This window comes from Acidimicrobiales bacterium (assembly GCA_034521975.1).
Lineage (GTDB): Bacteria > Actinomycetota > Acidimicrobiia > Acidimicrobiales > SKKL01 > SKKL01.
The window spans coordinates 57,672-114,949 of sequence record JAXHLR010000008.1; the positions used below are offsets into that span (position 1 = coordinate 57,672).

At 69.1% G+C, this 57,278-nt stretch carries 53 protein-coding genes (1 of these 53 only partly in view); 17 read left to right on the plus strand and 36 right to left on the minus strand.

The genetic code is table 11. The features are described 5' to 3' along the window. Window positions 1-30 precede the first annotated feature (30 nt). Entirely contained in the window at window positions 31-1,449 is a 1,419-nt protein-coding gene (locus U5K29_13650; GenBank protein ID MDZ7679580.1) for an aldehyde dehydrogenase family protein, read from the minus strand. 193 nt (window positions 1,450-1,642) lie between these two features. Here U5K29_13650 and U5K29_13655 point away from each other — a divergent pair, with 193 nt between their 5' ends. Further along, window positions 1,643-2,932, plus strand: a complete 1,290-nt coding sequence (locus tag U5K29_13655) for an NADP-dependent isocitrate dehydrogenase (protein MDZ7679581.1) — start codon at window positions 1,643-1,645, stop codon at window positions 2,930-2,932. On the opposite strand, the gene metF is transcribed toward U5K29_13655, so the two are convergent. The 5 genes from metF to purN form a co-directional block, all read right to left on the minus strand. Continuing rightward, complete coding sequence (metF, locus tag U5K29_13660) at window positions 2,880-3,734, minus strand: methylenetetrahydrofolate reductase [NAD(P)H] (GenBank protein ID MDZ7679582.1); 855 nt, start codon at window positions 3,732-3,734, stop codon at window positions 2,880-2,882. The two genes, U5K29_13655 and metF, sit on opposite strands and share 53 nt — an antisense overlap. Window positions 3,735-3,744: 10 nt before the next feature. Continuing rightward, on the minus strand, window positions 3,745-4,608 hold the full coding sequence (locus tag U5K29_13665; protein MDZ7679583.1) for a tetrahydrofolate dehydrogenase/cyclohydrolase catalytic domain-containing protein: 864 nt from the start codon (window positions 4,606-4,608) through the stop codon (window positions 3,745-3,747). 34 nt (window positions 4,609-4,642) lie between these two features. Beyond that, a complete protein-coding gene (locus U5K29_13670) occupies window positions 4,643-5,308 on the minus strand; it encodes an RDD family protein (GenBank protein ID MDZ7679584.1) in 666 nt (221 codons plus the stop codon). A 74-nt stretch (window positions 5,309-5,382) separates the two neighbouring features. After that, window positions 5,383-6,921 (minus strand): bifunctional phosphoribosylaminoimidazolecarboxamide formyltransferase/IMP cyclohydrolase, encoded by a 1,539-nt coding sequence (gene purH / locus U5K29_13675; protein ID MDZ7679585.1) that lies wholly within the window; start codon window positions 6,919-6,921, stop codon window positions 5,383-5,385. Then, window positions 6,918-7,532, minus strand: a complete 615-nt coding sequence (purN, locus tag U5K29_13680) for a phosphoribosylglycinamide formyltransferase (GenBank protein ID MDZ7679586.1) — start codon at window positions 7,530-7,532, stop codon at window positions 6,918-6,920. Before purN ends, purH begins: the two co-directional genes overlap by 4 nt. Window positions 7,533-7,607: 75 nt before the next feature. On the opposite strand from purN, the gene U5K29_13685 reads away from it, so the two are divergent. Next, window positions 7,608-8,087: a hypothetical protein gene (locus tag U5K29_13685; protein ID MDZ7679587.1), complete on the plus strand. Its 480-nt coding sequence runs from the start codon at window positions 7,608-7,610 to the stop codon at window positions 8,085-8,087. Between the two features lie 104 nt (window positions 8,088-8,191). Next, window positions 8,192-8,908: an alpha/beta hydrolase gene (locus U5K29_13690; protein ID MDZ7679588.1), complete on the plus strand. Its 717-nt coding sequence runs from the start codon at window positions 8,192-8,194 to the stop codon at window positions 8,906-8,908. 57 nt (window positions 8,909-8,965) lie between these two features. Here the strand turns inward: U5K29_13690 and sucD are convergent, their stop codons facing one another. Together sucD and sucC are read right to left on the minus strand one after the other, a co-directional pair. Next, complete coding sequence (gene sucD / locus U5K29_13695) at window positions 8,966-9,862, minus strand: succinate--CoA ligase subunit alpha (protein ID MDZ7679589.1); 897 nt, start codon at window positions 9,860-9,862, stop codon at window positions 8,966-8,968. 11 nt (window positions 9,863-9,873) lie between these two features. Continuing rightward, window positions 9,874-11,016: an ADP-forming succinate--CoA ligase subunit beta gene (gene sucC / locus U5K29_13700; protein ID MDZ7679590.1), complete on the minus strand. Its 1,143-nt coding sequence runs from the start codon at window positions 11,014-11,016 to the stop codon at window positions 9,874-9,876. A 131-nt stretch (window positions 11,017-11,147) separates the two neighbouring features. On the opposite strand from sucC, the gene U5K29_13705 reads away from it, so the two are divergent. Together U5K29_13705 and U5K29_13710 are read left to right on the plus strand one after the other, a co-directional pair. Beyond that, window positions 11,148-11,579: a hypothetical protein gene (locus U5K29_13705; protein ID MDZ7679591.1), complete on the plus strand. Its 432-nt coding sequence runs from the start codon at window positions 11,148-11,150 to the stop codon at window positions 11,577-11,579. A gap of 150 nt (window positions 11,580-11,729) precedes the next feature. Further along, window positions 11,730-13,103, plus strand: coding sequence for an Nramp family divalent metal transporter (locus U5K29_13710; protein ID MDZ7679592.1), 1,374 nt, complete (start codon window positions 11,730-11,732; stop codon window positions 13,101-13,103). Window positions 13,104-13,136: 33 nt separating this feature from the next. Here the strand turns inward: U5K29_13710 and U5K29_13715 are convergent, their stop codons facing one another. Both U5K29_13715 and U5K29_13720 read right to left on the minus strand, forming a co-directional pair. Beyond that, window positions 13,137-16,367, minus strand: a complete 3,231-nt coding sequence (locus U5K29_13715; protein MDZ7679593.1) for a 3'-5' exonuclease — start codon at window positions 16,365-16,367, stop codon at window positions 13,137-13,139. A gap of 69 nt (window positions 16,368-16,436) precedes the next feature. Further along, window positions 16,437-16,667: a hypothetical protein gene (locus tag U5K29_13720; protein MDZ7679594.1), complete on the minus strand. Its 231-nt coding sequence runs from the start codon at window positions 16,665-16,667 to the stop codon at window positions 16,437-16,439. 45 nt (window positions 16,668-16,712) lie between these two features. On the opposite strand from U5K29_13720, the gene U5K29_13725 reads away from it, so the two are divergent. Further along, window positions 16,713-17,645, plus strand: a complete 933-nt coding sequence (locus U5K29_13725; protein MDZ7679595.1) for a TIGR03621 family F420-dependent LLM class oxidoreductase — start codon at window positions 16,713-16,715, stop codon at window positions 17,643-17,645. A 76-nt stretch (window positions 17,646-17,721) separates the two neighbouring features. Here the strand turns inward: U5K29_13725 and guaA are convergent, their stop codons facing one another. The 5 genes from guaA to U5K29_13750 all read right to left on the minus strand — a co-directional run bounded on the left by guaA (window position 17,722) and on the right by U5K29_13750 (window position 23,912). Continuing rightward, window positions 17,722-19,266 (minus strand): glutamine-hydrolyzing GMP synthase, encoded by a 1,545-nt coding sequence (gene guaA / locus U5K29_13730; protein MDZ7679596.1) that lies wholly within the window; start codon window positions 19,264-19,266, stop codon window positions 17,722-17,724. A gap of 2 nt (window positions 19,267-19,268) precedes the next feature. Continuing rightward, window positions 19,269-20,753, minus strand: coding sequence for an IMP dehydrogenase (guaB, locus tag U5K29_13735; protein MDZ7679597.1), 1,485 nt, complete (start codon window positions 20,751-20,753; stop codon window positions 19,269-19,271). Continuing rightward, window positions 20,750-21,913, minus strand: a complete 1,164-nt coding sequence (locus U5K29_13740) for a GuaB3 family IMP dehydrogenase-related protein (GenBank protein ID MDZ7679598.1) — start codon at window positions 21,911-21,913, stop codon at window positions 20,750-20,752. Before U5K29_13740 ends, guaB begins: the two co-directional genes overlap by 4 nt. A 103-nt stretch (window positions 21,914-22,016) precedes the next feature. Beyond that, window positions 22,017-22,409 (minus strand): hypothetical protein, encoded by a 393-nt coding sequence (locus U5K29_13745; protein MDZ7679599.1) that lies wholly within the window; start codon window positions 22,407-22,409, stop codon window positions 22,017-22,019. Between the two features lie 9 nt (window positions 22,410-22,418). After that, the gene (locus tag U5K29_13750; protein MDZ7679600.1) at window positions 22,419-23,912 is read right to left on the minus strand and encodes a pyridoxal-dependent decarboxylase; all 1,494 of its coding nucleotides are present in this window, start codon (window positions 23,910-23,912) and stop codon (window positions 22,419-22,421) included. Window positions 23,913-24,094: 182 nt separating this feature from the next. On the opposite strand from U5K29_13750, the gene U5K29_13755 reads away from it, so the two are divergent. The 4 genes from U5K29_13755 (at window position 24,095) to U5K29_13770 (ending at window position 29,861) form a co-directional block, all read left to right on the plus strand. After that, a complete protein-coding gene (locus tag U5K29_13755; protein ID MDZ7679601.1) occupies window positions 24,095-25,840 on the plus strand; it encodes an ABC transporter substrate-binding protein in 1,746 nt (581 codons plus the stop codon). A gap of 216 nt (window positions 25,841-26,056) precedes the next feature. Beyond that, the gene (locus U5K29_13760) at window positions 26,057-27,802 is read left to right on the plus strand and encodes an ABC transporter substrate-binding protein (protein MDZ7679602.1); all 1,746 of its coding nucleotides are present in this window, start codon (window positions 26,057-26,059) and stop codon (window positions 27,800-27,802) included. 168 nt (window positions 27,803-27,970) lie between these two features. After that, a complete protein-coding gene (locus U5K29_13765) occupies window positions 27,971-28,933 on the plus strand; it encodes an ABC transporter permease (protein ID MDZ7679603.1) in 963 nt (320 codons plus the stop codon). Continuing rightward, complete coding sequence (locus tag U5K29_13770; protein ID MDZ7679604.1) at window positions 28,908-29,861, plus strand: ABC transporter permease; 954 nt, start codon at window positions 28,908-28,910, stop codon at window positions 29,859-29,861. Before U5K29_13765 ends, U5K29_13770 begins: the two co-directional genes overlap by 26 nt. 60 nt (window positions 29,862-29,921) lie before the next feature. On the opposite strand, the gene U5K29_13775 is transcribed toward U5K29_13770, so the two are convergent. The 11 genes from U5K29_13775 to U5K29_13825 all read right to left on the minus strand — a co-directional run bounded on the left by U5K29_13775 (window position 29,922) and on the right by U5K29_13825 (window position 40,391). Beyond that, a complete protein-coding gene (locus U5K29_13775) occupies window positions 29,922-30,692 on the minus strand; it encodes a CoA pyrophosphatase (protein MDZ7679605.1) in 771 nt (256 codons plus the stop codon). Between the two features lie 3 nt (window positions 30,693-30,695). Beyond that, a complete protein-coding gene (locus U5K29_13780; protein MDZ7679606.1) occupies window positions 30,696-30,875 on the minus strand; it encodes a hypothetical protein in 180 nt (59 codons plus the stop codon). A gap of 86 nt (window positions 30,876-30,961) precedes the next feature. Next, a complete protein-coding gene (groL, locus tag U5K29_13785) occupies window positions 30,962-32,599 on the minus strand; it encodes a chaperonin GroEL (protein MDZ7679607.1) in 1,638 nt (545 codons plus the stop codon). 8 nt (window positions 32,600-32,607) lie between these two features. Then, on the minus strand, window positions 32,608-32,895 hold the full coding sequence (gene groES / locus U5K29_13790) for a co-chaperone GroES (GenBank protein ID MDZ7679608.1): 288 nt from the start codon (window positions 32,893-32,895) through the stop codon (window positions 32,608-32,610). Between the two features lie 197 nt (window positions 32,896-33,092). Then, window positions 33,093-34,826 carry an ABC transporter substrate-binding protein gene (locus U5K29_13795; GenBank protein MDZ7679609.1) on the minus strand — a complete coding sequence of 578 codons (1,734 nt, stop codon included), beginning with the start codon at window positions 34,824-34,826 and terminating at the stop codon, window positions 33,093-33,095. 97 nt (window positions 34,827-34,923) lie between these two features. Beyond that, a complete protein-coding gene (locus tag U5K29_13800; protein MDZ7679610.1) occupies window positions 34,924-35,202 on the minus strand; it encodes an acylphosphatase in 279 nt (92 codons plus the stop codon). A 36-nt stretch (window positions 35,203-35,238) separates the two neighbouring features. Next, window positions 35,239-35,862 (minus strand): DUF4202 domain-containing protein, encoded by a 624-nt coding sequence (locus tag U5K29_13805; GenBank protein MDZ7679611.1) that lies wholly within the window; start codon window positions 35,860-35,862, stop codon window positions 35,239-35,241. Further along, a complete protein-coding gene (locus U5K29_13810) occupies window positions 35,850-37,640 on the minus strand; it encodes a nitrite/sulfite reductase (protein ID MDZ7679612.1) in 1,791 nt (596 codons plus the stop codon). The genes U5K29_13805 and U5K29_13810 overlap by 13 nt, the downstream gene beginning before the upstream one ends. Before the next feature lie 95 nt (window positions 37,641-37,735). Beyond that, a complete protein-coding gene (locus U5K29_13815; GenBank protein MDZ7679613.1) occupies window positions 37,736-37,993 on the minus strand; it encodes a hypothetical protein in 258 nt (85 codons plus the stop codon). Window positions 37,994-38,035: 42 nt separating this feature from the next. Further along, window positions 38,036-39,088, minus strand: a complete 1,053-nt coding sequence (locus U5K29_13820) for a phosphotransferase (GenBank protein MDZ7679614.1) — start codon at window positions 39,086-39,088, stop codon at window positions 38,036-38,038. A 61-nt stretch (window positions 39,089-39,149) separates the two neighbouring features. Further along, the gene (locus tag U5K29_13825) at window positions 39,150-40,391 is read right to left on the minus strand and encodes an EAL domain-containing protein (GenBank protein ID MDZ7679615.1); all 1,242 of its coding nucleotides are present in this window, start codon (window positions 40,389-40,391) and stop codon (window positions 39,150-39,152) included. Between the two features lie 96 nt (window positions 40,392-40,487). Between U5K29_13825 and U5K29_13830 the strand changes: the two genes are divergently transcribed. Continuing rightward, complete coding sequence (locus U5K29_13830; GenBank protein ID MDZ7679616.1) at window positions 40,488-41,144, plus strand: enoyl-CoA hydratase-related protein; 657 nt, start codon at window positions 40,488-40,490, stop codon at window positions 41,142-41,144. Window positions 41,145-41,173: 29 nt separating this feature from the next. Here the strand turns inward: U5K29_13830 and U5K29_13835 are convergent, their stop codons facing one another. The 3 genes from U5K29_13835 to U5K29_13845 all read right to left on the minus strand — a co-directional run bounded on the left by U5K29_13835 (window position 41,174) and on the right by U5K29_13845 (window position 44,850). Continuing rightward, the gene (locus tag U5K29_13835; protein ID MDZ7679617.1) at window positions 41,174-42,565 is read right to left on the minus strand and encodes an NADH-ubiquinone oxidoreductase-F iron-sulfur binding region domain-containing protein; all 1,392 of its coding nucleotides are present in this window, start codon (window positions 42,563-42,565) and stop codon (window positions 41,174-41,176) included. Window positions 42,566-42,745: 180 nt separating this feature from the next. Further along, on the minus strand, window positions 42,746-43,774 hold the full coding sequence (locus U5K29_13840) for an aldo/keto reductase (GenBank protein MDZ7679618.1): 1,029 nt from the start codon (window positions 43,772-43,774) through the stop codon (window positions 42,746-42,748). 134 nt (window positions 43,775-43,908) lie between these two features. Further along, complete coding sequence (locus U5K29_13845) at window positions 43,909-44,850, minus strand: lytic transglycosylase domain-containing protein (protein MDZ7679619.1); 942 nt, start codon at window positions 44,848-44,850, stop codon at window positions 43,909-43,911. Window positions 44,851-44,937: 87 nt separating this feature from the next. On the opposite strand from U5K29_13845, the gene U5K29_13850 reads away from it, so the two are divergent. Further along, the gene (locus tag U5K29_13850) at window positions 44,938-47,034 is read left to right on the plus strand and encodes a choice-of-anchor Q domain-containing protein (protein ID MDZ7679620.1); all 2,097 of its coding nucleotides are present in this window, start codon (window positions 44,938-44,940) and stop codon (window positions 47,032-47,034) included. Window positions 47,035-47,100: 66 nt separating this feature from the next. On the opposite strand, the gene U5K29_13855 is transcribed toward U5K29_13850, so the two are convergent. Beyond that, entirely contained in the window at window positions 47,101-47,919 is an 819-nt protein-coding gene (locus U5K29_13855) for a SurA N-terminal domain-containing protein (GenBank protein ID MDZ7679621.1), read from the minus strand. Window positions 47,920-48,507: 588 nt separating this feature from the next. Here U5K29_13855 and U5K29_13860 point away from each other — a divergent pair. Continuing rightward, on the plus strand, window positions 48,508-48,693 hold the full coding sequence (locus tag U5K29_13860; protein MDZ7679622.1) for a hypothetical protein: 186 nt from the start codon (window positions 48,508-48,510) through the stop codon (window positions 48,691-48,693). 48 nt (window positions 48,694-48,741) lie between these two features. Here the strand turns inward: U5K29_13860 and U5K29_13865 are convergent, their stop codons facing one another. The 4 genes from U5K29_13865 to U5K29_13880 are packed head-to-tail and all read right to left on the minus strand — an operon-like array spanning window position 48,742 to window position 52,174. Further along, a complete protein-coding gene (locus tag U5K29_13865; protein ID MDZ7679623.1) occupies window positions 48,742-49,287 on the minus strand; it encodes a carboxymuconolactone decarboxylase family protein in 546 nt (181 codons plus the stop codon). Window positions 49,288-49,344: 57 nt separating this feature from the next. Next, entirely contained in the window at window positions 49,345-50,736 is a 1,392-nt protein-coding gene (locus tag U5K29_13870) for an HD domain-containing phosphohydrolase (protein MDZ7679624.1), read from the minus strand. Continuing rightward, window positions 50,733-51,569, minus strand: coding sequence for a DegV family protein (locus U5K29_13875; protein MDZ7679625.1), 837 nt, complete (start codon window positions 51,567-51,569; stop codon window positions 50,733-50,735). Before U5K29_13875 ends, U5K29_13870 begins: the two co-directional genes overlap by 4 nt. Next, complete coding sequence (locus U5K29_13880) at window positions 51,566-52,174, minus strand: glycerol-3-phosphate acyltransferase (protein MDZ7679626.1); 609 nt, start codon at window positions 52,172-52,174, stop codon at window positions 51,566-51,568. Before U5K29_13880 ends, U5K29_13875 begins: the two co-directional genes overlap by 4 nt. A gap of 67 nt (window positions 52,175-52,241) precedes the next feature. Between U5K29_13880 and U5K29_13885 the strand changes: the two genes are divergently transcribed. Both U5K29_13885 and U5K29_13890 read left to right on the plus strand, forming a co-directional pair. Then, window positions 52,242-53,471 (plus strand): bifunctional alpha/beta hydrolase/OsmC family protein, encoded by a 1,230-nt coding sequence (locus U5K29_13885; protein MDZ7679627.1) that lies wholly within the window; start codon window positions 52,242-52,244, stop codon window positions 53,469-53,471. Window positions 53,472-53,516: 45 nt separating this feature from the next. Then, complete coding sequence (locus U5K29_13890) at window positions 53,517-54,884, plus strand: NAD(P)/FAD-dependent oxidoreductase (GenBank protein MDZ7679628.1); 1,368 nt, start codon at window positions 53,517-53,519, stop codon at window positions 54,882-54,884. Window positions 54,885-54,922: 38 nt separating this feature from the next. Here U5K29_13890 and U5K29_13895 read toward each other — a convergent pair whose 3' ends face one another. Further along, complete coding sequence (locus tag U5K29_13895) at window positions 54,923-55,435, minus strand: hypothetical protein (GenBank protein ID MDZ7679629.1); 513 nt, start codon at window positions 55,433-55,435, stop codon at window positions 54,923-54,925. A 160-nt stretch (window positions 55,436-55,595) separates the two neighbouring features. Between U5K29_13895 and U5K29_13900 the strand changes: the two genes are divergently transcribed. Next, entirely contained in the window at window positions 55,596-56,144 is a 549-nt protein-coding gene (locus U5K29_13900; GenBank protein MDZ7679630.1) for an RNA polymerase sigma factor, read from the plus strand. Beyond that, the gene (locus tag U5K29_13905) at window positions 56,141-56,884 is read left to right on the plus strand and encodes a hypothetical protein (protein MDZ7679631.1); all 744 of its coding nucleotides are present in this window, start codon (window positions 56,141-56,143) and stop codon (window positions 56,882-56,884) included. Before U5K29_13900 ends, U5K29_13905 begins: the two co-directional genes overlap by 4 nt. A 2-nt stretch (window positions 56,885-56,886) precedes the next feature. On the opposite strand, the gene U5K29_13910 is transcribed toward U5K29_13905, so the two are convergent. After that, a protein-coding gene (locus tag U5K29_13910) for a class I SAM-dependent methyltransferase (GenBank protein ID MDZ7679632.1) crosses the window boundary here: on the minus strand, window positions 56,887-57,278 show its 3' portion. The gene runs 373 nt beyond the window's last position; the window shows 392 of its 765 coding nt (coding positions 374-765); the start codon falls outside the window, past its right edge; its stop codon occupies window positions 56,887-56,889.

Here is a 57,278-nt window from a genome sequence, read left to right on the forward strand (position 1 = left end):
CCCGCGCTCGGCGCTGGGCGGGTCGGTGGCTCAGAGCTGGAGCGACTTGACCTCGAGGAACTCCTCGAAGCCGTACTTGCCGAGCTCGCGGCCGATGCCGGACTGTTTGTAGCCACCGAAGGGGGCGACGACGTTGAAGCTTCCACCGTTGACGTCGACCTGGCCGGTGCGCATGCGCAGCGCGACCCGCTTGGCCCGTTCGGGGTCGGCCGAGGACACGCCACCGGCGAGCCCGTAGATGGAGTCGTTGGCGATGGCGACGGCTTCGTCCTCGTCGTCGTAGCCGATGATGGACAGCACCGGCCCGAAGATCTCCTCCTGGGCGATGGTCATGTCGTTGGTGACGTCGGCGAAGACCGTGGGCTGCACGAAGTAGCCCTTGTCGAAGCCCTCGGGGATGTCGGGACCGCCGACCACCAAGGTCGCGCCTTCCTCGATGCCCTTGCGGATGTAGTCCCGGACGGTGTCCTGCTGGGCCTTGGAGGCCAGCGGGCCGAGCATGGCGGACTCGGAGTCGGCGGGACCGAGCGGGAAGTTCGCCACCGCCGCACCGGCGATCTGGGCGACCTCGTCCATCTTGTCGTTGGGCACCAGCATGCGGGTGAGGGCGGTGCAGGTCTGGCCCGAGTTCAAGAAGCAGGCGAACACGCCCTTGGGCACCACCAGCTCGAGGTCGGCGTCGTCGAGGATGATGTTGGCCGACTTGCCGCCCAGCTCGAGGTGGACCCGCTTGATGGTGTCGGCCCCGCCCTTGGCCACGCGGGCTCCCGCGGTGGTGGACCCGGTGAAGGACACCATGTCGATGTCGGGGTGACCCGAGATGGCCTCGCCCACGACCCGGCCGGGCCCGGCGACGAGGTTGAACACACCTGGGGGCAGGCCGATGTCGTCGAAGATCTGGGCCAGCAGGAAGGCGCTGAGCGGTGCGACCTCGCTGGGCTTGTGCACCACGGTGCACCCGGCAGCGATGGCAGGGGCCACCTTGGCCATGGTCTGGTGCAACGGGTAGTTCCACGGAGTGATGCATCCGACGACGCCGATGGGTTCGCGCACGACGAGGGAGTTGTTGATCTGCTCCTCCCACTCGAAGTTCTTGGCCGTCTCGACGACGCTGGCGGTGGTGGAGGCGGGCAGGCCGGCCTGGATCATCTTGGCGAAGTTGATCGGCATGCCGACCTCGCCCGACACGGTCTCGGCGATCTCGTCGGTGCGGGCGGTGAGCTCCTCGGCGAGGCGCTGGACGTACTTGAGGCGCTCGTCGACCGGCTGGGCCGACCAGGTCTCGAAGGCCCGGCGGGCGGCGGCGACGGCGGTGTCGACGTCGGCCTCGTTGCCGGTGGCGATGCGACCCATCACCTCTTCGGTGGAGGCGTTGATGACGTCGGTGGAACCGGTCCCCTGTGGCGCCACCCAGGCACCGTCGATGTAGATCTTGTCGTAGCTGCGCATGTGATGGCCCCCTGGTCGGCAACTGTCGGTGGCGTTCCACCGTAGCCGGTGCCTGCGCCGATCGCCCACCGGACCGTACAGCGTACGGTCCGCTCGGACGACGGGCGCGGCATGGCCACTTGTCTTGAACTTGTACTAACCTCCGGCGGGTACCCGTCCATCCCCCGAACACCGCACGCGAGGACCCGAGAACATGGCGAAGATCAAGGTGGCCAACCCCGTCGTCGAGATCGACGGCGACGAGATGACCCGCATCATCTGGCAGATGATCAAGGACAAGCTGATCCTGCCCTACCTCGATGTCGACCTGAGGTACTTCGACCTGAGCATCGAGCACCGCGACGCCACCGACGACCAGGTCACCGTCGACGCCGCCAACGCCATCGCCGAACACGGTGTGGGCGTCAAGTGCGCCACCATCACCCCCGACGAGGCCCGCGTCGAGGAGTTCGGCCTCAAGCACATGTGGCGGTCGCCCAACGGCACCATCCGCAACATCTTGGGCGGCGTGGTGTTCCGCGAGCCGATCATCATGTCCAACATCCCCCGCTACGTACCCGGGTGGACACAGCCCATCATCATCGGCCGTCACGCCTTCGGCGACCAGTACCGGGCCACCGACTTCACGGTTCCCGGCGCCGGCACCCTGACCATGACCTTCACCCCCGCCGACGGTGGCGAACCCATGGAGTTCAAGGTCTTCGACTTCCCCGACGCCGGGGTCGCCATGGGCATGTACAACCTCGACGAGTCCATCCGGGACTTCGCCCGGGCCAGCTTCCGCTACGGCCTCAGCCGCAACTACCCGGTCTACATGTCCACCAAGAACACGATCCTCAAGGCCTACGACGGCCGGTTCAAGGACCTGTTCCAGGAGGTGTTCGACGCCGAGTTCAAAGAGCAGTTCGACGCTGCGGGCCTCACCTACGAGCACCGCCTCATCGACGACATGGTCGCCGCGGCCATGAAGTGGGAGGGCGGCTACGTGTGGGCCTGCAAGAACTACGACGGCGACGTGCAGTCCGACACCGTCGCCCAGGGCTTCGGGTCGCTCGGGCTCATGACCTCGGTGCTGATGACCCCCGACGGCCAGACCGTCGAGGCCGAGGCCGCCCACGGCACCGTCACCCGTCACTACCGCGAGCACCAGAAGGGCAACCCCACCTCCACCAACCCCATCGCGTCGATCTTCGCCTGGACGCGTGGGCCTCATCCACCGCGGCACGGTCGACGAGACCCCCGAGGTCGTCCAGTTCGCCGAGACCCTCGAGCGGGTCGTCATCGACACCGTCGAGAGCGGCAAGATGACCAAGGACCTGGCCCTGCTCGTCGGCGGCGACCAGGACTGGCTCACCACCGAGGACTTCATGGACGCCCTCGACCAGGGGCTCAAGACCCGACTCGGCTGACCAACAGACCCCCCGCCCGGCTCAGCCGAGCCCGAGGTTGGCGGCGATCTCGCGGGTCGCGGTCGAGCGGTTGAGCGTGTAGAAGTGCAGGCCGGGAACGCCCTCGTCGAGGAGGCGCTGGCACAGCTCGGTCGCCACCTCGACCCCGATCGCCCGAACGGTGGCCGGGTCGTCGGCCACGGCTTCGAGTCGCTCGGCGAGATCGACGGGGAACTCGGCGCCCGACAGCTCGGCGAAGCGCTGAACCTGGCGGGCGTTGGTGACCGGCATGATCCCGGGGATCACCGGGGTGGTGCATCCCAACGCCGCCAGCTCGTCGATCATGCGCAGGTGGTCCTCGGCGCGGAAGAAGAACTGGGTGATGGCGAAGTCGGCGACGTCGAGCTTGGCCGCCAGGTGACGTCGGTCCGAGGCCATGTCGGACGAACGGGGATGGCCCTCGGGGTGGGCGGCGACCCCGACCGAGAAGTCACCCGACTCGCGCACCAGCTCCACGAGCTCGACCGCGTACCGGAAGTCGCCGACGGGGTCGGACCCATCGGTGGGTGGATCACCGGCCAGGGCCAAGATGTTGTGCACCCCTCCGTCCTGGTACTCGGCGAGCAGCTCGACGACCTCGGCCCGATCGTGGCCGATGCAGGTCAGATGGGCCATGGCGGTGAGAGGAGTCTCGGCTTCGATGCCGAGCACGATGTCGCGGGTGCGTTCACGGGTGGAGCCACCGGCGCCGTAGGTCACCGACACGAACGACGGCTCGAGCGGTTGAAGCTCGCGGATCGCCTTCTCGAGCTGACGTTCGGCCTCGTCGGTCTTGGGCGGGAAGAACTCGAACGACACGGTTCGATCCGCCGCCAGCAGGTCGCGTATGTATGCCATCGACGAGAGGCTACGCGCTGGCAGCCCGGCGTTCGGCCGCCTCGACGCAGTTGCGCAGCAGGATGGCGCGGGTCATGGGGCCGACGCCGCCGATGCGGGGCGACAGCCACGAGGCCACCTCGGCCACCTCGTCGGCCACATCGGAGACGAGCTTCTTCCCCTGGAAGCTGACCCCTGCGGCCACCACCACGGCGCCGGGACGCACCATGTCAGCGGTGATCAACCCCGGGGAACCGGCGGCGGCGACCAGCACATCGGCTTGGCGGGTGTGGTGGCCGAGGTCGGCGACTCCGGTGTGGACCACGGTGACCGCGGCGTTGAGCCTCGGCTCCTTGAGGGTGAGCAGGTTCGCCAGGGGACGGCCGATGGTGAGTCCTCGACCGACGATCACCACGTGCTGGCCCTTGAGGCCGATGCCGTTGGCCGCCAGCAGCTCGACGATGCCGACCGGTGTGCAGGGACGTGGCCCCTGGGTGCCCATGACCAGCTTGCCGAGGTTGACCGGGTGCAGGCCGTCGGCATCCTTGAGCGGATCCATGCGCAGCACCGCCGACTCGTAGTCGAGCCCGGCCGGGTACGGGTACTGCTGCAGGTAGGCGTGGATGGCGTCGTCGGCGTTGAACTCGTCGACCACCGCCTCGACCTCGGCCTGGGTGGCCTCGGCCGGCAGGTGCCGGTGGAACGACGCGATGCCGATGCTCTCGCAGTCGCGGTGCTTCATGGCGACGTAGTTGGCGCTGGGGCCGTCGTCGCCGACGAGGATCGTGCCCAGCCCGGGCGTGATTCCCTCGGAGGCCAGGGTCCTCACCCTGGCCTCCAGGTCGGCGAGGATCTGGTCGGCCAGTGCTTGTCCGTCGAGCTTCTGTGCAGTCACCTGCCCAGTATCGCGGCCCGAGCCGCGCCCGTGGTCACGACTTGAGGCTGGAGCTCTTGGCCACCACGGTGGTGGCGATCTTGTCGTGGATGGTCTGGCGGAGCGCATCGGAGAACCCCATCACCACGGTGACGATGAAGAGGACCCAGCCGATGATCGGGACGGCGTAGATGATCCCTGCGATGTAGCGAACGGTCGCCACCCCGTACCCGGGGAGCGCAGCATCCTTGCGGCGCACCACGGTCAGGCCACACACCATCTTTCCGATCGTGCGCCCGAAGGTGCCGATCATGTAGATCTCGTAGGCGGCGAAGACGGCGACCTGGATGATCAGCGCCGCGACGGGGAACTGGTTGGCGTCGGCGGCCGCCTCCTCGCTGAAGTCGAAGTCGAACCCGCCGATGCCGACGGCCTCGAGGAGGAGAACCAGGGGCAACCCGATGATGAGCGCGTCGATCAGGCGGGCGATGAAGCGCAGGATGGGGTTGCCGGGGAGCGCACTGAACCCGGAGGCGCCCTGTTGGGGCGGCATCTGACTGACCGGCGGTGCGCTGGGCATGCCTCCCGGTGAGGGCTGGATACCGTAGGGGTCGACCTGTGTCGCACCGGCGTGGTCGGCCACGTGGTGGGTCCACTGCGTGCCGTCGTAGTAGCGCTTGGGATAACGACCCAGCGGATCGTCGTGCCACCCGTCGCTCATGTTGGACTCCTTCGGATGCTGGCGGGGAAGTGTCTGGGTTCCAGGACGCCGGAACCATGTCGTGGTTTCACCGGTCAGTGCAGGAAGTGCCGCTCCCCAGTGAACACCATGGCCAGTCCGAGCTCGTCGGCCCGGGCGACGATCTGATCGTCGCGCATCCCGCCACCGGGTTGGATGACCACTGCCACCCCCGCCGACGCCGCGGTGTCGATCCCGTCGGGAAAGGGGTAGAACGCGTCGCTCGCGCACGCGCCGCCGGTGGCCCGCCCATCGGCCTTCTTGGCCGCGATCTCGCCGGATTCGACCCGGTTCTGCTGGCCGGCTCCGATGCCCCACGCCGCGCCGTCCTCGACCAGGACGATGGCGTTGGACTTCACGTGGCCGCACAGCCGCCAGGCCAACTCGGCGTCGGCCCACTGCTCGTCGGTCGGTTCGACCTTGGTGACGACCTGCCAGTCGCCGCGGTGGCGGGCGAAGTGGTGGGCGTCCTGGACGAGCCATCCGCCCGAGATCTGGCGCAGCTCGAGCGTGTCGCCGGTGGGCTCGGGAGCGGTGAGCAGCCGGGTGTTCTTCCGCTTCTTGCGGAGCGCGTCGAGCACCCCGTCCTCGTACCCGGGGGCGATCACCACGTCGGCCTGGGCCGCGGCCACCATCGACTCGACGGTGGCGGTGTCGACGACCTGGTTGAGGGCGACGATCCCGCCGAACGCCGACCGCTCGTCGCACTCGAAGGCGCGCTGGTAGGCGGTGGCCAGCGAGTCGGCGACCGCGACGCCGCAGGGATTGGCGTGCTTGATGATCGCCACCGCGGGGTGTGAGCCGAGGTCGTGGACCAGGTTCCAGGCCGCAGCCGCGTCGTACAGGTTGAGATAGGACAAGGGCAGACCGCTGTGCTGTTCGACGTCGTCCCACCAGCTCGTGGTGCCGACGCTGCGATAGCGAGCACCGATCTGGTGCGGGTTCTCGCCGTAGCGCAGCTCCTGGACCCGTTCGACGGCGAGATGCACGGTCGGCGGAAGCGACGGCGCGTCGCCGGCATCGGCTGCGAGACGGGCGTCGGTCTCGTCGAACCAGCCGACGATGGCCGCGTCGTAGGCCGCGGTGTGGGCGAACGCGGCACGAGCCAGGCGGCGACGCGTGCCGACGCCGAGATGGCCCCGCTCGCGCAGCTCGTCGAGGACCACGTCATAGTCCGACGGGTCGGTGACGACTCCCACGTGCGCGTGGTTCTTGGCCGCGGCCCGGACCATGGCGGGCCCGCCGATGTCGATCAGCTGGATCGAGGGATCGGAGCGGAAGGGATAGAGGTTGGAGACCAGCAGACCGAACGGCGCGATGCCCTGGGCCTCGAGGTCGGCCTGGTGCTCGGGAAGGTCGAGATCGGCCAGGAGGCCGCCATGGATCTTGGGGTGCAAGGTCTTGACCCGGTCAGAGAGCATCTCGGGCGACCCGGTGACCTCCTCGACCGGGGTGACCGCCAACCCGGCCTCGGTGAGGGCCCGGGCGGTGCCACCGCTCGACACCAGCTCCCAGCCCAGGTCGGTCAACCCTCGGGCCAGGTCGACCACTCCGGTCTTGTCGTAGACGGACAGCAGGGCGCGGGGGGCTGTCATGGCAAGGTTCCTTCGATGACTCGTCTGATGGTGTCGGGATAGAGCCGCCGTTCGACCGCCTTGATGCGTTCGTGGAGCGTGTCTTCGGTGTCGTCGGGCTCGACCGGGACCGCCTCCTGGGCGAGGATCGGGCCCTCGTCGACCTCGGCGGTGGCGAGGTGCACGGTGCAACCGGTGACCTTGACGCCCGCCGCCAGCGCGTCACGGACCGCGTGCCATCCCTTGAACGCGGGCAGCAGAGCGGGATGGGTGTTCAGCATCCGGTCAGCAAACGCGGCCGGGGCCTTGGGCATGACCGTGCCGAAGCCCGCCATGACCACCAGGTCGATGTCGTGGTCACGCAGTGTGGCGACGACCCGGTCGGTGTAGGCATCCCGGTCGAACGCCTTGCCCCACTCGGTCCGCTCGACGAGCACCGCGGGAACGCCGGCGTCCTCGGCGACCTGCAGAGCTCGGCAGCGACGGTCGGCGACGACGAGATCGACGTCGATGCCGGCGGCGAGGATGGCCTCGAGCAGGGTTCCGCTTCCTGAAGCCAGCACCGCGACGCGCACAGCGACGGACCGTAGCATCTGGGTGTGCAACCGCTGTCCGAGCGTGTAACCGCCCACACCGTGTAGCGTCCAGGCTGCTGGTCACCATCTTCTCGACGAGGATCGCCGCGCGTACACGCTCGGTGGTCTAGCGTGGCCACTAACTACGACTTCGCCGTACATCTGGAGGCACGGGTGGATCTCAACAAATTGACCATGGGTGACAAGATCGTCGGAGGCACAGGCATCGTCCTGATCATCGGCTTGCTGTTCTTCCCGTGGCACAGCGTCAGCGCCGGTCCGTTCAGCGAGAGCTTCAGTGCTCTCTCGACGAACAACACGTTCTGGGCGATCATCGCCTTGTTGCTCACCATCGCCGTCGTCGGCGTGGTGCTGGCCGAGAAGCTGGGCAACGTCGACCTGCCCGACCTGCCGATCCCGTGGAACGACGCCAAGTTCTACGCCACGATCGCGGTTCTCGCACTCCTGTTGCTCAAGCTCATCACCGACACAGACTTCCTCGGCTGGGGTGCCTGGGTGAACATCATCCTCGCCGCCGGCATGACCTACGGAGGATTCCTCATCAAGCAGGAAGGCGCCTCGGCAGGCTCCACTCCTCCCAGCTCCTTCTAGACCAGCCGACACGGCGGATCACCACCAAGCCACGCACTCGGCCCCCGCTTCGGCGGGGGCCGTTTCGCGTCGCCGTTCAGGACCACGGCGGCGATGGGCTGCCGGTGCTGCTCGCCCACGGCTTCTTGATGGACCACACCATGTTCGACCCCCAGGTCGAGGCCCTTCGCGACCGCTACCGGGTGATCACCTTCGATCAGCGCGGGTTCGGGGACACCCCGGTCAGCGGCCCGTTCACCTACTGGGACTCAGCCGCCGACGCGCTGGGCATCCTCGACGAGCTGGGCATCGACCAAGCGGTGCTCGGCGGAATGTCCCAAGGCGGGTTCCTGTCGCTGCGCGCTGCACTCACCGCTCCCGAGCGAGTCCAGGCCCTCGTGCTCATCGACAGCCAGGCAGGAGTCGAGGACCCCGCGAACATGGAGAGCTACGACACCCTCCACGACGTGTGGATGAGCCAGGGCCCCGAACCGGTGCAAGAGGCCGTAGCCAGCATCATCCTCGGCGAAGGCGAGTGGCACGACTGGTACGCCAAGTGGGCGGCACTGCCCCGCGAGTCCTTCGCCCACACCTACCGATGCCTCATGGACCGCGACGACATCACCGATCGCATCGGTGAGATCACCTGCCCGACCCTTCTCATCCACGGCACCGCCGATGCGGCCATCCCCATCGAGAAGGCCGAGGCGTTGCGCGACGGGCTCAGAGGCCCGACCACCTTCGTGCCGATCGAGGGTGGCTCCCACGCCTCGAACCTCACCCATCCCGAGCCGGTCAACCAGGCCATCGTCGAGTTTCTCGACAGCCTCGACCTGGGCTGAACGGATCGATGCGCCGCGCCGAACCGTGAGGCATCGGCCGTCGCGGAGCGATGTGGATCAGAGGCTGCGGACGACCTCGACCATGAGGTTGCCGGCCTCGGTGGGGTTGTTGCCCACCTTGGCGCCGGCCTCGCTCAGGGCCTCCATCTTGGCCGCCGCGGTGCCCTTGCCGCCCGACACGATGGCGCCCGCGTGGCCCATCTTCTTGCCGGCAGGGGCGGTCACCCCCGCGACGTAGGAGACGACCGGCTTGGTCATCTTGTCCTTGATGAACTCGGCGGCCTCCTCTTCGGCCGAACCACCGATCTCGCCGATCATCATCACGGCCTTGGTCTGCGGGTCGGCTTCGAATGCCTCGAGGCAGTCGATGAACGACACCCCGGGGACCGGGTCGCCGCCGATGCCGACACAGGTGGACACGCCGATGTCGTTGAGCTTGAGCTCGTACAGCGCCTGGTAGGTGAGGGTGCCCGACCGGCTCACGATGCCGACCGCGTGCTCACCGGGCTCGGGGACCTTGGCGATGTGGCCGGCGGTGATGCCGATGTTGGCCTTGCCGGGGCTGATGATGCCGGGGCAGTTGGGGCCGAGGACCCGAACCTTGGGGAAGTCGCGGCGGAGCTTGTTGTAGAACCACGCCTCGTCGTGGGCGGGCACTCCTTCGGTGATGGCCACGATGAACTCGATGCCACCCTCGGCGGCCTCCATCACCGCGTCCTTCACTCCCGGGGCGGGGATGAAGATGCACGACGCGGTGGCGCCGGTCTCGGCCACGGCGTCGGCCACGGTGGCGAAGACAGGGATGCCGTCCACGTCGGTGCCGGCCTTCTTGGGGTTGGTCCCGGCCACCACCGGCGTGCCGTACTCGCGGTTGAGCAGGCCATAGAACCGGCCCTGGCTCCCGGTGAGGCCCTGGTAGACGACCTTGGTGTTCTCGTCGACGAAGATGCTCATTGGTCGTCCTCTCAGCTCGTGGCCAGCCCGACAGCCTTCTCGGCTGCGGCGACCATGGTCGGTTCCATCATCAGGGCGTCGCTCAGGTGCGGCTCGAGGATCGCCCGGCCCTCGTCGGCGTTGGTGCCGTCGAGGCGCACGACGATGGGGACGTCGATGTCGACCCGCCCCATAGCGGTGACGATGCCGTTGGCAACCTCCTCACCCTTGGTGATGCCGCCGAAGATGTTGATGAAGATGGCTTTGACGTTCGGATCGTTGGTGATGACCTCGAGCGCCCCCGCCATGACATCGGCGTTGGCGCCGCCGCCGATGTCGAGGAAGTTGGCCGGCTTGCCCCCCACCTGGTTGACGATGTCGACGGTGGACATGGCCAGGCCGGCACCGTTGGCGATCACGCCCACGAAGCCGTCGAGGCCGACGTACTGCAGACCCTTGGCGTGGGCCTCGGTCTCGCGCTCGTCGCGAACCTGGGTCGAGTCGTACTTCTCGTAGTCGGGGTGGCGGAACACCGAGTTGCCGTCGAGGGTGACCTTGGAATCGAGGGCGTGCACCCGGTCGTCGGGGGTGAGGATCAGTGGGTTGATCTCGACCAGGTCGGCGTCGCCCTCGGTGTAGGCCACATAGAGCTTCTGGAGGATGTCGACCGCGCCCTCGGTGGCGGCGGGGTTGAGGTTGGCGGCGGCGACCCACTCGCGGGCGGCTTCCTCGGTGAGGCCGTCGACGGGATCGACCCAGACCTTGGCGATGGCGTCGGGATTCTCCTCGGCGACCGTCTCGATCTCGACACCGCCTTCGGCCGAGAGCATGCCGAGGTGCTTCTTGGCCGAGCGGTCGAGGGTGAAGCTGGCGTAGTACTCCTCGGCGATGTCGGACGCGACCTCGACCCACAGGATCTCGACGGTGTGGCCCTTGATGTCCATGCCGAGGATGTTCCCGGCGTGGGTGCGGACCTCGTCGGCGTTGTCGGCCAGCTTGATGCCGCCGGCCTTGCCACGACCGCCCACCTGGACCTGCGCCTTGACCACCACGGGGTAGCCGATACGGTCGGCGACGGCGACCGCATCGTCGACGGTGGTGACCGCGTCGCCGGCGGATACGGGGATGTCGAACGATGCGAAGAACTGCTTGCCTTGGTATTCGAAGAGATCCACTCGGTGCCTGCCTCCAGGGGGTGCCCGTGTGCCGCGCGAGAGGGCTGCACGGCTGCAGGGGATACTAGGGGCATGCCCCCACACCGGCTCCAATCGTCACGCCTCGCTCCTGGACATCGGGAGGGTCCGCGATGAGCCCTGTCGAGCGCCGCTCGTCCTCCGCGACCACCACCGCGGTCCTGGTCGGCATCGCCGGTGTCGTGGCCGGGCTGGGCCTGGTGATCCTGATCGTGAACCTGGCGAGCGATGGCGGCGAGAGCTTCGAGATCAGCCTCGGCGACCAGCGCTTCCAGGCGGGCAGCGCGGACAATCGAGCGGCGTCGATCGCCGACGACGGACCCATCTTGTTCCCCGACGTGGCGGGTGGGAGTCGCGACCTCATCCTCCAGCACCTCGGCGACGAGCCCGACGAGGGGTGGCACGCGTTCTCGGCCCAGCCGGCGGGCAAGCCTCGCGACTGCGTCCTCGAGTGGGACGATCGAGCGCCGGCGACTTCGCCGACTGCGATGGCGAGCGCTACCCGGCCGACGGTGACGACCCCGCGCTCACCCGCTACCCGGTAAACATCGAGGGTGGCACCCTGGTCGTCGACATCAACTTCGAGTTCCGCGACGATGCCGATGGCGCCGGGGACAAGAACGACGTCGAGGACGGTGAGCCGACGCCCGGGGATGGGGATTAGATCTCGCCGCATCGGGTAGGCGACCGACGACATGGCCCGGGCCGAACTCGCAGACCTCGACCGCGAACCAGCGCCAGCCCGCCCCCGTCCGCCCAGGGCACCGTCGGGCCGCAAGCTCGTTCCGTGGATCGGTCCCGGCTTGGTCTGGATGGTGTCGGCGGTGGGCACCGGATCGGTGCTGTTCACCCCGCGGGTCGCTTCCGAGTATCGCTACACGCTGCTCTGGGTGCTGCTCGGCGTGTGCGCCCTCATGTGGGTCATGATCCGCGAGGCCGCCCGCTACTCGATCGTCACCGGCGACAGCCTCCTCGAGGGTTTCGACCACCTTCCTGGTCCCCGCCACTGGGCAGTGTGGGTGATCCTCGTCCCCCAGGTGGTGGCCGCGGTGGCCGGGATCGCCGGCCTGGCCTCGGTGGCGGGCAGCGCCTTCGGCACCGCACTCGGCGGCGACCACCGCCACTGGGGAGCGGGGCTCATCACCGTCGCCGCCGTGCTGGTGATCACCGACGGCTACCGGATCGTCGAGCGGGGCGCGCGGGTGCTGGCCGGGGTGCTGGTGGCCATCACCGTGGTGGCGGCGGTGGGCGTGGCCCCATCGCCGGGCGATCTGGCCACCGGCCTCGTCCCCTCCCTCCCCAGCGATCCCGACCTGTACGTGATCGTGCCCTGGATCGGCACGATCCTGGCCGGGTCGATGGGCATCGTGTGGTTCTCGTACTGGACCGCGGCGCGGGGCTACGGCGGCCGGAGCGCGCTCAGCGAGCAGGGCGAGGACGAGGACCCCACCGAGGCCTTCGACGACGAGGAACGCCGCCGCCGCCTCGCCGACTGGATCCGCACCATGTCGTGGGCGGCGGGGCTCGGTGTGATCGCCGGTACCGTCGTCCTGGTCTCCTACATGGTACTCGGAGCCGAGCTGCTGGCCCCCGAGGGGATCCTCCCCGAGGGCGAGGACGTGGCCGGCGACCTGTCTCGTCTGCTGAGCGACGTGTGGGGCCGGACCGGCTTCTGGCTGATGATCCTGTCGATCACCGTGGCGATCGGCGGCAGCGTGTTCGCCAACCAGGACGGCTGGGGCCGCTCGTTCGCCGACATGACCCTGATCGTGCGCGGCGGGCGCAGCGTCTGGGGCCTGGGGCGGCGCCGGCTCACCATGCTCTATGTCGCCACCGTGACCGGGCTGGTACCGCTCGGGGTGGTGCTGACCGTCTCGGACCCGGTGGCGATCATGTCGGTGTCCGGGTTGGTGGCGGCCCTGCACACCCCGTTCATCGTCGGGCTCATCCTGCTGGTCAACCGCCGCCAACTACCTGCCGGCCTCCGCCCGGGGGTGGCCATCGGGAGCCTGATGGTGCTGAGCGCCGTGCTCTATGCCGGGGTCGGCGTCCTGCAGCTCGCCTCCTGACAGGCCGGCGCGGGCCGGTCACAGGCCTGTGGCTCAGGCCTTCTCGAGCGGGGCCCAGGCCAGCAGCAGGCGCTTCTCGCCCACCGACGGGAACCGCACCGTGGCTTCGGCTTTGTCTCCTTGGCCCTCGATGTCGAGGATGACGCCCTCGCCCCAGGAGTTGTGGCGCACGTCGTCGCCCACCTTCAGCCCGAGCCGGTCGGCGCCCCGCAGGTTCGGCCCGGCCGGGGCCATGGCCTGGTCGACCACCCGCTCGCGGTTGGCCGCGATCCGACCCTGACCCCGGGATCCACCACCGGACCCGAACCAGCCCGACGACCCGTCTCCCCGCCCTCGTCGACGAGTCGGGCGCTCGTCGGCCTCGACCAACTCGTCGGGGATCTCATCGAGGAACCTGCTGGGTGGGTTGTACTGGGTGGACCCGAACAGGGTGCGGCACCAGGCGTGGGTGAGGTAGAGCCGCTGCTGGGCCCGGGTGATGCCCACGTAAGCGAGGCGCCGCTCCTCCTCCATCTGTTCGGGCTCGCCGATGGAGCGCAGGTGGGGGAACACGCCGTCTTCCAGTCCGATCAGGAACACCACGGGAAACTCCAGACCCTTGGCGGCGTGCAGCGTCATCAGCACCACCGACGACGCGTCGTCGGCATCGTCGAGCTCGTCGGTGTCGGCCACCAGGCTCACCTGTTCGAGGAAGTCCTCGACGGTGTCGAACTCCTGGGCGTTGCCGACCAGCTCGGCCAGGTTCTCCAGTCGGCCGTCGGCCTCGATCGAGTGCTCGGCCTGCAGCTCGGCGACGTAGCCGGTGCGGTCGAGGATGGCCGACAGCACCATCTCGGGGCCTTCGTGGCGGGCTTGGTCGAGCTCGTCGAGCATCTCGAGGAACGACTCGATGCCCTTGGTGGCGCGTCCGCTCACCCCGGCGTCGTCGGCCCGGCGCAGCGCGTCGACGAAGGTCATGTCGCGGGCCTGGGCGTAGAGGTCGAGCTTGGCGACCGAGCTGTCGCCGATGCCCCGCTTGGGCACGTTGAGGATCCGCTTGATGTTGACCTCGTCTTGGGGGTTCACCACCGCCCGCAGGTAGGCGAGGGCGTCCTTCACCTCGCGCCGGTCGTAGAAGCGGGTACCGCCGATGACCTTGTAGGGGATGCCCGAGCGCATGAGGTGCTCCTCGAGCACCCGGCTCTGGGCGTTGGTGCGGTAGAAGACCGCGACGTCGCCCCACCGGATCTCGCCCTCGTCGTGCAGGCGGGACATCTCGTGGGTGACCCACTGGCCCTCGTCGGCTTCGTCGTCGGCGTGGTACCGGCGGATCTTCGGGCCACCGTGCTGGTCGCTCCACAGCTCCTTGGGCTTGCGGCCGAAGTTGTTGGCGATGACCGCGTTGGCGGCGTCGAGGATCGTCTGGGTCGACCGGTAGTTCTGCTCGAGCAGGACCACGGTGGTGTCGGGGAACGCGTCCTCGAACTCGAGGATGTTGCGGATGTCGGCCCCCCGAAAGGCATAGATGCTGTTGTGAACCAGCACTCCGTCGGCCACATAGGTGTGGGTGGGCTCGACCTCGAGATCGTGGACGGGGCCGTCATAGTCGAAGCATTCGACCGACTCGACCGCGTGGTCGCACATGGATCCGTCAGCGTCGGGTATGAGCACCCGCATACCGGGTCGGAGGTTGGCGATCGGCGCGATGTCATAGACGGTGCCGCCGAGCGCAACACGGCGCCGGATCTCCATGTCGCCGACGGCGGCGAGCTCATGAGCCAGTCCCACCGCCTCGCGGTAGTCGCCCACCACCGTTGCCCGGTCCCCGGTCTCGACGACATGCCCACCTGACTCGGCGTCCGAGAACATGGTCAGGCTGGCCACACGGCGGCTGTCTGGCATCGCGTGAGGGAACTCGAGATGCAGGTCGAGATCGTCGATGAGCGCCTTGGCCCGTGACGTCGTGTCGAGCTCGAGGTAGAGGCGGTCGATCTGTTCGTCGTCCATCGCCAGTGATCGGCCGCCACCGTGGAAGCACACGGTCGGCAGTCCGTACTCGGCTGCAAACCATGACTCCCAGTAGCCGGCCTCGCCGCGGGAATCACAGACCCGGAGGATCCAGAGCTTGTCGGCGTGCTCCTGGTTCACACGGACCCGTACCCCTGGGTCTGACCGTCCGGCGCGAGCAGGTCGTTCGCTCATCGCCTGGCCGATCCGGAATCCACGGTCGGCCCGATACATGAGGTACACGACGAAGCGACCTGGACCCAGCGATGAGTCGAGCGGGACGAGATGATGCGGGGTCCCGACGATCGTCTGACCACCAGCGGTCACCTCATAGACCCTGCCCTGGTAGTGGCGAAGGGGTGCAGCCGAGACGACACTCGGCCGCAGGACTCCCCTACCGTCGGCTCCGAGAACGGAGTCACCGGTTTCGAGCTCCTCGATGGGACGATCACCCGCTGGGGTGGCGATGAGCGTTCCCGGGAGTAAGCACTGGTCGCTGTCGCCCACCACGCAGACGTTGCGATGGTCGGAGGCGAGGGCGAGCACCAGGTCGTTCTGGACCTTGTTGGTGTCCTGGTACTCGTCGACGAGGATGTGCTTGAAGCGGCGCTGGTAGTGCCCGAGCACGTCGGGGTGCTCGCGGAACAGCCTCACGGCGTTGAGCAACAGGTCGTCGAAGTCCATGGCGCCGGCCCGCCGCATGCGGAGCTGGTACTCGGCGAACACGTCGGCGATGCGCTTCTCGAACGGCCCTTGGGCCCGTTCGGCGTAGTCGCCGGCGTCGAGGCCGTCGTTCTTGCTGGCCGAGATCGTGGCCTGCACCTGGCGAGGCGGGAAGCGCTTGGTGTCGATGTTGAGGTCGCGGAGCACATAGGTGACCAGGCGCACCGAGTCGGCCTGGTCGTAGATGGTGAACGACGAGGGGAAGCCCAACCGGTCGGCGTCACGGCGCAGGATGCGCACGCACGCGGAGTGGAAGGTGGACACCCACATCTTCTGCGCGACCGGTCCAACCAGCTTGGCCACCCGCTGCTTCATCTCGGCTGCGGCCTTGTTGGTGAAGGTGATGGCGAGGATCTCGAAGGGTGAGACCTGGTCGTCGGCGATGAGATGGGCGATGCGGGCGGTGAGCACCCGGGTCTTGCCCGATCCGGCACCGGCCACCACCAGCAGCGGTCCGTCGCGGTGGGTGACGGCGTCGAGCTGGGCGGGGTTCAGCCCCGCGAGCAGCTCATCGGACTGGGACGGCGGCGCGCCGGCGGCGAAGGGATCGGACATCGTGTGTCGATCGTACCGGTGCCCAGCGACGGCGGAGCCGTCCTCGTGTGGCTGGGCCCGACTCGGCGCTCACGTACCGCTGGCGATCGTTTCGGCGATGCGGCGAACCTCGTCGAGTGCCCGATGCCGGTGGCGGGGATCGGTCAGGGGTTCGCGCTGGATCGCGACCCCATCGATGAGACCGGTGATGAGCATGGACCGGAACCGGCACTCGGCTGGGGTGGCAGACGGGTCGATCTCCTGCACGAACGCCGCCACATCGCCCTGGAACGGTGACCTATCATCGGGGATGGCAACCATGACCGAAGCACAGCGGCAGGTGGCGTGGCCGGTACACCTGCGGCCATGACGACACCGTTTCGGTTCGGAGTGCAAGCCGGCGGACCCGCCGACGCGCGGGGGTGGGCCGAGCTGGCCCGCAAGGCCGAGGACCTCGGGGTGTCGACCCTCACCGTGGCCGACCACCTCGACGACCAGCTCGCGCCCGTCGCCGCGATCATGGCCGCGGCGACCGCCACCACGACGCTGAGGGTGGGGGCGTTGGTGTTCTGCAACGACTACCGGCATCCGGTGGTGCTCGCCAAGGAGGCGGCCACGATCGACGTGCTGTCCGAGGGTCGCCTGGAGATGGGGCTCGGTGCCGGATGGATGACCACCGACTACGAGCAGTCCGGCATCCGCCTCGATCCACCCGGGGCCCGCATCGACCGCTTGGAGGAGGCGGTCGCCGTCGTCAAGGGCCTGTTCGGCGACGGTCAGGTGACCCACACCGGCTCCCACTACCGGATCGACGGCCTCGAGGGGACCCCCAAGCCGATCCAGCGGCCCCACCCGCCCCTGCTGATCGGTGGCGGCGGCAGGCGGGTGCTCTCGCTCGCCGCCCGCGAGGCCGACATCGTCGGCATCAACGTCAACCTGGCCGGAGGGACCATCGACGCCGGCGTCGGCCCGAACGCGACCGTCGACGCGACCGACGAGAAGATCGGCTGGATCCGCGACGCCGCCGGGAACCGGTTCGACGACCTCGAGCTCCAGGTGAGGGTGCACGTCGCCGCGGTCACCGAGGACCGTCACGGCTTGGCCGCGGCGATGGGTCCCGCCCTCGGCCTCAGCCCCGACGCCGCCCTCGCCAGTCCTCACGCCCTCGCCGGGACCGAGGACGAGATCGTCGAGACGCTGCTCGAACGCCGCGAGCGCTGGGGGATCTCCTACATCGGCATCAGCGCCGCCGAGCTCGACGATATGGCGCCGGTGATCGCCCGCCTCACCGGGACCTGAGCCACTCTGCCGGCAGAAACGACCCGGGGAGGGTGCTCCCCGCCGGCAGAGCTCGCTCACACCGGGCTGGCGCCGCCTACTCCCACTCGATGGTGCCGGGGGGCTTGGAGGTGATGTCGTAGGCGACCCGGTTGATGCCGTCGACCTCGTTGATGATGCGGCTCGACAGCTTCTCCAACAGCTCGTAGGGCAGCCGGGCCCAGTCGGCGGTCATGGCATCGTCGCTGGTGACGGCCCTGATGACGACCGGATGCCCGTAGGTGCGCTCGTCGCCCATGACCCCCACCGAACGCACGTCGGCCAGCAGCACGGCGAACACCTGCCAGATCTCGCGGTCGAGACCGGCCTTGTGGATCTCCTCGCGGACGATGGCGTCGGCCTTGCGCAACAGATCGGCCCGCTCCTTTGTGACCTCGCCGATGATGCGAACCCCCAGCCCCGGCCCGGGAAACGGCTGACGCCACACGATCTCCTCGGGGAGCCCGAGCTCCTCGCCCACGCGCCGGACCTCGTCCTTGAACAGCGACCGCAGCGGTTCGATCAGCTCGAAGTCCATGTCGTCGGGAAGACCACCGACGTTGTGGTGCGACTTGATCTTGGCGGCGTCGGGGGTGCCGGACTCGATGACGTCGGGGTAGAGGGTGCCCTGCACCAGGAACTTGGCGTCGGTGAGCCCCCCAGCAGCATGCTCGAACTCGCGGATGAACCGCTCGCCGATGGCTTTGCGCTTCTCCTCGGGATCGGTGATGCCGACAAGACGCTCGAAGAACCGGTCGGCGGCCCGCACGTGGACCAGCTCGATGCCCTGGTGGCGCTGGAAGGTGTCGACCACCTGATCGGACTCACCCTGGCGCATGAGGCCGGTGTCGACGTAGACGCAGGTGAGCTGGGGTCCGATCGCCTTGTGCACCAGGGCGGCGGCGACCGCTGAGTCGACCCCGCCGGACAACCCGCAGATCACGCGCTCGGACCCCACCTGCTTGCGGATCTCCTCGATCTGGGTCTCGATGATGGAGGTCATGGTCCACGTGGGTGGGCAATCGGCCAGCTCGTGGAGGAACCGCTTCAACAGATCTTGACCGTAGGGCGTGTGGGCGACCTCGGGGTGGTACTGCACGCCGAAGATGCGCCGCTCGGCGGACTCGAACACCGCCGCCGGGGTCTCGGGGGTGGACGCGGTGGCCACGAAGCCGTCGGGTGCCCGGCTGATGGAGTCGAAGTGGCTCATCCACACGACCTGGGAGTCGGGCTGGTCGTGGCCGAACAGCACCGACTCGCTTCCGACCGCCAGATCGGTGCGGCCGTACTCGCCCCTGCCGGTCTTGGACACCTCGCCACCGAGGTCGCGGGCGATGAGCTGCGCCCCGTAGCAGATGCCGAACAGCGGGATTCCGAGGTCGTAGACGTCGGGGTCGATCGACGGCGCGCCCGCGACGTGGACGGACTTGGGACCCCCGCTGAGGATGATCGCCGCGGGCTGGTGTCGGGCGATCTCGGCCGCGGTGGTGGTGTGGGGGACGATCTCGCTGTAGACGTGGGCGTCGCGCACCCGGCGGGCGATGAGTTGCGCGTACTGCGCGCCGAAGTCGACGACGAGGACGGTGTCGAAGTGGTCGGTCACGCTCAGATCCGGTAGTTGGGGGCTTCCTTGGAGATGACCACGTCGTGGGGGTGGCTCTCTCGGAGGCTGGCTGGGGAGATCCGGATGAACTGTGCGTCGGACTGCAGATGGGCGACCGAGTTGGCCCCGCAGTAGCCCATGGCCTGACGCAGCCCGCCGACGAACTGGTGCAGCACCGGGGCGAGGGGACCTTTGTAGGGCACGCGGCCCTCGATGCCCTCGGGGACCAGCTTGCCGCTGTCGACCGAGCCCTGGAAGTAGCGGTCCTTGGAGAACGACCGGCCCTGCATGGCGCCGAGCGAGCCCATGCCCCGGTACTCCTTGAAGCGCTCGCCGGACTGCACGACGATCTCGCCGGGAGCTTCTTCGACCCCGGCCAGGGCGTTGCCCAACATGACCGTGTCGGCACCGGCCGCCAGCGCCTTGGCGATGTCGCCCGAGAACTGGACCCCGCCGTCGGCCACCACCGGCACCCCGTGGCGGGCCGCGACCTGCGAGCAGTCGAACACGGCGGTGATCTGGGGCACCCCGATACCGGCGACGACCCGGGTGGTGCAGATGGAGCCGGGGCCGATGCCCACCTTGATGGCGTCGGCGCCCGCACCGATGAGCGCCTCGGCCGCCGCGCCCGTGGCCACGTTTCCGGCGACGACGTCGACGTCCCAGTTGGCCTTGACCTTGGCGACGATCTCGACGACCGAGTTGGCGTGACCGTGGGCGGTGTCGATCACCACGACGTCGACCCCGCGGTGCACCAGCGCCTCGATGCGGTCGAAGGCGTCGGGCCCGGTGCCGACTGCGGCCGCCACCCGGAGCCGGCCGTGCTCGTCCTTGGTGGCATAGGGGAACGCGATGCGCTTCTGGATGTCCTTGACGGTGATCAGCCCGGAGAGCCTGCCGTGCTCGTCGACGATGGGGAGCTTCTCGATGCGGTGCTTGGCCAGGATGCTCATGGCGTCTTCGAGGGTGGTGCCGACCGGCGCGGTGACCAGACCCTCGCTGGTCATGAGATCGGTGACGGGGATGTCGTCGCGGTCGTTGAACCGCAGGTCGCGGTTGGTGACGATCCCGAGCAGCCGACGATCGGGATCGGTGACGGGCACACCCGAGATGTGGAATCGGGCCATGAGGGCCGACGCGTCGCCGACGGTGGCGTCGGGACCGACGGTGACCGGATCGGCGATCATGCCGGATTCGGATCGCTTGACCCGGTCGACCTCGCTCGCCTGGTCCTCGATGGAGAGGTTGCGGTGGATGACCCCGATGCCACCGTGGCGCGCCATGGCGATGGCCAGCCGGGCCTCGGTGACGGTGTCCATGGCGGCGGAGACCAGAGGCATGGCCAGGGCGATGTTGCGGGAGAACCGGGTGGAGGTGTCGGCGTGGGAGGGCATGACCTCGGACGCGGCGGGCAGCAGCAGGACGTCGTCGTAGGTGAGGCCCTCGCGGCCGAACTTGTGGTCGAAGCTGGCTGGCCCGTTGGTCATGCGCCCATCCCTACTCGTTGTGCCTGCTGGAGCGACTTGCCCTCGGTCTGCAACGCGGGTGCGACCATGAGTTCGGCCTTCTGGAACTCCTTGAGCGTGCCGTAGCCGCACGTGGCCATGGAGGTCCGCAGCGCGCCCATGAGGTTCGTGCGCCCGTCGTCGTCGTGGGCCGGTCCGAGGAGGATCTCTTCGAGGGTTCCCCGCGTGGAGGTGTGGACCCTGGTGCCCCGGGGCAACGTGGTGTGGGAGGTGGCCATGCCCCAGTGGTAGCCACGACCCGGAGCCTCGGTGGCGGCGGCGAGGGGCGAGCCGATCATGACGCCGTCGGCACCGCAGACGACCGCCTTGGCGATGTCGCCACCGGTGCCCATCCCGCCGTCGGCGATGACCTGGACGTACACCCCGGTCTCGTCGAGGTGACGCATCCGGGCGGCTCGCACGTCGGCGATGGCGGTGGCCTGTGGCACGCCGAGACCGAGGACCGCCCTGGTGGTGCAGGCGTGTCCCGGCCCGACCCCGACGAGGACACCGGCGGCACCGGTGCGCATGAGGTGGAGAGCCGCTTGGTAGCTGGCGCACCCGCCCACGATGACGGGGATGTCGAGTTCGCGGACGAAGGACTTGAGGTTGAGGGGTTCGACCGAGCTGGACAGGTGCTCGGCCGACACGACGGTGCCCTGGATGACCAGGAGGTCGAGCTCGGCCTCGGCGATGGCGGGGACGAGCGCCGCGGTGCGTTGCGGTGTGACCGAGGCCACGGCGACCTGTCCCGCGTCGCGGATGTGACGGATGCGCTCGGAGACCAGCTCGGTCTTGATGGGCTCGGCGTAGATCTCCTGGAGACGTCGTGTGACCTTGTCGGCGTCGAGGCCGGCGATCTCGTCGAAATATGGCGTGGGGTCGGCGTAGCGGGTCCAGAGCCCTTCGAGGTTGAGCACCCCCGCTCCGCCGAGGCGTCCCATCTCGATCGCGGTGTCGGGGCTGGTGACGCCGTCGACCGCGGCCGACATCACCGGCAGCTCGAACCGGTAGGCGTCGAGCTCCCAGGAGATGTCGACGTCTTCGGGATCGCGTGTGCGCCGGCTGGGGACGATGGCGACGTCGTCGAGGCCGTAGGCGCGACGACCGGTCTTTCCCATCCCGATCTCGATCTCCGCCATGGGCAACTCCTGGGTGAGATGGCGAAAAGGTGATCCTACCCCGTGCGCCGCCGCCCCCGGTGCCCCGGTCGCCGCCTGGGACCGGCCCGAGTCGGCAGCTGGGTCAGCGGCCGGTAACCGAGCGGAACAGCTGGCGGGCGACCGCCGCGTTCATCTCGTACATGGCCTTGGAGCCGGCGCCCGACACCTTCTTCACCAGACCTCCGTCGGTGGCGGTCTCGAGGGCGTCGAGCCCGGACAGGACCGCGTCGCGAGTGGTGTCGGTGGCCTGATACCCCATGGCAGTGAGGGCCTTCACGACATCGGACTGGGCCACCGGGCCCGGCGCCGACGCGGCGATGATCCGCAGCGCGTCCTTGGTGAGCTCGGCACCCTGGGTGATGGCGTCGACCGGGGTGAGCACCTCGTCCTGCCGGCCGTCGACCGATGCGAGCCAGCGCCGAACCTTCGCCACGATCTCGGCATGGGTCTCGCCTTCGAAGCTCAAGCTCGGCATGGTGAGACGCTACTCCTCTGCGTCCTCTGCGCCCTCTGCGGTGGGCGCGACCTGGGGTCCCGAACGTCGGGCCAGCTCCGTGCCGGAGGCGGCATCGCTCAGCAGCTGCCACAACCGGTCGACGTGGGCGATCTCAGTCGTGGTCTGGCCGACCGAGGCCCGGATGACCAGTTCGCCGTCGATCCGGGTGTGGGTGAGCAACGCCTGACCCGAGGCGTTCACCGCGTCGAGAATGCGCCGGGTCTCGTCCTCGCCGACGGCCGAGCGGAGACAGACGAGGTTGAGCCGGCAGGGAGCGGCGAGGACGAAGCGATCGTCGGCCTCGACCCGTCCTGCCAGCCGGCCGGCCAGCTCGACGTGGCGGGCGACGTGGTGGCGCAACCCCTCGGCGCCGTAGTGGCGGATCACGAACCACAGCTTCAGCGCGCGGAAGCGTCGACCGAGCGGGATCTGCCAGTCGCGATAGTCGATCACCTCGCCGGTGCTGGTCGCCGCGTTGCGGAGGTACTCCGGCACCACGCTGAGGGCCTCGATCAGCGGCTGACGGTCGGCGACGTAGAGGCAGTCGCAGTCGAAGTTGGTGAACAACCACTTGTGGGGATCGAAGCACCACGAGTCGACGCGGTCGAGCCCGTCGTTGACCCACCGCAGCTCGGGCACGACCCCGGCGGCGCCGGCCATGGCGGCATCGACGTGGAGCCACGTGCGGTGCTGAGCGCAGACGGCGGCGATCATCGGCACGGGGTCGAAGGCCATCGTGGAGGTCGTTCCGGCCGTGGCGCAGACGAAGAACGGGCGGCGGCCCGCCGCCCAATCCTCGGCGATGAGCGCGGAGAGGTGCTCGGGCGACATGGCGAGGTCGTTGTCGGTGTCGACCACGCGCAGCTGACCCGGCCGGAACCCGGCAATGGCGAAGGCCTTCTCGACCGCGGAGTGCGCTTCGCGAGATGCATAGCCCACGAGCTCGGACAACATGTCGGCACCACCGGCCCGCTGCCGGGCGGCCAGCACGGCGCAGAGGATGGCGCTCGAGGCGCTGTCGGCGATGACGCCGCCGCCGGGGCCGTCGGACCGGAACGTGGTGGGGAGCCCCAACAGCTCGATCATCCAGTCGAGCACGTGGCTCTCGAGCTCGGTGCACGCCGGGCTCGTGGCCCAGAGCATCCCTTGCACGCCGAGCCCGGCCGACAACAGCTCGCCGAGCACCGACGGGCCCGACGAGTTCGCCGGGAAGTACCCGAAGAAGTCCGGGGACTGCCAGTGGACGACTCCCGGCATGATGAGCGACTCGACGTCGGCGAGCACGTCCTCGAACGGTTCCGGTCCGGCCGGGGGGTGGGCGGGCAGCTGCGACCTGATCTCCCCCGGTGCCACGGTCGAGCCGACCGGCCGGTCCTCGATCGTCTCGAGGTAGGACGCGATCCAATCGACGACCCGGTACCCGTGCCGGCGAAGCTCATCGGGGGTCATGTGGTAGCTGTCGGGTCGGCCTTGTGATGTCACATTCGGGATGCTAGGACCATCTGCCGGATGCGCACCGCAGGCGGCTTGTTGACAGCATGGCAACGGGCTACGGTGACGTCCGCGTGTGGCAGGGGTCACACGCTCACCCACCCGCGCAGGGTGGCCGGCGCCCGCCGGATCGAGCACCAAGGTAGAACGTCCACACTGGGGGAATCACACACGTGAACTACTCATCGACCACGGGTCGCCGAGCGCGACTCTGGAGGGCACTGGCTGTCCTGCTGGCACTCGGTCTCGTCGCTGCCGCCTGCGGCAACGACGACGATTCGGCTGAGGAGCCCGACACCACCGATCCGGACACCACCGAGACCACCACCGACGACGAAGCCGCGCCCGAGGGCCCCGAGATCACCCCGGGCGGCAGCATCACCGTCGGCCTCGAGGACGAGCAGAACAACTGGCTGCCCAGCGTCGGCTCCTTCGCCAACGCCGGCACCATGGCGGCTCGTGCCGTGTACGACCCGATCGCCGCTCGCGGCGAGGACGGCCAGATCTACCCCTACCTGGCCGAGTCGATCGAGCCCAACGACGAGCTCGACGAGTGGACCGTCACCCTGCGCGAGGACATCCAGTTCCACGACGGCACCGACCTCACCGCCGAGGTGATGAAGACCATCTTCGACGACTACCTCACCGTCGAGGACGCGGTCACCGCGGGAAGCTTGTCCGATGTCGACGAGGTCAGAGTCGACGACGAGCTCACCTACACCTATGTGTTGAACCAGGCCGTCGCCTCGTTCCCCGACCTGTTGTACGGGTCGGTCGGCTGGCCGTTCTCGGTCGAGGCCTGTGAGGCCGCCGGCGGTCGCGACGGCGACTGCGGCGAGCAGATGGTCGGCACCGGACCGTTCGTGTTCGAGAGCTGGATCCGCGACGGTGACCTCACCCTCAGCCGCAACCCCGACTACTGGCGGGTCGACGCCAACGGCGAACAGCTGCCCTACCTCGACGAGCTGGTGTTCCAGTCGATCCCCGACGAGGACGCCCGGGTCAACTCGGTCGCCTCGGGAAGCATCAGCGTCGGCCAGACCCTGCGCCAGAGCTCGGTGCGGGCCGCCCGCGATCTCGACGGTGTGGCCACCTACGAGGCCATCGGAAACAACGGCGGTGGGTCGATCTTCAACACCGCGATCCCCCCGACCGACGACGTGCGGGTCCGCCGTGGCCTCACCCACGCCATCAACCAGGACGATCTGATCGAGGTCTTGGGCGGCACCGACATCACGCCACCCCAGACCCAGTTCTTCAGCCCCGACTCGCCCTGGTACTCCTCCGCGGTCGAGGAGGTCTGGCCAACCTACGACCCCGACCAAGCCGCCGAGCACCTCGACGAGTACATCAACGACCCCGAACGCTCCGACGGTCGCAACGTGGGCGACCCGATCGAGGTCGACTTCTACTGCCCGCCCGACCCGACACTGCTCGACGTGGCCCAGGCCTACCAGAGCTTCTGGCAAGCGGTCGGGGTCGATGTCAACCTCATCTCGCTCGACCAGCCCACCCACATCCAGAACGCGATCTCGGGTGACTACATGATCAACTGCTGGCGTGCGGGCGGCCAGTCGGACCCCTACATCACGCTGTCCAACGCGTTCAGCGACCCCGAGACCAACCCGCTCAACTTCACCAACTACGGAAGCGAGACCATCGACGAGAACCTGGAGATCCTGCGCACCAGCACCGACTTCGACGTCCGCTACGCGGCGGTCGAAGACATCATGTTCGAGCTGGCCGAGCAGCTCCCCCAGATCTGGACCGGGGGCACCGCCACGTCGATCTTCGCCATCGACGAGGTGCAAGGGCTCGACTCGTGGACGATCCCCGGCCCCGACCGGGCACCGCTGGTGAACGGCGACGGCGTCATCAACGCGACGACGTTTTTCGCCGAGGTCTGGCTCCAGCAGTAGCACGCAGTGCACGCCCTGGTTCCGGATGGTGAGCACCATCCGGAACCAGCGCACTCGCACCGTTCCCGGATGGTGCTGACCCGATCAGGGATCCAGCATCCATCCGGACGGCACACACAGGGTGGGAACTGAACGGTGGACAGATACTCGGCCTGTGTGGGCCACCGGCATCCGCCGGGCCGACACCACACCTCACCCCTGGAGGGAATCACACACGTGAACTACTCATCGACCACGGGTCGCCGAGCGCGACTCTGGAGGGCACTGGCTGTCCTGCTGGCACTCGGTCTCGTCGCTGCCGCCTGCGGCAACGACGACGATTCGGCTGAGGAGCCCGACACCACCGATCCGGACACCACCGAGACCACCACCGACGACGAAGCCGCGCCCGAGGGCCCCGAGATCACCCCGGGCGGCAGCATCACCGTCGGCCTCGAGGACGAGCAGAACAACTGGCTGCCCAGCGTCGGCTCCTTCGCCAACGCCGGCACCATGGCGGCTCGTGCCGTGTACGACCCGATCGCCGCTCGCGGCGAGGACGGCCAGATCTACCCCTACCTGGCCGAGTCGATCGAGCCCAACGACGAGCTCGACGAGTGGACCGTCACCCTGCGCGAGGACATCCAGTTCCACGACGGCACCGACCTCACCGCCGAGGTGATGAAGACCATCTTCGACGACTACCTCACCGTCGAGGACGCGGTCACCGCGGGAAGCTTGTCCGATGTCGACGAGGTCAGAGTCGACGACGAGCTCACCTACACCTATGTGTTGAACCAGGCCGTCGCCTCGTTCCCCGACCTGTTGTACGGGTCGGTCGGCTGGCCGTTCTCGGTCGAGGCCTGTGAGGCCGCCGGCGGTCGCGACGGCGACTGCGGCGAGCAGATGGTCGGCACCGGACCGTTCGTGTTCGAGAGCTGGATCCGCGACGGTGACCTCACCCTCAGCCGCAACCCCGACTACTGGCGGGTCGACGCCAACGGCGAACAGCTGCCCTACCTCGACGAGCTGGTGTTCCAGTCGATCCCCGACGAGGACGCCCGGGTCAACTCGGTCGCCTCGGGAAGCATCAGCGTCGGCCAGACCCTGCGCCAGAGCTCGGTGCGGGCCGCCCGCGATCTCGACGGTGTGGCCACCTACGAGGCCATCGGAAACAACGGCGGTGGGTCGATCTTCAACACCGCGATCCCCCCGACCGACGACGTGCGGGTCCGCCGTGGCCTCACCCACGCCATCAACCAGGACGATCTGATCGAGGTCTTGGGCGGCACCGACATCACGCCACCCCAGACCCAGTTCTTCAGCCCCGACTCGCCCTGGTACTCCTCCGCGGTCGAGGAGGTCTGGCCAACCTACGACCCCGACCAAGCCGCCGAGCACCTCGACGAGTACATCAACGACCCCGAACGCTCCGACGGTCGCAACGTGGGCGACCCGATCGAGGTCGACTTCTACTGCCCGCCCGACCCGACACTGCTCGACGTGGCCCAGGCCTACCAGAGCTTCTGGCAAGCGGTCGGGGTCGATGTCAACCTCATCTCGCTCGACCAGCCCACCCACATCCAGAACGCGATCTCGGGTGACTACATGATCAACTGCTGGCGTGCGGGCGGCCAGTCGGACCCCTACATCACGCTGTCCAACGCGTTCAGCGACCCCGAGACCAACCCGCTCAACTTCACCAACTACGGAAGCGAGACCATCGACGAGAACCTGGAGATCCTGCGCACCAGCACCGACTTCGACGTCCGCTACGCGGCGGTCGAAGACATCATGTTCGAGCTGGCCGAGCAGCTCCCCCAGATCTGGACCGGGGGCACCGCCACGTCGATCTTCGCCATCGACGAGGTGCAAGGGCTCGACTCGTGGACGATCCCCGGCCCGGACCGGGCACCGCTGGTGAACGGCGACGGTGTCATCAACGCGACGACGTTTTTCGCCGAGGTCTGGCTCCAGCAGTAGTCTCGTGCTGCTCGCTGCACGACAGCTGCGCAGCAACCACTCGTATCTGACCGTTCGATCCGGGGGGCCGGCCGACCGCCGACCTCCCGGATCGACACCACCGTCCGAACAGCACGCTCGCGCTGCGACCAGCAGCGCCACGAACCACAACACCGGGGGGCGACACACATGCTGGAACTGATCGGGAGACGGGCGCTCGGCCTGGTCCCGGTGATCGTTGCGGCCTCGATCATCACCTTCGTGATGCTCAGCCTGCTCCCTGGCGATTCGGTGATCGCCGACCTGCCACCCGACTTCACCCAGGAACAGCTCGACGCCCGGCGGGCCGAGCTCGGCCTCGACGACCCACTCCACATCCGCTACGTCGACTGGATCACCGGGGCGGTCCAGGGGGACCTGGGCCGATCGGCCATCACCAACGAGCGGGTCAGCCAGCTCATCACCGAGCGGTTCCCGGTCACGCTCCAGATCATGCTGATGACCATGGTCCTGGCCCTGCTCTTCTCCATCCCGCTCGGCGTGTTCACCGCTTATCGAGCGGGCTCCTACTTCGACCGAGCCGTCAGCGCCATCACCTTCGGACTGCTGTCGATCCCCAACTTCGTGCTGGCGCTCCTGTTGATCATCCTCGTGGCCGTCGAGCTCGGATGGCTGCCGGCCACCGGGTGGACGCGCTTCACCGACGACCCGGTCGGAAGCCTCCGCAGCGGTCTGTTGCCCGCGCTGACCTTGGCTGTGGCCATCGTGGCGGTGCTGACCCGCCTCCTGCGCACCGACATGATCTCGACCCTGCAGGACGACCACGTGGTGCTGGCCAAGTCCAAGGGGCTTCCCACCTCACAGATCCTGTTCCGCCACGCCCTGCGACCCTCGTCGTTCTCGCTCATGACGGTGCTCGGCCTCCAGATGGCTGCACTGCTGAGCGGGGTCGTGGTGATCGAGGAGATCTTCGCGCTACCGGGCCTGGGCCGGCGCCTGTTCGCGGCGGTCAACCAGCGCGACTTCATGGTGGTGCAGGGCCTGGTCCTGTTGCTCGCCGTGATCTATGTGCTCGTGAACTTCATCGTCGACATGCTCTATTCGTTCCTTGACCCGAGGATCCGCCATGGATACGCCAGATCGAACCAATAGCACCGCTGCTGGTGGCGACAACCTGAGCGCCGAGCCCGGTGGCCTCTCCACGCTGCCCCTCGAAGACATCGGTGTCGACCCCGAGGCCGACATCAAGCACCAGAAGAAGGGCAAGTTCGGCGTTCTCTTCGCCTTCAGCCTGTTCTGGCTGGTGTTGATCCTCATCTTCGCGGTGTTCGCCGACATCCTTCCCATCCCCGACCCCAACTTCCAGGACATCGGGGCCAACCGCACCCCACCGCTCACCGACGGTTACTTCCTCGGTACCGACAACCTCGGCCGCGACATGTTCTCCCGCATCGTGCACGGCGCGCGGGTGTCGGTGGTGATCAGCGTCACGGCGGTGGCGGCCGGCATGATCTTCGGCGGCATGCTCGGCCTGACCGCCGGCTACCTGCGGGGGCGCTACGAGTCGCTCGTCATGGGCATGGTCAACACGCTGCTGGCCTTCCCCGGCCTGGTGCTGCTGCTGGCTCTGGTCGCGCTGATGGGCCAGAACCTGCTCGCGGTCACCGCTGCGGTGGCGTTCCTATCGATCCCGACCTACACCCGTGTCGCCCGGGCCACGACCCTCGCCGTCTCCCAGCGTGAGTACGTCCTGGCGTCCAAGGCGCTGGGGGCCAAGCGCAGGCGGATCCTGATGCGAGAGATCGCTCCCAACGTGGCGCTTCCCGTCGCCGCGTTCGGTCTCATCGCGCTGGGGACCATCATCGTGCTCGAGGGCACGCTGGCGTTCCTCGGCCTCTCGGTCCAGGCGCCCCAGGCCACCTGGGGGTCGATGATCTTCCAGGGCCGTCGCTACTTCAGCGAGGGCGACTACTTCCTGACCCTCATCCCGGCCGCCGTGCTGTTCTTCACCGTGTTCTCGCTCAACTACGTGGGCGACGCCATGCGCAACCGCCTCGACGTGCGCGAAGCCCAGCTCTGACCGCACCGATCCCTTGGGGGGGAACCGACTGTGGGGGCGCTTCGGCGCCCCCACGTCGCGTCACGGGCGCGAACGATGCCGGTCGGTTCGGGTCACCAGCGCGAGGAACTGGCGCAACATCGACGCGGTGGCGCCCCACACCGTGTCGCCGTGCAGGTCGAAAAACCACAGGGGCTGCTCGTCCTCACCGCGCCGCCAGACCTCCTCACGATACACCTCGTCGCTCAGCAGCTCGGCGAGGGCGACGTGGCGGATCTCCTCGACCTCACGCGGATCGGGTTCGACGTCGGGGAGACCGGGAAGGAGCCCGACATAGGGCATGATCATGGAGCGGCTGGTGATGGTCTGGAGCGGCTCGAGGCGCCCGACGATCTCGACGGTCTCGGGGCGGATGCTGACCTCCTCGTAGGCCTCGCGGAGCGCGGTGGCGACGAGGTCGGGGTCGTAGGCCTCGGCTCGACCACCGGGGAAGCTGACCTCTCCCCCGTGCGCGCGAAGGCTCCAGGACCGCCGGGTGAGCAGCACGTGGGGCTCACCGGCATGTTCGTAGACCGCGACGAGCACCGCCGACGGCCGTTCGGGGGGTGCGCCGTCGACCAGCAGGGTGGGATGCAAGTCGCGGCGCAGGGTGTCGGCCAGGTTGGCCCGCACCTCGTCGAGGGTGGGGTGGCGCCGTTCCGGCGGCAGGTCGTGCCACGGCGGTGGGTCACCGAGGCGCCAGTCCGGTGGCCGAGGGATGCGTTGGGGTCCGCCCCGGATGAGGTCGGGGGCTCCTGGCCGGCGATCGTCGAACGGCGAGGCGACCGGATGGTCGTTCGGGCCGTCACCCACGTGTCAGGTCCCGGTACCGGCACCGGGGTCGGTGATCGAGGCGGGGTTGGCCAGGTGTTCGAGCGTCTCGCGCATGCCAGCGGTCTTGAGGTCGGCCATGATCCGGCCGGGGGTGTCGTCGCCCCGCTCCCACCGCATCCAGATGTCGAGCAGCTTCGCGGGTTCGGGCGGTGGTCGATCCATGCTTCGATCCTACCGGCGTCGCCGACGCGAAAAGGCCGGTCCGACAGGACCGGCCCCTTCGTACTGCACCATCCTGTGAGGGACGGCTACATCATGCCGCCCATGCCGCCCATGTCGGGCATGCCACCGCCACCGGCGGGGGCTTCCTCGGGGGCGTCGGCGATGAGCGCCTCGGTGGTGAGCAGCATCGCCGCGATCGACGCCGCGTTCTGCAGCGCCGCCCGGGTCACCTTGGCCGGGTCGATCACGCCGTCCTTGATCAGGTCGGTGAACTCGCCGGTGGCGGCGTTGAACCCGACCGCACCGGTCTCGGCCTCGACCTGCTGGACGATGACCGCACCTTCCAGGCCGGCGTTGTCGGCGATGAGGCGGGTCGGCATCGCCAACGCCTTCCAGATCGCCCGGGCGCCGGTGGCCTGGTCGCCGGTGAGGTTGTTCGCCGTAGTGGCGACGGCCTCGCGGGCCCGCAGCAGCGATGTGCCACCGCCGGCGACGATGCCTTCCTCGATGGCGGCACGGGTCGCCGAGAGGGCGTCCTCGATGCGGTGCTTCTTCTCCTTGAGCTCGGTCTCGGTGGCCGCGCCCACCTTGACCACGGCCACGCCACCCGACAGCTTGGCGAGACGCTCCTGGAGCTTCTCGCGGTCCCAGTCGGAGTCGGTGTCCTCGACCTCACGCTTGAGCTGCGCGATGCGGCCCTTGACGTCGTCCTCGGTGCCGGCACCTTCGACGATGGTGGTGTCGTCCTTGGTGATGACCACCTTGCGGGCACGACCGAGCAGGTCGAGGGTGGCGTTGTCGAGCTTGAGGCCGACCTCTTCGGAGATGACCTGGCCACCGGTGAGGATGGCCATGTCCTGCAGCATCGCCTTGCGACGCTCGCCGAAGCCGGGGGCCTTGACGGCGACCGAGGAGAAGGTGCCACGGATCTTGTTGACCACCAAGGTGGCGAGGGCCTCGCCCTCGACGTCCTCGGCGATGATCAGCAGTGGCTTGCCCGACTGCATGACCTTCTCGAGCACCGGCAGCATGTCCTGCACCGACGAGATCTTGCCGCTGGTGAGCAGGATGTAGGGGTCTTCGAGGACCGCTTCCTGCCGCTCGGCATCGGTCACGAAGTAGGGCGACAGGTAGCCCTTGTCGAACTGCATGCCCTCGACGAAGTCGAGGTCCATGCCAAAGGTCTGGGACTCCTCGACGGTGACCACGCCGTCCTTGCCGACCTTGTCGATGGCCTGGGCGAGCACGTCGCCGATCTCGGTGTCGTTGTTGGCCGAGATGGCCGCGACCTGGGCGACCTCGGACGAGTCGTCGATCTCGCGGGCCTGGGAGGCGATGGACTCCACCGCCGCGTCGACGGCCTGCTCGATGCCTCGCTTGAGGTCCATCGGGTTGGCGCCGGCGGCCACGTTGCGCAGCCCTTCGTGCACGAGGGCCTGGGCCAGCACGGTGGCGGTGGTGGTGCCGTCGCCGGCGATGTCGTTGGTCTTGGTGGCCACCTCTTTGACGAGCTGGGCACCCATGTTCTCGAACTCGTCTTCGAGCTCGATCTCGCGTGCGACCGACACACCGTCCTTGGTGATGGTGGGTGCACCGAACTTCTTGTCGAGGACCACGTTGCGGCCCCTGGGGCCGAGGGTGATCTTGACGGCGTCAGCCAGCTGGTTGACACCGGATTCGAGGGCGCGGCGCGCCTCGTCGTCGAACTTCAGAATCTTCGCCATGTCTCTCCCTACTTGATGATCGCCAGGACGTCACGCGCGTTCAGGACCAGCACGTCCTCACCGTCAACGGTGATCTCGGTGCCGCCATACTTGCTGTAGACGACGGTGTCACCCACGGAGATGTCCATGGGCACTCGTTCATTGTCGTCGCCGAAACGACCGGGGCCGACAGCAAGGACTTCTCCCTGCTGGGGCTTCTCCTTCGCGGTGTCTGGGATGACCAGGCCGCTGGCAGTAGTTTCCTCGGACTCACCGGGCTTCACAGCGATCCGGTCTTCGAGGGGCTGCAGGTTCATTCATCGCCTCCGTGGGGCACTTAGCAGTCTCACCTATCGAGTGCCAACCGTACTCCGTTGGCACTCTCGATGGCAAGCTGCCAGCACGAGAAACCTGTTCGAGGCCTCCACCACAGCCGATCACCGACGCCGACTGCCCCACCCTGCGCCCAGGCAAGGGTAGGGACAGCCGGCCGGCAACGCCAACGGCGCTCCCCCTACTGTTCGATCCAGACCTCGGCCCAGAAGACGGTGGCGTTGAGCGCACCGTTTCCTTCGACCAGTGGCGCCCCGTCGGGACCGGGGATGGTCCAGTCGGCGATGCCGTGCACCGAGTCGTCGGCGAAGAGCGACGTGGCCGTGCCCGCGGTCCAGATCTGGGGGACCTGGTCGGCCAGCTCGAACATGATGTCTTCGACCGCCGCGTAGCGGACGTCGAAGTCGGTGCTGGTGCGCAGGATCTCCAGGTTCTCGTCGATGCTCTCGCTGCTGTAGTTGGTGAAGTTGACCGGGGTCGTCTCGGGGTCACCGAACGCGCTCGACAGCGTGATGAAGGGATCCTCCTGACCACCCGCACGCCAGCAGTTGATCATGTAGTCGCCTGCGATCGCGTTCTGGATGTGGGTGGGCTGGTCGAGCGCGATGAGGTTGACCTCGAACCCGACGGCCTGCCAGAAGCCCTGGTACGCCTGGGCGAGGTCGACCAGCGTGGGGTCGGGCGGGCAGTAGAAGTCGATCTCGACCGGATCGCCCACGGCCCGACCGTCGGAACGATCGGGATCGTTCACGTACTCGGCGAGGTGCTCCTCGGCCTGCTCCGGGTCGTCGCTCGGCCAGGCATCGGCGACGTCCGCGGAGTACCAGGGCGAGTCGGGGCTGAAGAACTGGGTCTGGGGCGGCGTGATGTCGGTGCCACCCAGGACCTCGACCAGGTCCTCCTGATCGACTGCGTAGGCCAGCGCACGGCGGACCCGAAGATCGTCGGTCGGCGCCATCGCGGTGTTGAAGATCGACCCGCCGCCGTTGTTGCCGATCGACTCGTAGGTGGCCACATCGTCGAGCTCGCGGGCGGCCCGCACCGAGCTCTGGCGCAGGGTCTGGCCGACGTCGATCGTGCCGGAGGCGACCGAGTTGAGTCGGGCGTCCTCGTCGGGGATCGGCTGGAACACCAGCTCGTCGAGGTAGGGGAGCTGCTCGCCGTTGGCGTCGACCCGCCAGTAGTCGGGGTTGCGGCTGAGGGTGAGCTCACCGTCACGGATCCAGCTCTCGAACACGAACGGTCCGGTGCCGACCATCTGCTCGCCGCAGTCGCCATCGCGACCTCCGGCGGCCTCGCAGGCCTCGACCGAGAACGCCCAACCCATCGGGCCGACCAGCGCGTCGGGGAAGGGCGCGATGGCGCTGTCGAGCACGTAGGTGTAGGTGAGCTCGTCGTCGACCCGCACCTCCTCGACGCGGTTGACCATGGCAGGCAGGCCGGTGGCCTCCTCGATGGCGAGGTACTCGTCGAAGATCGTCTTCATGACCTCGGCGGTGAGGTCGGTGCCGTCGTGGAACTGCACGCCCTCGCGCAGGGTGACGGTCCACTCGGTGAGCTCGTCGTTGGGCTCGATCGACTCGGCCAGGAACGGATACACCTGACCGTCCTCGGCGCGGGCGGCGATCGGGTCGTAGACCGCGACCGCGGCCGCGACACCCGGGTTGGAGAAGGTCGCAGCGCCGGGCAGCCAGTTGGCCTGCTCGTCCTCGAGTCCGACCGACACGCTCCCTCCCCGGGTGACATCCTCCGGACCGGGGGCGGCATCCTCGGTGGTGTCGGGGTCGTCGGGCCCGTCGGGGTCGGCCCCGGTGTCGCTGTCGTTGCCGCAGGCGGCGGCCACGAGACCGAACGCCAGAAGTAGGGCCAGGATCCTCCAGTACCGCGAGCGGACCGGAGTCGATGTGGTGTTCACGTGGTGCTTCCCTCCCAGGGGTGACGTCTTCGGTCACCATCCATCCGACGGTGCCGTTCGGCTAGGGCCAAAGGTCCCGCGACGCGAATCGGCGGCGTCAGCGCGACGACCGGACCGAGAAGCCGTCGAGTCCATCGGGTGGCTCGTCGGCGATCTCGACGTCGTCCACCCTGGCCCGCCGGGGCCCGCGGCGCGACCAGTCGACCATGGCGTCGACCGCGTCCGGCGATCCCTCGAACACGGCCTCGACCCGGCCATCGGGGCGGTTGCTGATCCACCCGGCGACCCCGAGCTCTTCGGCTCGCTGCCGGCAGCTGTCGCGGAACCACACGCCCTGCACACGGCCCGAGACGATCACGTGCCGTCTGATCACCATCACCGCAGCATCGCGGTCGCGCACGGGCGTGTCAGGTCAGCCGAGCGCGTCGGCCAGGATCTGGCGGGCCTCGTCGCCGAGCGGCACCTCGTCCACCAGGCCAAGGGCGGCGGGGCTCATCTTGTTGGCCGTCTTGGTGATCACCTCGATCAGGTGGTCGCGCTCGAGCTGTCCGGACACCTCGACCAGCTGGGTCTCGAGGAACACCAGGCACGCCGCATCCTCGACCGTCTGGGTGCCTGACTCGTTGTCGAGTCGCTGGCGCCGCACCAGGGTCTGCACCCGGTGGATGGTGGCCTCGTCGTAGCCGGCCGTGCCCAGCAGGTCGGCCACCTGCTCGGCATGGCGGTCCTTCTGGTCGCGTCGCCAGCGCAGGTAGCCGGCCCGACCCTCGGGGTACGAGGACCGGGGCACCTCCCACCGCCGGAGGTGGTGGGCCCGGGCCGCGAGCAGCAGCGCCTCGTCGGCGTCGGGGACGAGGCGGGCGACCCACTCGGCGGCGAGCTGACCGTGCGCGAGGGCGAGCGGGCGGCGCTCACCCCGGACCGTCACCTGGTTGGGGTCCTCGGCGTTGGCCGAATCGATGATCGAGACGGCGGTGGCGTACCGGTCGGAGGGGTCTGGCCGGGCGGAGGGGTCTGGCCGGTTCAGACCGCGCACTCCCCCTGGCCGATCTCGGCCGAGAACGGCCCGGTCTCGTCGAAGTCGACGAAGTACTCGGGACCGGCGTCGGGTTCGGGGAACCAGTCCAGGTCCTTCAGGTCGGCGGCGACCGCCTTGACGCCGCCGGCGCGGTCCATCCACCCCCGGAAGGTCTCACCGGCAGAGCGCTCGGCCGCGAAGCGCCGCACCACTCGGGTGGCCGCCTCGGGCGCGGCCTTGGCCGGCAGACGCAGCGCCTTCTCGCCGAAATGGATCGTCTCCTGGCCCACGTAGCCGCCGAGCAGCATCTGGTAGCCCGGCGCCGATTGGCGGTGGGCGCGGCGCTCGGCGCCGAAGAACCCGATGTCGGAGGCGTGGTGCTGCCCGCAGGAGTTGGTGCAGCCCGAGATGTTGATCCGCACGCCGCCCACCTCGGCCAGGCCTTCCTCCTCGAGCTGCTCGCCGATCGCCCTGGCCAACCCCCGCGACTGGGTGACAGCCAGGTTGCAGGTGTCGGCACCGGGGCAGGCGACGACGTCGCGGGCCAGCTCGGCGCCGGGACGGGCCATGCCGATCGCCTCGAGACGCTGGTGGAGGATCTCGACCTGGCTCTCACTGAGTCCACGGAACACCACGTTCTGGCGGTTGGTCAGGCGGACGTCGGCCCCGAGCTCGCGCTGGATGGCGGCCAGCGAGCGGAACTGATCGGCGGTGATGTCGCCGAGCGCGGCGTAGGCGACCGCCGAGACGGTCCCCTTGGCCTCGCCGCGGACCACGCTGGTGGCCTCCCAGCGCTGGTAGGGCTCGTTGGGCATGATGTCGACCCGGACGCCCTGGCCGACCTGGGTGATCTCTCCGGTGCTGGCCTGTCCGGCGGGGGCGTCGCCCTCCTTGGCCACGATGCCGGGGATCCCGCCGGGCCAGCTGGAGGACGCGGGCAGGGTGTAGCGCAGCTTGAGGATCCGCTCACGCAGCTCGTCGGCGCCCATGGTGTCGACCAGCCACTTCATGCGGGCCCGCAGCTTGTTGTCGCGGTTGCCGTTCTGGTCGAAGATCCGCAGGATCGCCTCGATGGTGGGCAGCAGCTCCTCGCGGGTGGTGAAGTCCTCGAGCGCGATGGCGGGATGGGGGTTCGCGCCCAGCCCACCGGCCAGGTACACCTTGAAGCCCTGCTCGATCGAACCGTCGTCGAGCGTGCGGGCGGTGGCCACCACGCCGACGTCGTTGAACATGGCCTGGCCGCAGTCGGTGTTGCAGCCCGAGAAGTTGATCTTGAACTTGCGGGGCAGGCGCTGGCCGATGGGGTTGCGCACGAAGTGCTCGAACACGGCTTCGGCCCACGGGGTGACGTCGAGCTTCTCGTAGGGGCAGGCACCAGCGAGGTGGCAGGCCATGACGTTGCGGACCGTGTCGCCGCAGGCCTCGCGGGTGGTGAGGCCGACCGACGCCAGATGCTGCATCAGCTCGGGTGTCCTGGTGAGCTCGACGAAGTGCATCTGGATGTTCTGGCGGGTGGTGATGTGGGCCCATCCTCGCGAGTAGGTCTCGGCGAGGAAGCCGATCATCTCGAGCTGTTCGGGGGTTGCGCTGCCGGCCGGGAACTTGATGCGCACCATCTGGTTGGTGCCGCCCTGGCGCTGGCCGTAGATGCCGTTGTTGAGGCGCATGACCCGGAACATGTCCTCGTCGATCTCGCCGGCGACGTATTGGGCGACGGCGGCCTCGAACCGCTCGATGTCACGCTGCTGTTCGGCGTCGAGGTCCCGCGGCGCCGGAACGACTGGTGTGATCGGCACGATGTTGGTCTCCCCGTTGAAATCCGACCTGCGGGGTGCACTTTAGGGCATCGGGCCGGTCGAAACAACAGAAAACCGATCTGAATTGTCAGGAATCAGTCGCCCGGGTCCTCCCCGACCTCGCGCAGGGCGTCCCGCAGCGCGATCCGGAGCCGTCGTGCGTGCGACGGCAGCAGGTGGAAGACGAGTCCCGCCCCGGGTCGACCGACCTCCTCGGTGGTGAGCACGACCCGAGGTTCGGCATCGTCGTAGTCGTCGCTGATGGCCACCGCCCACGACACCGGCATCGCGTCCTCGGTGTCAGGGGGCAGGTCGGCCTCGGAGAAGGGCTGGTCGTCGATCGAGCGGCGCATGCCGACAGCTTGGCACGCCCCGCCCTCGATCCGGCGTGGTCGTCAGAGCAGATCGGCCAGCGACAGCTCTTCGACCGCTCGCGCGTAGCGGCTGTTCATGCACTCGACCAGCGCCATCTGCCGCGGATCCGAGAAGTCCATCCCGCGGCTGGCGATCACCGGGTAGCACAGGCAGAACAGCGCCGCCTTGCGGTAGTCCTCCCACATGCGGCCGAGGTCGGCCTCGGGCACACCACCTGCCCGGAGTCCGTCGATCCACCGGTCGAACAGCGCCCGCTCGTGGCCGGCGGCCATGTCGGCATCGAGGCTCTGGGTGATGAAGTAGGCCAGGTCGTACGCCGCGCTGCCCGAGCCGATGAGCTGGAAGTCGAGCAGGACCACCGAGCCGTCGTCGTCGAACATGATGTTGTCACCGCGGTAGTCGCCGTGGGCCAGGGTGTTGGGACCCTGGGCCAGGTCGGCGAGGAGCCGCTCGAACCCCCCCACCCATCGGTCGCCCACGTGGCGGATGCTCTCAGGCAGCTCGAGGAGACCGGTGACCTTCTCCCATCCCTCGGCGAACACCAGCGGCAGCACCGCGGGGTAGATCGGATCGTCGAGCGCGATGGCGGTGCCGGACTCCACGAGGTGATCGACCTCGCGCCACCAGGTGGCCTGCCAGGCCGCGAGGGCATCGACGGCCCGCTCGGCGTCGGACAGCGCCATGCCGTCGAGCTGGTCGACGACGCGCATGGCCCCCATGTCCTCCATGACGATGACGAACTGGGCCGTCTCCTCGTCGACCGCTCCGTGATAGCTGGTCGGCACCCGCACGGGACACTGGTCGGCGAGCTGCGCGAAGAAGCCGACCTCGCGGTGGTACATCCGCAGGATCGTGGAGGTGAACACGGCCGCCTCGTCGAGCGCCGGCAACTTCACCACCACACTGGCGGGGCAGTCCGACCCGTCGAGGTGGAGGCGGTAGAGAGCGCTGCTCACCCCGATGCCGACACCGATCTGTTCGGCCTCCAACCCGTGGATCTCCAGCCCGGTCGCGTCGGCCAGCCATGCCGGGCTGATCTCTTCGATCGACGACGGGATGCTCGCGATGGTCATCGTGTGCGGTCCTCCCCTGGTCCCCCTGATCACCGCCACTCTACGACGTATATGACCTCGGTCACAGTCGGGGCGGCGGGGAGCCCTCGAGAGGGGCCGGGACCGCGGGGAGGTGGTACCCGCCCGCCTCCAGCGCTCGCCCGAACCCGGCGGCGTCGAGGGGCTGGTCGAACAGGAACCCCTGGCCGAACAGACACCCCGCTGACACCACCCCACGGAGGTGCGCCGGCGTCTCGATCCCCTCGGCGACCACCAGCTCGGTGCTGAGTCCACCGGCCAGGTCGACGACCGCCGTGAGCAACCCGAGGCGGTCGACCCCGGTGAGCGCCAGAAAGGTCCGGTCCAACTTGATGACATCGATCGGGTAGCGGTGCAGCGCGGCGAGCGACGACTGCCCGACCCCGAAGTCGTCGAGGGCGATCCTCACGCCCACCGTCTTCAGCTCGGCCATGCGCGTCGCCGCCCGCCCGTGATCGGCGATCAGCGCGGTCTCGGTCACCTCGATCACCACCGAGCTCGCGGGGAGCCCTGCGTCCTCGAGAACCGCCTCGATGCGGGAGGCGAGGTCGGGATCCTCGAACCCGCGCCCGGACAGGTTGACCGAGAGCACGAAGTCGTCGAAGTCGGCAAGCACCGTCTCCCGCCACGCGACGACCTGGGACGCAGCCTGCCGGAGGATCTCGAGATCGATGTGGGTGATGACCCCTGCCGCCTCTGCCTGGGGGATGAACTCGGCCGGGCTCTCCACCCGGCCGTCGGGGGTGTGCCACCTGGCGAGGGCCTCGACCCCCACGATGCGGCCCGAACCCAGATCGACGAAGGGCTGGTACACCGGCCGGATCTCGTCGCCGCCCAGCGCGACGAGCACCCGCTGGCGGAACTGACGGGCTTCGAGGCGTTCGCGCACCGCGGGCAGCGATCGGAGGTGCAGCGCCGCCACGACCTGGCCGATGACCACGAAGACCAGGAGGCGCAGGGTCCAGTTCCCCGTCGACTGGGCGATATCGAGCTGGACGTTGAACGGCAGCAGCGGGCCGCACACGACCCCCGAGACGACGGCGGTGACGAAGGCCCCGACGTGGCCGAACCGGGTGGCCGCGATGATGATCGGCGCGTAGAAGAGCTGGGGGCCGACGGTCCGGGACCCACCCCAGAGGTAGCTGAGACCCCAGGCGGCGACGATGGTCGCGCCGATCATGGCTACGGTCGTCAGCGGCGAACCCTCCGCCGATCGGGCGATGGCCAGATCGGCCCGCTCTCGCTGGTCCCTGACCTCGTGGACCGCCCGACCCAGCTGGTTCATGGGCACACGCTAGATCCCGGCGCTCTGCGGCATACGGATCGCGTCCCAGAGCCCGGTCGGTTGCAGCCGCGCCCACCACCGACCACGATGCCCACCATGATCGAACCGAGCGTCGTCGACGACGTCACTGTGTTGACCATGACCGCCGGCGAGAACCGGTTCAACCTCCCCTTCGTCGAGGCCCTGACCGTCGCGGTCGACGAGGCAGCCACACGAGCCAAGCCCCTGGCGATCACCGCCGAGGGCAAGTTCTTCTCCAACGGGCTCGACCTGGAGTGGCTGCAGGCAGACCAGGGCCGCGCCGAGACGATGTTCCCCGCCTTCTACCGCCTGCTGGGCAAGATCCTGACCTTTCCCGGCGCGACGGTCGCGGCGATCAACGGCCACGCCTTCGGGGCGGGGCTCATTCTCTCGGCGGTCGCCGACTGGCGGGTGATGCGGGCCGATCGCGGCTACTTCTGCTTCCCCGAGGTCGACCTGGGCATGGCCATGTCCGACGAGTTCGACGCCGTCATCAAGGCCAAGCTCCCCGCCGATGCGCTGCTCCATGCGCTCGTCACCGGCCACCGGTACGGCGCCGGCGAGGCGGTCGACGCCGGGCTGGTCCACCGCTCAGCAGGCGAGGAGGAGCTGCTCGACACCGCGCTCGGCATGGTCCGCGACCTGGCCGCCAAGGACGGCGAGACGATCGGCCGCATCAAGGCCAAGCACTTCGAGCGCGTGGTCGATCTCCTCTGCCCCAACGGGCTCTGAACGCCCGAACGTCTGGGTGGCGCCAGCCGCTACTCGGGGTCGTAGGTCCAGTCGGGACGCTTGCGCCAGAACGACTCGTCGTAGGTGGCGACTCCGTCGGCCAGATCGACCAGCTTGGGGATGGGCAGCTGGCGGGGCCGTGGGCAACGATGCTGTTCGATGTGATCGGCGAACTCGACGGTGAAGGCGTCGAGGATGCTGGCCACGACCTCGCGCTCCTCGGTGGCGAGGTAGCAGCGGGCGCCGTCGGTGACCCGGCCGAGCCAGTGGATGATCCCCTGCAGGTCTTCGTCGGTTCCGGCACCACGCTCGATGTTCTCGAGGTGCAGGGTGATCTCGCTCGAACCCAGCTTGCAGGGCGGGCACTGTCCGCACGACTCGACCGACAAGAAGCGCGAGAAGCGGTAGGCGGTGTCGACCATGCAGGTGGTGTCGTCGCAGACGATGAACCCCACCGACCCCATGCCGGAGCCGATGCGCTGAAAGTCCTCGTAGGTGACCGGTGTGTCGAGGTGCTCGGCGGTGACCACGGCGTTGGCCACTCCGGAGAACACGGCCTTGACGCTGCGTCCCCCCGTCAGACCGCTGCCGACCGCGTCGATCACCGTGCGCAGCGGTGTGCCCAGCTCGATCTCGCCGACGTCGGGCGCGACGACGTCGCCGACGACGGTGGCGACCACGTTGCCGGGCGACTCCTCGGTGCCCATCGAGCGGAACCAGTCCACGCCCTTGACCAGGATGTGGGGCACGTTGGAGAGGGTCTCGACGTTGTTCGCCAGCGTGGGGTTGGAGCCGGTCGGGCCTCCTGAGGCATCCGAGCGCTCGGTGGCCTGCCAGCCCAGCTGGGGAGCGGAGGCGAAGAGCCCGTGCTGGTAGGGCGGGAACCACCGGGGAAGCGGCGGGTTGCCCTCGATCACCTCGAGCATCGCCTTCTCCTCGCCGTAGAGGTACTCGTCGGGTCCGGCGACGATGTTCACCGTGCAGTCCGAACAGATCCCCGCCGACTGCATCTCCTGCACGGCCCGGGTGACGGCCTCCAGCTCCTGTTCGAAGCTGGCCTTGAGGCAGATGTAGGCCTCGGCGGCGTCGAGGGCGAAGGCAGCGATGATCACCCCCTCGACGAGCTGGTAGGGGTTGGCCCGCATGAGGGCTCGGTCCTTGAAGGTGCCCGGCTCGCCCTCGGCGGCGTTGCAGACCACGTAGCGGCGGCCGTCGCCTGCGCCGGCGATGCTGGCCCACTTGCGACCGGTCGGGAACCCGGCGCCACCGCGACCCCGCAGCCCCGAGGCGGTGATCGCCTCGATGGTGGCCTGTGGCCCCATCTGCTGGGCGGCCTGGACACCGAGCCCGCCCACGTCGGTGGCGAGGTAGTGGTCGAGCGATGTGATCGCCTCGGTCGGCAACAGGTACGGCTCGGCCATGTGCATCGCTCCTCGGGCTCGCCTACCGGGCCGAGGCTACCGACCCGGCCCGGCCCATCCGAGCGCTCGACCTCCGCCGCCCATTCGAACACTCGGCCCCGCTCCCATTCTTCGAAGGGTTTCCAACCCATGCGGTTGGAAACCCTTCGCGGAATGAGACGGGGAGTCGGGACCGGCGGCTCAGCGGGCGCCGAGGGGCCGGCGCCGGCGCCAGGGCTGGGCGACCGCCGGCGACTGCCAGCCGGCATCGGCCGGGTTGAGGTTGGCGCCCGGGGGCACCAGCTCGTCGATGCGGTCGAGGGTGGCGTCGTCGAGCACGACCTCGCCCGCCCCCAGCACGCCCTCGAACTGCTCCATCGTGCGGGGACCGATGATGGCCGAGCTGATCGCCGGGTGGGCCAACACGAAGCCGAGCGCCAGGTGGGGCAAGGTGAGCCCTGCGTCGGCCGCGACCTTCTCCAGCTCGGGGATCAGGTCGAGCTTGCGGCTCACGCCCGCGTGTTCGGGGTTGAAGCGCTCGGGTTGGCGGGCGGCGCGGCCCTCGGCCGGGACGTCTTCGCCGGGACGGTAGCGACCGGTGAGGAAGCCACCGTTGAGCGGGCTCCACGGGATGACGCCCATGCCGTAGCGCTCGGCGGTGGGAAGGACCGACGACTCGATGCCACGCACGAAGATCGAGTAGGGCGGCTGCTCGACCCGGAACCGCTCGTGGCCCCGCTTCTCGGCCACCCACTGTGCCTCGACGATCTGCTCGGCGGGAAAGGTCGACGAGCCGAGGGTGAGGATCTTGCCCTGGTGGACCAGGTCCGACAGCGCCGAGAGCGTGTCGTCGATGTCGGTGGCGGGGTCGGGGCGGTGCACCTGGTAGAGGTCGATGCGGTCGGTGTCGAGGCGGCGGAGACTGTTGTCGACCTCCTGGACGATCCACCGGCGGCTGTTGCCCCGCTGGTTGGGGTCCTCGCCCATCGGGCCGTGGAACTTGGTGGCCAGCACGACCTCGTCGCGACGACCCTTCAGGGCCTTGGCGACGACCTGCTCGGACTGGCCCGCCGAGTAGACGTCGGCGGTGTCAACGAAGTTGATCCCCTCGTCGAGCGCCTTGGTGATGACGGCGACGCCCTCGTCCTCGTTGCCGTGGGCGAAGTTCATCGCCCCCAAGCAGAGGTTGCTGACCTTGACGCCGGTCGTGCCCAGTGATCGGTAGCGCATGTGATCCCCCGTGTTCGGCTGCGCCAGCCAGTGTGCCAGCGAACGCGCCTATCCGTTCGGGTCGATCTCGTCCTCGACAGCATCGAGGTATCGGGTCTCGCGGATCTCGGGGTACCTGTGCTGCGCCTCGGGATTCACTCCGAGACGGCCAGGTACTCCTCGACCGGAACGCGCTCGTCCTCGTCGAACCCCACGGGCATCACCACGTCGCCTTCGGTGGTCAGCACATAGACCTGCCAGTGGTAGTAGCCCCGGAAGGCGGTGGGGTCGTCGCGGATCACCGAGGCATAGTGCTCGATGGCCCGCACGTAGTTGTGGTGGCGGTTGTAGGAGAACAGTGCTTCGCCCATGTCGGCGGGCGCACCGCTGTGGTTCAGGTAGCGGGCGGCGGCCATGATGGCGTCGCCGTGGTCGTGCACGTCGCCCTCGCCGAACGTGTCCCAGGTGGCGGGCATGAACTGCATCGGCCCCTGGGCGCCGGCCACGCTGACCCCGTCGACTCGACCGATCGCGGTCTCCACGCGGTGGATCGCCGCCAGGTACTCCCACGGCACTCCGTACTCCTCCTCGGCAGCCAGGTAGTGGGCCATGAGCTCGTCGAGCGGCGGCGGTTCGACGATCTGCCACGCCGGCAGGGTCTCGAGCAGGTGGGTGTGCATGCCCCGCAGCTCGCGACGCGCCTCGACGTTGGCGTGGAGCGGGTCGTGGAGGTCGGCCGGGACCGCGGCGCGGACCTCGTCATCCCACTCGGGATTGGCGGCCAGGACTCGATAGGCGTACTGCTGCACACGGGCGGCCTCGGCCAGCTCGTCGTCGGGGGTCGAGACGTCACGGATCGCCCGCTCGGCCTCGACCAGCTGGGCGGCGACCCCCGACGGTTCCGCAGCCAGCTCGGGTGGCCGGTCCGGAGGGTGGGCCTCGGTGGTGGTCGTCGAGGCCTGGTCGGCACCGGATGCCGGGGACGGCGCCGAGACCACGGTGCGACCCGCGTCGGAGGCGACCTCATCGCTGCCACAGGCGGCTATCGACAGCACCACCATCGTGAGTGCCGCCGTCCGCCGGACCCGAGGGTGCATGCACCCAGGGTAGGCGTCGTCTCCCCGCTGCGAGGGGTCGCCGCATGAAGTCAGCAGGGATCCTGTGTTTGAGACAGAATGTCGGCCATGTCGCTCCCGGTTCGTCCTCGTCGCGTCCTCGCTGCCCTCGCGGCAGCGTTGGTCGCCCTGCCCCTGCTCGTCGTCGTCGGCCCTCCCGCCGGGGCTCAGACCGCCACGGTCGGCGACGAGAGCGCGCTCCGATCGGCGGTCACCGCTGGCGACGCCATCATCGAGCTGTCGGCCGACATCGAGCTCACCTGCGCCGACGGCGCGCTGCAGATCGACAGCGACACGGTCCTGCGGTCGTCCTCGAGCGAACGGCACACCCTGTCGATCGACAGCGACGGCTGCCGCAACCGGATCATCGAGGTGAGCGCGGCGGCCGAGCTGACCATCGAGAACCTAACGCTGACCGGAGGCCGTGCACCCCACGGGGACGACGGCGTGAACCCGGATAGCCCCACCGATGGAGCTGCCGGAACGGCAGGCGACGATGGCGGCAACGGTGGCGCGATCGAGAGCGACGGCAACCTCGTGCTCGACGACGTCGTCCTCACCGACAACCAGGCAGGCGACGGTGGGACCGGCGATGTCGGCATCGTCGGTGCCGCCGGCGCGACCGGCGGCGAAGGAGGAGCCGGAGGTGCCGGTGGTGCCGGTGGCGCGATCTTCACGACCGGCACAGTCACCGCCACCGACAGCACGTTCTCCGGCAACAGCGCGGGCACTGGCGGCCTGGGTGGCCAGGGCGGCACCGGAGGGACCGGCGCGGACGCCGTCGATACCAATACGGACGGCGATCCCGGAGGTACCGGCGGCATCGGCGGCTCCGGCGGCATCGGCGGTGCCGGCGGGGCAATCGACGCCGAAACCGTGACCCTCACCACCTCGACGCTCAACGACAACGCCACCGGGTCGGGAGGCCCAGGCGGGAAGGGGGGCACCGGAGGGGCCGGAGGGGCCGGTGACGGCACAGGAGTGCAGGGCGCGGGAGGCGACGGAGGTGACGGTGGACCAGCCGGCGACGGCGGTGACGGCGGTGCCGCGAGTGCGGACACCGCCATGGTCAACACCAGCACTGTGCACGCCAACGAGACAGCTGGGGGCGGAACCCCCGGAAGCGGTGGCCAGGCTGGCGAGGGGGGCACCGGCAGCGAAGGGTCTGAGGGCTCGGGAGGGACCCCAGGCACCGGCGGTGCCTTCTCGGCGACCACCAGCATCGATCTCACCTCCTCGACCGTCACCGAGAACTCGGCGGAAGGAGGTGCCCGCAGCCTGGCCGCCGCCGGGATCGACCTCGACCACACCGTGGTGCTCGGCACCGGCGGTGGCGACGACTGCGTCGCCGACACGGTCTCGGCGTCGAACTCGCTCGCCGGCGACGCGACCTGTGACAGCGACGATGTCTCGACCAGCGATCTCGACCTTGCCCCTCTCGCCGACAACGGCGGGACGACCGAGACCCGGCTCCCCCGTGATGCCAGCGCCCTGCTCGACGCGGGAACGAGCTCGTGCCCCGAGAACACCGATCAGCGGGGCGTCGACCGTCCCCAGGGCGATGCCTGCGACATCGGCGCGGTGGAACGGGTCGGCGACTTCATCGCCACGGTCCTCGCCGACGCGGACCCGATGAGCCTCGTCGCCGGAGAGACCACCTCGGTCGTCTTCACCGTCGAGGTCGTCGACGGCGGGTCGACACTGGCCATCGAGCCGGAGATCACCGGCTGCACCTCGACCCCGATCCAGGTCGGCGATCCGCCCTACGCGGTCGGCGATGAGATCACCTGGACCTGCGATGTCACCTCCGACGTGGAGGGCGAGGTCGTGGTCGCCTTCGACGCCGACTACGTGAGCGGCGAGAACGGCACGATGCCGCTCGCCACCGACATCACGGTGACCTTCACCCAGGTCACCACCACCACCGAGGCGACGACCACCACCCCGACCACGGTCGCACCGGTGGCGACCGACACCAGCGCAGGTGGGGCGTTGCCGACCACCGGCTTGTCGGCACTGCTGACCCTGCTCGCCGGAGCCACGTTGATCTTCGGCGGCACCGGGCTCACCCGCTACGCCAGGAACAGGGTGGCCCGCAGCCGCTGGGGCATGAGGTACGGCGAGCCCATGCCGGTGGGCACCCGCCGCTCACGGCGCCAGAGCTGATCGGCAGGTCCGAAGGTGGCGGCGCCGCGACGTCGCCACCTTCGGATCGCTGAGCGTCGCGCCCGTTCAGCCCGCGGGCTCGGGAGCGGGAACGTCCTCGGGTGCCGGTGCATCCTCGGGGGCAGGCACCGCCCCTGGTGGTGGTGCCTGTGGCATGCCTTCGGGCTGGACCTGGCCCGACTGCGGGTTCCAGGTCCCGTACTCGCTCGACACCGTCACGTCGGCGGCGGCGAAGTGATCGACCGCCCAGGACGAGAGCTCCTGTTGGGCCTCGGTCGGTTGACCCTCGGCCGCCCCTCCACCCGAGGCGCCCTCCTCGATGCCGAACTCCTCTTCGAGCTGGGTGAGGGCGGTGAGCAGCGGCAGCTCGAGCACCTCGAACACGTTGCGGGAGATGCCCGACGCGTCCAGATCCGAGACGAGCTGCTCCTCGCCTCCCATCTCCTCGGCGTACTCGTCGAAGGTGGCGTCGAGCGTTTCGTCGGTGACCTCGACGTCGTAGTCCTCGGCCGCAGCCTCGAGGATGATCTCCTGCACGATCAGCTGGCCGAGGATCTGTGACCGAAGCACCGACGACATGAGCTCACCGTTCTCGCCTTCGAGCTGGGGAGCGAACGCAGGTGACTCCGCCACCTCGTCATAGAGGTCCTCGACGGTGGTGACGGTGATCTCGGTGTCGTCAACCGTCGCCGCCACACCGTCGGGCGGTTCCTCACCTTCACCCTCCTCACCTTCCGGCGCGTCGCCAGAATCGTCGCCGGCGGCCGAGTCTTCCGCCTGGCCGTCGGGGGCCGTGTCGGCCTGGTCGCTGGTGTCGTTGCCGCAGGCCACGAGGAAGAGGGAGAGCACGGCGAAGAGCGCGAGTGCGGTCCGAATGCGGGTCATGGGTCCTTCTTCTGTTGCGATTCGATGACGAAGCGACCCTAGCCACGACCTCGGCAAGATCCGTCGCGGGCCTTCCGTCCGCGGCCTCATCGGTGGTCGAGGCCCTTCGGCCCTGCCGGCCAACCTGGTGCTCCTCGCCGCGGTGGTCCACGGTGTCGCGTCGCAGGGCCCGTCCAGCAGCCGCGCCGAGTACCGCCGTCAGGTGACCTCCACCCTCGCCTCCAGTCCGCCCGCCGACACCGCGGTGACCGATGCCACAGGACCGGAGATGGATCGCGCCGAGACGGTGACGATCCTCAACGACATGTGCCTGTTCGCCCCGGCGGCACTCGTCGACGCGTCGATCGCGTGGGGGCCGGTCGAAGCTCACCGGGTCACGGCGACCTTCACCCGGGGCACCCAGGTGGTGAGCGCCGACCTCGTCTTCGACGACGACTACGAACTGGTCGACTTCATCTCCGACGACCGGTCCCGCGCCTCCCGCGATGGCAAGGGGTTCACGCCCCAACGCTGGTCGACCCCGGTGCGCGCTCACGACGACGCGGGCCGACCGGTTGAGGATGGGGCAGGACCGGCGGCGGTGCTCCTATGCTCGTCACACGCGATGCGGGGAGCGACATCATGGGCATCAACTCGACACGGGGGCTGCTGTACCGGCTGGCCCGCATGCTCGGCGATGTGCAGTCGGTGCGGCGCGGGACCGTCGGTCGACGGATCGCGCGCCGGGCGACGGGACGGGTCACCGGTCGCGGGCTGGGCCGCTTGTTCCGCTGACCTGTCCGCTCCGCTGACACGACCTCGTGCGCCCCAGGGCGCCCGGGATCAGGTCAGCTCTGGTACCTCCGGAAGGTCGAGCTCGGTACCGACGAGATGGTTGAAGTAGTTGGTGAAGATGGTCCGCACCACCTCGGCGTAGGCCTCGAGGATCTGGCGGTCCGACCAACCCGCATCGATGGCAGCCGCCCATGTGGCGTCGTCGACGTGGCCCTTGTTGGCGGCGACCTGGCGGGTGAGCGTGAGCAGCGCGGTGAGCGCCGGGGCATCGGGAACCTCCCCCCGGCGGATGTCGAGGGTTGCCTCCTTGCTGTGTCCGGCCTTCTGGGCGGCACCGGTGTATGCGGCTTGGCAGTACGAGCAGTCGTTCACCTGGGCGACCGTGAGATGGATGGCTTGTCGGGTGGGCTCGTCCAGCGACGAGGTGGACGCCAGGAGTTGCTCCATCGTGACGTAGGTCTCGAGCACCACCGGCGCGTGGGCCATCTCGGCGAAGATGTTGAGCGTCTTGCCGACGTTCTCGGTGAGTTGCCCGAGCCGCTCCTTGGACTCTTCGGGCGCGGTGTCGGGGGTGTGGACCGGTGTTCTCGGCATGGGAGGCCTTCTCCATCTGGGGGGTGACGCCATCGGGAACCACTCGGGTCGCGGCGATCATTCCCTCGTGGAGGAGGGGGCGACCATCGGCGGCGACGGTCGCGGGAGCGCCTCCGCGCAGAGGTCGCCGATCCCCGCTGGTGACGGGCCGAGGTCGGTGCGGGTGCCGATGCCGCCGAGATGGGTGAGATCGGCGGGCCCGTTGGCTCGAACCTCGGCCAGCAGGTGGGCGACGGCGTCGTGTCGCCACTGGGTGCCCGCTCCCTCGCTCAGGATCGCCTCCGCCCGCTCGAACGGCATGCCCGTCCGGTACTGGCGCGTGTTGGTCATGGCGTCCCAGGCGTCGACGACGCTCACCAGGCTGACCTCGAAGGACACCTCGTCGCCTCGGAGTCCGTCGGGGTACCCGCGTCCGTCGACCCGCTCGTGGTGGCCACGCACATACGGACCCGCCCCGCCGAGGCTCGGGGCAGAGCTCAAGAGCCGCTCGCCCTGTTCGGGATGGGTGCGGATGGTGGCGAACTCGTCATCGGTGAGGGATCCCGGCTTGTGCAGGATCTCGCTCGGCATCACCAGCTTGCCGATGTCGTGGAGCAGCGCCCCGATGCCGACGTCGCGCACGACCCGAGCCGGCAGGCCGGCGCGGGAAGCGACCCGCATGGCGAGGGTGGAGGTGCGCACGACGTGGTCGCGGGTGATGGGGTCGATCCGCTCGAGCGCGGCGACGAAGGCGTGAAGCTCAGGCGCCATGCCCACTTCGAGGGCGGCGAGCGGCTCGAAGGCCAGCACCGGCCCCAACACGTCGGTCACGGCGGTCTCGGTCCGATATCCGACGAGGACCGCGAAACCGGCGGCGAAGACGCCCAGGCTCTCGATACCGAGGACCACCCATGCCGCAGCCCCAGCGGGTTGGACGAGCGCTGCGGCGGTGGAGGTGGCGGCGATGGTCGCCACGGCGCCGGCCACGACGAGCGCCGACCCCCGGCCGCTGACCTGATGCAGCCAGACCTGGCGGCGCGCCAGTGTCAGCGCACCGGCGACCCCGACCACGATCATCGTGGCGACCAGCGCCGCCGGTGGAGCACGGTCGGTCGACGCCGTGGCGAACCCGGCCACCAGGGCGCCCAGCACCCACCCGAGCACCCAGGGGCGCCAGTGGAGGGCCCACCACCCTGCCCACCCGCGGCGGGGAGCCAGCAGAGGGAGCGTCGCCGCGATGCCGAGCGGAAGCGCAACGACCGCTGCCCAGCGCGACGGTCCAGCATCCGCGAGGGTGGTGCCGCTCAACCCGTGGGCGGTCGCGAAGACCGAGACCACGAAGAGCCCGGTTCCGAGGAACACGACCTCGGGCAGGCGGCGTCTCCAGCCCGACACGATGACGACCGCGGCCAGCACTGCACAGGCCGCGCCGCTGCCGGTCGCGGTCCAGAACCAGGTGGAGGAGATCATCCCTGGCTCCCCTGTACAGGCGCCCAGACCGCGCCCACGGTGCCGGCACCCGAATGGGCACCCACCGAAGGACCGACCTCGTAGCGGACCAGGTCGACGACGCCGGAACGACCGCGGATCAGGTCGGCGAGATGGTCACCGAGGTCGGGGCGATCGGCGTCGCCGACACCGATGCGGACGGGCTGGTGAGCCGCCACGTTCCCGACGTGGTCGGCCATGGCATCGAGCGCCTGGGTCACGCTGTCGACGGTCGCCAGCTCGGTGAGACCACCCGGGCCGAGCGCCAGGATCGTGGTCGGGGTCGGTGCCGCCAGGTCGTCGGGGAGACGACCGCTGCGTCGGAGCAGGTCGGGTGCTCCCACGACGAACGCGCTGTCGACGGTGTCCACGGTCTGCTCGGCGCCGGCGATGACCTCGTGGTGGTCGCACCCGGCACCGCGTGCACGAGCAGCAGCGGTCACGCACAGTGCAACGGGGAAGGACACGGTGCGGGAGTCGACCAGATGGACCGGCACCTCGATCTGGCCGGCCGCCACCCGTGCTGCGGAGAGGACCGCCGAGTAGTCCGCACCGGTGTGGATCGACACGATGTGGGACGCTCCGCGACCCACTGCCGCCCGGTACACCGCCAGGATCTCACCCGGTGACGGTGCCGAGGTGGAGACCGTCGCCCCAACGGCGAGCTGTCGGTAGAAGGTGGAGGAATCGAGCTCGATCCTCTCGCGCAGCGGTGCACCGTCGAGCACGATCGTCATCGGCACGACCGCGACGTCGAGCTCGTCCGCCCACACCGGGGGCAGCATGGAGGCCGAGTCGGTCACGATGGCGATCATGACCGCATCCTGGTGGCCCGGAACTTGGCCAGGATCATGAGCGAGGAGGTGGCGGCGAAGATCGGGAGCGCAGCGGTGGGTGCAGGACCCCAGGCGTTGGGAAGGCGGCGACGCCACCAGGCGACCGCGGCGACGGTCCATGCCGCGCACGAGATCTGGATGGACCGCTCGGCTCCTCGCGTGGCGGTCGTGGCGAGCGCGGCGACGACCGTGTCGACCGGGAAGTATGCGGGGAACACGGCGAGGCACGCTCCCGCCGAGGTGGCGACGCCCTTTCCGCCCCGACCCCGGTTCCACACCGGCACGATGTGGCCGGCGATCGATGCCGTGCCGGCAAGGTAGGCGCCGCCGTCGCCCGCCAGCGCGCGACCCAGCCACCCCGCGGCCGCGCCCTTGGCCATGTCGACCGCGAGCACACCGGCACCCCAGCCAGGACCCAGAACCGTCATGGCGTTCGCCGCACCGGGGTTCCCGCTGCCCTCGCGATGCAGATCGCGGCCGGTGCCCGCCAGCCTGGTGGCGATGACCGCCGAGGGGAACGAGCCGAGGAGGTATCCGACGACCGCGGACGATCCCAGGTGCCGCAGCGAGTAGACGTTGTTCATGGCGGGTCGGAAACCACCCCCGTCCGCTCTACATTCCACACATACCACCTGCAGGAGTCGATGGCCGATGAGACCCGACGTCACCAAACTCACCTTCCCGGGAACGCAGGGCACCGAGCTCGCGGCGCGACTCGATCTCCCACCCCACCCACCGCGGGCCATCGCCCTGTTCGCCCACTGCTTCACCTGCGGAAAGGACATCGCCGCCGCGACCCGCATCAGTGCCGGACTGGTCGCCGAGGGGTTCGGGGTGCTGCGCTTCGACTTCACCGGGCTCGGCTCGAGCCAGGGCGAGTTCGCCAACAGCAACTTCAGCTCCAACGTCGGTGACCTCGTCGCGGCAGCCGACATGTTGCGCGATCGCTACCAGGCACCGACCCTGCTCGTGGGGCACAGCCTCGGCGGCGCAGCGGTGCTGGCCGCGGCCCAACAGATCCCCGAGGTGGCGGCGGTGGTCACCATCGCCGCACCGTCGGATCCTGCGCACGTGTCGGGGGTGTTCGCCGATGCCGACCTGCGTTCCATCAACGAGCACGGCGAAGCCGAGGTCACGCTGGCCGGCCGGGCGTTCCGGGTCCAGCGCCAGTTCCTGGAGGACATCTCCAACCAGCACCTCGGCGAGGCCATCGGACGGCTGGATGCCGCCCTGCTGGTCCTGCACTCGCCGATCGACGAGCTCGTATCGGTCGACCACGCTCGGCGCATCTACGAGATGGCCCGGCACCCGAAGAGCTTCGTGTCCATCGACGGGGCGAACCATCTGCTCACCGATCGGCGCGACGCGACCTATGTGGCTCGCACGATCGCGACGTGGGCGTCGCGATACCTCCCCGACGACGCCGCACCGACGTCGCCGCCCGAGGGCCATGTCGTGGTCGAGGAGACCGAGCTCGGCTCCTTCGCGCAACGGGTCAACGCCGGTCACCACACCTTCCTCGCGGACGAGCCGATCGGCGTGGGAGACGACACGGGGCCGACGCCCTATGACCTGTTGCTCGCCGGGCTCGGCGCCTGCACGTCCATGACGCTGCGGATGTACGCGCAGCGCAAGTCGATCCCGCTGGATCACGTGCGGGTCACCCTGACCCACGAGCGCCGCCACGCCGACGACTGCGCCGATCCGGCTCGTCCGACCTGTTCGGTGTCGGTGATCGAGCGACGCATCGAGCTCGTGGGAGACCTCACCGCCGACCAGCGCTCCAAGCTGGCCGAGATCGCCGACAAGTGCCCGGTGCACCGCACCCTCGAGGGCGAGGTGCGCGTGGTGACCGACCTCGTCTCGGCGTCCGACCCCTGACCGGCCGGCCGGGAACACCCACCACCCTCATCGGGTTTCCTGCACATGACGACGAACGACACAGCAGACGTGGTGGTCATCGGCATGGGACCCGGCGGTGAGGATGTCGGTGGACGCCTGGCCGAGGCCGGACTCGACGTGGTCGGCATCGACTACGAGCTCGTGGGCGGCGAGTGCCCCTACTGGGGGTGCATCCCGTCCAAGATGATGATCCGAGCTGCTCACCTGCTGGCCGAGGCTCGCCGCATCCCGGGGATGGCGGGGCAGGCCAGCGTGGTTCCCGACTGGGCACCGGTGGCGAAGCGGATCCGCGACGAGGCGACCACGAACTGGGACGACACCATCGCCGTCGAGCGCTTCGAAGGCAAGGGTGGCCGCTTCATCCGTGGCCGGGGCCGCATCACCGGGCCCGGCGAGGTCACCGTCGACGACCGGGTCATCACCGCCCGGCGAGCCATCGTGGTCGCCACCGGCACCAGCGCGGCGATCCCGCCGATCCCGGGGCTCGACCAGGTCGCGTACTGGACCAACCGCGAGGCCATCGAGGCCGAGCAGCTGCCGGCGTCGTTGATCGTGCTCGGCAGCGGCGCGGTCGGTGTCGAACTGGCCCAGACCTTCGCCCGCTTCGGCGTCGACGTCACCGTCGTCGAGGCCCTCGACCGGTTGGTGCCGCTGGAGGAACCAGAGGCGGGTGAGGTCCTCGCCGGGGTCTTCACCGAAGAAGGGATCGGCGTGCGGACCGGTGCCCGGGCGACCTCGGTGGCCGCGGCGGGCGACGGCGTCCGCGTCGAGCTGGAGGGCGGCGAGACCCTCGACGCCGAACGCCTGCTGGTGGCCACCGGACGCCGTGCCGACCTCTCGGCGGTCGGGGTCGCAGCGGTGGGCATCGACGAGGACCAGCGTTGGGTGCCGGTCGACGACCACCAGCGCGTCACCGATGGCGTGTGGGCGGTCGGTGACATCACCGGCAAGGGGGCGTTCACCCACATCGCGCTCTACCAGTCGGCGATCGCGGTCGCCGACATCCTCGGAGAGGACCACGAGCCGGCGAGCTACCACGCCCTGCCTCGCGCCACCTTCACCGACCCCGAGATCGGATCGGTCGGGCTGACCGAGGCCGATGCCCGCAGCGCCGGCCTCGACGTCTCGGTCGGGTTCGCCAAGGTTCCCCACACCGCCCGCGGCTGGCTGCACAAGGCCGGCAACGAGGGCTTCATCAAGCTCGTCGCCGACACGGATGACGGGGTCCTCGCCGGCGCCACCGCCATGGGACCCAACGGCGGCGAGGTGCTGGGCCTGCTCACGGTCGCGGTCCACGCTCGAGTCCCCGTCGCGTCACTGCGGCAGATGATCTACGCCTACCCGACCTTCCACAAGGGGATCGAGGACGCGCTGCGCGATCTCCGCGCCTGATCGACGACGAGCTCGGAGTGAACCGGGACCGAGCGGGGTCAGCCCTGAGGGTTGCGATCGCCGGAGGCGGCCGGGTCGCTCGGAACACGAGCGGAGCCGTCGACGGTCGCTTCGATGTCGACCTCGGTCTCTGCGCCAGCCTCTGCGCCAGCCTCTGCTGGCAAGGAGGTCGGGCCTTCGGGCACGTCCTCGGGCCGGTGGTCGGCAGCGGGAGTGCTGTCGGCCTTGTCGAGTCCGACCTCTCCCTGGGTTCGAGCCTTGGCTGCGATCGACGGGCCGTCGACGCCGCCTTCGCGAGCAAGCTCGGCCACACGGGTGCCGAATTCGGCGGCATCGGGAAGGGAGTCGTCGGTCACGGTGACGACGTCGGAAGGATCAGCGGGAGCCTCACCCTCGACGGAGATCTCGGTCGACTGCTCGGGAGCGGACTCTGCCTGGGTGGGCAGAACGTCGGCAGCTCCTGCAGCGGCGGTCGTGGCGACGACAGCGACGCCGCCGGCGACGACCTTGGTGGTCAGGGTGAGTCCTGCGAGGAACTCGGTGATCAGCATGGGGGTGCTCTCTTCGGTGGGAAGAAGCGATCGGGATGATCACTCCACAGGGGAAACGCAGCGCAGTGCGGTGTCGTTACCGATGGTGGGAGAAGGTTGGTGTTCACCCGAGGCATCAGATGGTCGACAAAGAAGGTGTGCTGACTGTGATTCGCTACTGATGGCCGTTGGAGAGGACTTCCCCGACGTGCTCATGGCGGCCCAAGCTGGTGCCGACCATGCCATCGGCCAACTGTTCGCGGCTCACAACCCGGAACTGGTCCGCTACCTCGACGGGCGGGCACGGGGATTCGGCGACGATCTGGCCCAAGAGGTGTGGATCGCTGCTGCAAGGAACCTGCGGTCTTTCACCGGGGACGAACAGGCATTTCGCGCCTGGCTGTTCTCGATCGCTCGGTCCAAGCTCATCGACCACGGGCGCCGTCTGACCCGCCAACCCGCGAGCCCGACCGATCCCCACATCATGGAGGACACCTCCCGAGCGGAGGTTCCCATCGATGCGCTCACCTCCAACGAGGCCATCGCCGAGCTCGTCGACGGTCTCAGCGACCAGCAGGCCGACATCGTGCTGCTCCGTGTCGTCGGCGGGTTCAGCGTCGACGAGGTGGCAGCGATCATCGGAAAGCGACCGGGGGCGGTGCGGGTCGCCCAGCATCGTGCGCTGCGTCGGGTCGCCGATCGACTCGAGGAACGGGGTGTAACACGATGAGCCGCCGAGACGTTCCCCCTGATGAGATGAAGACTCCGCCGCTCGACGCGAACACCGCTGACCGCCTCTTGGCCGGTGCGATCCAGCCAGATGACGCGCCCGACGGGTACCAGCGCATCGCTGCTCTCATCGCCGTCGCCAACGAACCCGCTACCGAGGCCGAGCGGCAGGACCCACCGCCTGGGCTGGCCGCACTGGTCACGAGCGCCGAGGAACCAGCCGATCGTGGGCCGAGGACCCGGCGCCGCTCCACCCAGGTCGCGGTGGCCGCCGCCGTGCTGTGTCTCACCGCGTCCAGCGCCGCTGCCGCGACCAACAACCTGCCCGACCCGATCCAGCGAGCGGTGTCCAGCGTCGCCTCCCAGATCGGCGTGTCGATCCCAGAGCCCGCATCACCGGACGACATCACTCTCGAGCCGACGGGTCCGGATCGCGACGTTCCCGGTTCGGCGCCGTCCGGTTCGGGCGACGCACCCGACCAGACCGTCCCCGATCCCGCTGAGCTGCTCCCGAACGATCGGGTTCCCGAGACGGTGGACGAGGTCGTGCCCGATCCGGTCGCTCCGCCGGTCACCGAGAGCCCCGAGGTTCCGGACGTCACCGAGATCCCTGAGATCCCCGAGGACGATGGCGACATCCCGACACCGCCCACCGGCGGTTCCGACGTCCCCACCGACGGCGGCGACGCCTTGACGACCGATCCGGTGGTTCCACAGAACGGCTCCGAGGCGCGCCCCTGACCTCAGTGGTCGCGCCGGGCGACGATCCGCTGGAGCGCGATGCCGAGCGCTGATCCGATCCACCGTTCGGCGACCCGGCTGGCTCGGTCGAGGCGAGGAGCCGCGACACCCGGCAGGTACAGGGCGTCGACGAGGCGCCGGCCGGATGCAGGGTCGACCAGCGGGTAGTCGAAGCGCCGGTGTTCGATGGTCGAGGCGCTGAACCCGGCTTCGGCGAGGACCCGGGTCGGGTGACGCCGCAGCGGCGATGGCGGGAACCGGGCGGGCGAGACCAAGGCGAGATAGAGGCGCAGGTAGCGACGGGTGTCGCCGGCGGTCAGCGGCCGGCGTGCAGGCACCATCACATGGAGGGCCCCGCCGGGCACCAGGACCCGCCGCATCTCCTCGAGCGCCC

Coding starts and splice junctions, on each gene's coding strand:
- U5K29_13860 (MDZ7679622.1), top strand. CDS start 48,508: ATGCTCGTCACACGCGATGCGGGGAGCGACATCATGGGCATCAACTCG.
- U5K29_13725 (MDZ7679595.1), top strand. CDS start 16,713: ATGACGACACCGTTTCGGTTCGGAGTGCAAGCCGGCGGACCCGCCGAC.
- U5K29_13840 (MDZ7679618.1), bottom strand. CDS start 43,774: ATGCGCTACCGATCACTGGGCACGACCGGCGTCAAGGTCAGCAACCTC.
- U5K29_13740 (MDZ7679598.1), bottom strand. CDS start 21,913: ATGGCGGAGATCGAGATCGGGATGGGAAAGACCGGTCGTCGCGCCTAC.
- U5K29_13825 (MDZ7679615.1), bottom strand. CDS start 40,391: ATGAACCAGCTGGGTCGGGCGGTCCACGAGGTCAGGGACCAGCGAGAG.
- U5K29_13650 (MDZ7679580.1), bottom strand. CDS start 1,449: ATGCGCAGCTACGACAAGATCTACATCGACGGTGCCTGGGTGGCGCCA.
- U5K29_13890 (MDZ7679628.1), top strand. CDS start 53,517: ATGACGACGAACGACACAGCAGACGTGGTGGTCATCGGCATGGGACCC.
- U5K29_13830 (MDZ7679616.1), top strand. CDS start 40,488: ATGATCGAACCGAGCGTCGTCGACGACGTCACTGTGTTGACCATGACC.
- U5K29_13900 (MDZ7679630.1), top strand. CDS start 55,596: ATGGCCGTTGGAGAGGACTTCCCCGACGTGCTCATGGCGGCCCAAGCT.
- U5K29_13715 (MDZ7679593.1), bottom strand. CDS start 16,367: ATGTCCGATCCCTTCGCCGCCGGCGCGCCGCCGTCCCAGTCCGATGAG.
- U5K29_13800 (MDZ7679610.1), bottom strand. CDS start 35,202: ATGGTGATCAGACGGCACGTGATCGTCTCGGGCCGTGTGCAGGGCGTG.
- U5K29_13720 (MDZ7679594.1), bottom strand. CDS start 16,667: ATGGTTGCCATCCCCGATGATAGGTCACCGTTCCAGGGCGATGTGGCG.
- groL (MDZ7679607.1), bottom strand. CDS start 32,599: ATGGCGAAGATTCTGAAGTTCGACGACGAGGCGCGCCGCGCCCTCGAA.
- U5K29_13875 (MDZ7679625.1), bottom strand. CDS start 51,569: ATGATCGCCATCGTGACCGACTCGGCCTCCATGCTGCCCCCGGTGTGG.
- U5K29_13870 (MDZ7679624.1), bottom strand. CDS start 50,736: ATGATCTCCTCCACCTGGTTCTGGACCGCGACCGGCAGCGGCGCGGCC.
- U5K29_13855 (MDZ7679621.1), bottom strand. CDS start 47,919: ATGACCCGCATTCGGACCGCACTCGCGCTCTTCGCCGTGCTCTCCCTC.
- U5K29_13820 (MDZ7679614.1), bottom strand. CDS start 39,088: ATGACCATCGCGAGCATCCCGTCGTCGATCGAAGAGATCAGCCCGGCA.
- groES (MDZ7679608.1), bottom strand. CDS start 32,895: ATGAACCTGCAGCCCCTCGAAGACCGGATCGCTGTGAAGCCCGGTGAG.
- U5K29_13780 (MDZ7679606.1), bottom strand. CDS start 30,875: ATGGATCGACCACCGCCCGAACCCGCGAAGCTGCTCGACATCTGGATG.
- U5K29_13865 (MDZ7679623.1), bottom strand. CDS start 49,287: ATGCCGAGAACACCGGTCCACACCCCCGACACCGCGCCCGAAGAGTCC.
- U5K29_13705 (MDZ7679591.1), top strand. CDS start 11,148: ATGAGCCCTGTCGAGCGCCGCTCGTCCTCCGCGACCACCACCGCGGTC.
- U5K29_13670 (MDZ7679584.1), bottom strand. CDS start 5,308: ATGAGCGACGGGTGGCACGACGATCCGCTGGGTCGTTATCCCAAGCGC.
- sucD (MDZ7679589.1), bottom strand. CDS start 9,862: ATGAGCATCTTCGTCGACGAGAACACCAAGGTCGTCTACCAGGGCCTC.
- U5K29_13655 (MDZ7679581.1), top strand. CDS start 1,643: ATGGCGAAGATCAAGGTGGCCAACCCCGTCGTCGAGATCGACGGCGAC.
- guaB (MDZ7679597.1), bottom strand. CDS start 20,753: ATGACCAACGGGCCAGCCAGCTTCGACCACAAGTTCGGCCGCGAGGGC.
- U5K29_13815 (MDZ7679613.1), bottom strand. CDS start 37,993: ATGCGCCGCTCGATCGACGACCAGCCCTTCTCCGAGGCCGACCTGCCC.
- U5K29_13745 (MDZ7679599.1), bottom strand. CDS start 22,409: ATGCCGAGCTTGAGCTTCGAAGGCGAGACCCATGCCGAGATCGTGGCG.
- U5K29_13880 (MDZ7679626.1), bottom strand. CDS start 52,174: ATGAACAACGTCTACTCGCTGCGGCACCTGGGATCGTCCGCGGTCGTC.
- U5K29_13770 (MDZ7679604.1), top strand. CDS start 28,908: ATGGATACGCCAGATCGAACCAATAGCACCGCTGCTGGTGGCGACAAC.
- U5K29_13905 (MDZ7679631.1), top strand. CDS start 56,141: ATGAGCCGCCGAGACGTTCCCCCTGATGAGATGAAGACTCCGCCGCTC.
- U5K29_13845 (MDZ7679619.1), bottom strand. CDS start 44,850: ATGCACCCTCGGGTCCGGCGGACGGCGGCACTCACGATGGTGGTGCTG.
- U5K29_13885 (MDZ7679627.1), top strand. CDS start 52,242: ATGAGACCCGACGTCACCAAACTCACCTTCCCGGGAACGCAGGGCACC.
- U5K29_13835 (MDZ7679617.1), bottom strand. CDS start 42,565: ATGGCCGAGCCGTACCTGTTGCCGACCGAGGCGATCACATCGCTCGAC.
- U5K29_13765 (MDZ7679603.1), top strand. CDS start 27,971: ATGCTGGAACTGATCGGGAGACGGGCGCTCGGCCTGGTCCCGGTGATC.
- metF (MDZ7679582.1), bottom strand. CDS start 3,734: ATGGCATACATACGCGACCTGCTGGCGGCGGATCGAACCGTGTCGTTC.
- U5K29_13710 (MDZ7679592.1), top strand. CDS start 11,730: ATGGCCCGGGCCGAACTCGCAGACCTCGACCGCGAACCAGCGCCAGCC.
- purH (MDZ7679585.1), bottom strand. CDS start 6,921: ATGACAGCCCCCCGCGCCCTGCTGTCCGTCTACGACAAGACCGGAGTG.
- U5K29_13895 (MDZ7679629.1), bottom strand. CDS start 55,435: ATGCTGATCACCGAGTTCCTCGCAGGACTCACCCTGACCACCAAGGTC.
- U5K29_13850 (MDZ7679620.1), top strand. CDS start 44,938: ATGTCGCTCCCGGTTCGTCCTCGTCGCGTCCTCGCTGCCCTCGCGGCA.